This is a genomic window from Polaromonas sp. CT11-55, assembly GCF_047303325.1.
In the GTDB taxonomy this organism is placed as follows: Bacteria; Pseudomonadota; Gammaproteobacteria; order Burkholderiales; family Burkholderiaceae_C; genus Polaromonas.
The window spans coordinates 1-55,117 of sequence record NZ_JBKBEX010000016.1 but is presented as its reverse complement, the minus strand read 5'-3'; the positions used below and the strand labels follow the sequence as shown (position 1 = coordinate 55,117).

Sequence of the window (55,117 nt, the reverse complement as noted above, 5' to 3'; positions counted from 1 at the left end):
CGAGGGGCCGTTGGTCATCATCACGATGCGGTCGGAGAGCAGCACCGCTTCATCGACGTCATGGGTCACCATCACCACCGTGCTTTGCGTGGTGGCCACGATCTGCAGCAGCTCGTCCTGCAGCTTGGCGCGGGTCAGCGCGTCCAGCGCGCCGAAGGGTTCGTCGAGCAGCAGCACCTTGGGCTCCATGGACAGCGCGCGCGCGATGCCGACGCGCTGCTTCATGCCGCCCGAGATTTCGCCGGGGCGCTTTTGCGCCGCCGCGGTGAGTCCGACCATGGCCAGCGCCGCGTCGGTGCGCGCTTTGAGCTGCGCCTTGTTTTCAGTCTCCGAGAACACGCGCTCGACCGCGAGGTAGACGTTTTCAAAGCAGGTCAGCCAGGGAAGCAGCGAGTGGTTCTGGAACACCACGGCGCGCTCCGGGCCGGGCCCGGCGATTTCGCGGTTGGCGCACAGCAGGCTGCCCTCGGTGGGCGTTGTCAGGCCGGCGATCAGGTTCAGCAGCGTGGACTTGCCGCAGCCCGAGTGGCCTATCAGCGCGACGAACTCGCCCTTGGCGACGGTGAGGTTGATGTTTTGCAGCGCGCGGAACGGCCCCTTGCGGGTCTTGAAGGTCTGCGCTACGCCCTGGATCTCGATGTACTTGGTGGTGAAGGATGTCATGGCGGTTTCCCCGTGTTCAGTTCTTGACTTCTTCGAAGGTGAAGGCCGTGGCCAGCTTGATCAGCGCGAATTCCAGCACCAGGCCGACGATGCCGATCACGAAGATCGCGATGATGATGTTCTTGACGTTGAGGTTGTTCCACTCGTCCCAGACCCAGAAGCCGATGCCGACGCCGCCGGTCAGCATCTCGGCCGCGACGATCACCAGCCAGGCGGTGCCCACGGCCAGGCGCACGCCGGTCAGCATGTAGGGCAGCACGGCGGGAAAGAGTATCTTGGTGACGATCTTCCATTCGCTGAGCTTGAGCACGCGCGCCACGTTCATGTAGTCCTGCGGCACGCGCTGCACGCCGACGGCGGTGTTGATGATCATGGGCCAGATCGAGCAGATGAAGATGGTCCAGATGGCGGCCGGGTTGGCGCCCTTGAAGACCAGCAGGCCTATCGGCAGCCAGGCCAGCGGCGAGACCGGACGCAGCAGGCTGATCAACGGGTTGAACATGCGGCTCAGGAAATTGAAGCGACCGATCATGAAGCCGACCGGGATGCCGATGACCGCCGCCATGCCGAAGCCCATGGCCACGCGCTTGAGCGAGGACAGCACGTTCCAGCCCACGCCCTGGTCGTTGGGGCCCTTGCTGTAGAACGGGTCGCTGAAGATCTGCACCGCCTGCATCAGGGTGTCCTTGGGAGACGGGATGCTGCCGCCCGTGCCCATGAACACCAGCTCCCAGACCAGCACCAGCAGGCCCAGGCCCAGCAGCGGCGGCAGCACGGCCAGCCAGAGAAACGAGGCATCCCAGGGTGCGCGCGCCGGCGCGTCGGGGGCGGCCGCCTGCGCCGCGAGGGGAGTGGTGGTGGGGTTTGTCATGTTGTGGGTAGGCGCCGATGGAGCAGGGCCGGCATCCCTGGCTTTGGGTTTGTCGCCGCCGCGGGCCGCGGGGGCGGCCTCAAGCGGGCTGTGGAATACGGCACTGACCATGGCGTGACCTCTTTGCGTGGGGTGGAAGGTTCGTTGGATGGAGCGAAGCGCGGGCCTAGGCGTGAACCTTGAAGCTGTCGGCGTATTTTTTCGGGTCCTTGCCATCCCAGACCGTGCCGTCCATCAGCTTGCTGCTGCGCATGATTTCCTTGGGAACGCTGGCCTTGGCGGCGGTGGCGGCCTGCTTGTAGACGTCGATGTGATTGATTTGTTTGGCGATGCCCAGATAGTCGGGGTGATCCTTGATCAGGCCCCAGCGCTTGTGCTGGGTGAGGAACCACATGCCGTCGGAGAGGTAAGGGAAGCTCACCGCGCCGTCGTTGTAGAACTTCATGTAGTTGGGGTCGTCCCAGGTCTTGCCCATGCCGTTCTGGTAGCGGCCCAGGATGCGCTGGTTGATCGCGTCGACGCTGGTGTTGACATAGCTTTTGTCAGCCACGGTCTCGGCCATTTTGTTCTTGTTGGAGAGGCTGGCGTCAATCCATTTGCCGGCCTCGATGATGGCGGCGGTCACGGCGCGCGCGGTGTTGGGGTATTTCTTGACGAAGTCGGCTGTGGTACCCAGCACCTTTTCAGGGTGGTCCTTCCAGACGTCCTGGGTGGTCACGGCGGTCACGCCGATGCCGTCGATGATGGCGCGATGGCCCCAAGGCTCGCCCACGCAGAACCCGTCCATATTGCCTACGCGCATGTTGGCCACCATTTGCGGCGGCGGCACGGTGATGACCTTGGCGTCCTTCATCGGGTTGATGCCGTTGGCGGCCAGCCAGTAATAAAGCCACATGGCGTGCGTGCCGGTGGGAAAGGTCTGGGCAAAGGTGTATTCGCGTTTGTCGCTGGCCATCAGCTTGGCCAGTCCGGGGCCGTCCACCGCGCCCTTGTCGGCGAGCTTCTTGGACAGCGTGATCGCCTGGCCGTTGTTGTTGAGCGTCATCAGCACGGCCATGTCCTTCTTGGGGCCGGCCGTGCCCATGTGCACGCCGTAGACCAGTCCGTAGAGCACGTGGGCGAAGTCCAGCTCGCCATTGACCAGCTTGTCGCGCACGCCGGCCCAGCTGGCTTCCTTGGTCGGGATGATCTTGACGCCGTACTTCTGGTCTATGCCCAGCACCGAGGCCATCACCACCGATGCGCAGTCGGTCAGGGGAATGAAGCCGATCTTGACTTCCTTTTTCTCCGGCGCGTCCGATCCCTGGGCGTACACGGCGGCGCGCAGGGCGGGGTTGATGCCCACGGCGCCCACGGCGGCGGCCTGCAGCACGGTACGGCGTGTCAGCGAAGATTTCAGCAGTTCAGTCATGTGGTCGGCTCCAGCTAGGTAAAAACAAAAGACAAAAACAAAAAAGGCGCTCGACCCGGGCAACACGTTGAACGTGATGCAGGGTGCGAACGCCTTTGTTCCTTGGGGCACCACACACTTCGTCGTTGAAGTGCTGTGCCGTATGGCCATCCTTGGCCGGTGCTTAGGGCATTGCAAAAGCTGTGCCAGGGGCCTTGAAAGTTGCCGAAAGAATTGATTTACAGAGTAGGGAGTGCCGGAAAACTCCCCCTGTGCGACCCCCGGGTGAACGCTCTAAATAGGCGCCTAAAGGTGGAGCGCCGAAATGGTGGGGGCTTGTTGTTCGCACCTAATTTGTGCGCTGCACCAATTGGGGGTGGGCGGCCCGGCCGGCGCATCAGCCCAGCAGGTCCAGGGCGTCCAGCATGCGCTGGGCCACCTCGCCCAGGCGCAGGCCTTTGTCCATGGCGGCCTTGCGCAGCTTTTCGTATGCGGCCTGCTCGGACAGTCCCTGGCGTTGCATCAGCATGCCTTTGGCCCGGTCTATGACTTTTCGCTCGTGCAGCTCGGTCTTGGCATGCGCCAGTTCCTTTCGCAGGCCCTGCTCGTGCTCAAAGCGCGCCATGGCCACGTCCAGGATGGGGCGGATGCGGTCTGGCGAGAGCCCGGCCACCACATAAGCCGACACGCCGGCCGCGACCGCGTCCTTGACGTGGCTGGTGTCGTTGTCGTTCGTGAACAGCACGATGGGCCGCCGCGCATCGCGCGTCGCCATCACCACATGTTCCAGAGAGTCACGGGCCTCGCTTTCGGCGTCCACGATGATCATGTCGGGCTGCAGCTGCGCCAGGCGTTCGTCCAGAAAGGTGTCGGCCGGAAGCACCGCGACGATGTTGTAACCGTTTTCGAGCAGGCCTATACGCAGCTGGCGCGAGCGCTCGGCGAGCTCCCGGGCATGGGCGTCATCGGACACGGACTCCAGGAGGTCCGGTGCGATGATGACCAGGCGCAGGGATTGTGACGGCGTCATGGGAAAACTCGTGCAAGAACTGTGCCCTTGACGGCTCCGCAGCCCTGTTGATGTGGGGAGTTCTCTCCAAACCTTACACTCGAAGAATATGCGAGTCTTAGGTATCGAATCGAGTTGTGATGAAACCGGCGTGGCGCTGGTGGATGCCAGCGGCGGCGGCGTGCCGCGCCTGCTGTCGCATGCGCTGTACAGCCAGATCGCCATGCACCAGGCCTATGGCGGCGTGGTGCCTGAACTGGCTAGCCGCGACCACATACGCCGTGTATTGCCCCTGACGCAGCAGGTGATGGCGGAGGCGGGGAGCAGCCTGGCGCAAGTGGACGTGGTGGCTTATACGCGCGGGCCCGGGTTGGCCGGCGCGCTTCTGGTGGGGGCCGGGGTGGCTTGCTCTCTGGCGGCGGCGTTGGGCAAGCCGGCCATGGGTGTGCACCACCTGGAAGGCCATTTGCTCTCGCCCTTCCTGAGCGCCGATCCGCCCGAGTTTCCGTTTGTGGCGCTGCTGGTGTCGGGCGGCCACACCCAGTTGATGCGGGTGGACCGCGTAGGCAGCTATGAGCTGCTCGGTGAAACCATTGACGACGCGGCCGGTGAGGCCTTTGACAAATCGGCCAAACTCATGGGTCTGCCTTATCCGGGCGGTCCGCACTTGTCCAAGCTGGCCGAGGGGGGCGACGGCGCGGCTTTCAAGCTGCCGCGACCCTTGCTGCACAGCGGCGACCTCGATTTTTCCTTTGCCGGGCTCAAGACCGCGGTGCTGACGCAAGCCAAAAAGCTGGGACCAGACCTGGAAAGCCGTAAGGCCGATCTGGCGGCTGCCACGCAGGCGGCGATTGTGGAAGTGCTGGTCAAAAAATCACTGGCGGCGATGGCCCAAACCGGGCTCAAGCGCCTGGTGGTGGCCGGTGGCGTGGGCGCCAATGCGCTGCTGCGCAGCCAGCTCAACGCCGTGTGCAAGCAACGCGGCATACGCGTGCACTACCCCGAATTGCATTTGTGCACCGACAACGGCGCGATGATTGCGTTGGCAGCGGGCATGCGCTTGCAAGCGGGGCTGGAAACGCTACAGCGCGGCTACACCTTTGACGTGAAGCCGCGCTGGAACCTGGCAGAGCTGCAGGCTGAAGCAGCCTGAACCCTGGACGGCCCGGTTATTGAATATCGAGGTGCGTGACGTTGCTGACGGGGACTTTTTTGCCCAGCGTCAGGGTCAGCACGCCATTCTCGAGTTTGGCCGAGCTGTTGGCGGTGTCGATTTCCAGCGGGAAGCGCCAGGCGGCCTTGACCTTGCGGGGCGCGTCCTCCTTGCTGGCCACGCGGACCACATCGCCTTCAATGCCGATGTCCAGCTGCTCGCGGGCGAGACCCGGGACGTCAAGCTGCAGGGTGTAGGTTTTTTCCTGGTCTTCCACGCTGGCGGCCTTGGCGGCGCCGGCATCGGAGAGCGAGGTGAAGGTGTCGTTGAGGAATTTTTCGAGGGCGCCGTTGCTCACGACGGGCGCGTAGTGGCGATGAAAGGCGCGGGCGGGGCGATGGGCGAGAGAGTAAAACATGGCTGTTCCTTGATGGGTTAACAAGGGGCGGTTTCCCCTTACACTGCGCGGCGTTCACCGTGATTGCCGCATGCACACCAGTTAGGTGTGCAGCCGGTTTATTCAAGCCAGATCCAGCGAAAAACAGGGAGTTCTTTTTTTATGCGCCAACACTTGAAACGCCTTTTCACGGCCCTATGTCTTTGCGCCGCCGTGGGGGCCGGCGCGCAGACCGCTGGCCAGCCACCGGTACCTGCACCTGTTCGTATTGCGCTCATCGAAAGCCTGTCGGGCGCCTTCGCCAACACCGGCGAAGCGGTGTTCCGCAACCTGGTCTGGGCTACCGAGCGCGTCAATGCTCGCGGCGGCGTGAAACTGGCCGGCGGGCCGCGCAACCTGGTGGTCGAGCGCTACGACAGCAAGGGCCAGAACGAAGAGGCGCTGGCGGCCCTGCGCTCGGCCATCGACGACGGCGTGACCATCATTGCGCAGGGCAATTCCTCGGCCATCGCGGCGGTGCTCATTGACGCCATCAACAAGCACAACGAGCGCGAGCCGAAAAAGCGCGTGCTGTTCCTGAACTACTCGGCGGTCGATCCCATCCTGACGAACGAAAAATGCAGCTACTGGCACTTTCGCTTCGACGCGCACGCCGACATGCGCATGGCCGCGCTCATGGACGTGCTCAAGGACGACAAGGCGCTCAAAAGCATTTACCTGATAGGCCAGGACTACAGCTTCGGCCAGGCCGTGCTGCGCGAGGCCCGCAAGCAGCTGGGCGCGCAGCGTCCCGACGTGCAGATCGTGGGCGACGAGCTGCACGCGCTGGGCCGCGTCAAGGATTTCATCCCCTACGCCGCGAAGATCAAGGCCAGCGGCGCGCAGGCGGTGCTCACGGGCAACTGGGGCAACGACCTGACCCTGCTGATCAAGGCGGCCAGGGAGGTGGGCTACGAGGGCAAGTTCTACACCTTCTACGGCAATGCGCTGGGTGTGCCGGGCGCGCTGGGCGAGGCCGGCGTGGGCAAGGTGGTCGCCGTGGCCGACTGGTTCCCCAACGAGGCGGGCGCGCAATCCGAGGCGTTTTACCAGTCCTTTCGCCAGCGGTTCCCGAAGCCGCAGGACGACTATGTGCACATGCGCATGCAGCTCATGGTCGAGGCCCTGGCCCAAAGCCTGGACAAGGCCGGCAGCACCGAAGCCGGCGCGGTGGCGGCGCAGCTCGAGCGCGGCACGGTCACTTTCGCGGGCCATCAGGGCGCCATGCGCGCGCTGGACCACCAGTTCCAGCAGCCGCTGCTGGTGGCGCTGATGGGCAAGCAGGGCTCGCCGGGCGTGAAGTTCGACGTGGAAGGCTCGGGCTATGGCTTTCGTGTCATCAAGACGATTTCGCCCGAGCGGGCTGAGCAGCCGAGCAGCTGCAAGATGGTCCGGCCCTGAGTTTCAATTTCTTTGTTTTTTTGACGGACGCCAGCAGGCAGATCGAACATTCCCATGACCATGAGACAAGCTGTTTTAAACCTTGAAGAATCCATGATCCGCCAGGTCGCCAATGCCGGCATGGGGCGCAGCGATGTGCTCAAGTTCTGGTTCGGCGAAAGCGACGAGGTCACGCCGGCTTTTATTCGCGATGCGGCTGCCGCCTCGCTGCAGCAGGGTGAAACCTTTTATGCGCACAACCTGGGCCTGCCCGAGCTGCGGGAAGCCATCGCTGCTTATGCGACCGGCCTGCGCTGCCCAGGCGCCGCGCCCATCACCGCGGAGCGCATCGCGGTCACCTCGGGTGGCGTCAATGCCTTGATGCTGGCCGTGCAGGCGCTGGTGGACGCGGGCGACGAGGTCGTGGCCGTCACGCCGGTATGGCCCAACCTGACGGCCCAGCCGGCCATCATGGGCGCGCGGGTGCGCTGCGTGAGCCTCAAACCGGTGGCGGGTGAATGGCAACTGGACCTGGGCGAGTTGCTGGCCGCCATCACACCCAAGACCAAGCTGCTGATTGTCAATGCGCCCAACAACCCCACCGGCTGGACCCTGGCGCGCGCCGAGCAGGAGGCCATCCTGGCGCATTGCCGCCAAACCGGGACCTGGATATTGGCCGACGAGGTGTATGAGCGGCTGTATTACGAGCCCACGCCCAATGGCTGCGCGCCCAGTTTCCTGGACATCGCGGCACCGGAAGATCGCCTGGTCGTGGTCCATAGCTTTTCCAAGAGCTTTCTGATGACCGGCTGGCGCCTGGGCTGGCTGGTGATGCCGGCCACGATGACGCCGCACATGGGCAAGCTGGTGGAGTTCAACACCTCCTGCGCGCCGGTGTTTGTGCAGCGGGCCGGGCTGGTGGCCATTGAGCGCACCGCCGACATCACCCCACGGGTGGTGGCTCACCTGAAAACCTGCCGCGACACCCTGGTGCCGCTGTTGCAGGCCGTGCCCGGCGTGCAGCTGGCGCCGGCCAAGGGCGGGATGTACGCCTTTTTCCGGCTGCAAGACCCCGCAGACCCTGGGCGCTTTGGCGACTCGCTGGAAACGGCCAAACGCCTGGTCGTGGAGGCCGGCCTGGGCCTGGCGCCGGGCAACGCCTTTATGGTCAACCCCGGGCCCGAGGCCCAGGGCTGGCTGCGCTGGTGTTTCGCCAGCCAGGACCTCGCCAGGCTGGGGCAGGGGGTGGGGCGGCTGAAGGGCTGGCTTGGAGCTTGAACGGGTTCTCAGGCTATAATCCAAGGCTCTGCGCAGTTTGAGGCCTTTTTGGGGCCTTTTCCATGCCGGAACACGACGAAAGCGGTTTATCCATCTCCCATGTCGGGAACGCTGCTTCGCTCGCAAGCGCACCTCGGTGCAAGAAAGAGAAAACATGATTGCAAAATCCGTCAAGGCCGAAATCGTTCAGGCCAACGCACGTGCCGCCGGCGACACCGGCAGCCCTGAAGTTCAAGTGGCGCTGCTGACCGGCCGCATCAACGAACTGACCCCCCATTTCAAGGCCAACGCCAAGGATCACCACGGCCGCCGCGGCCTGTTGCGCATGGTGAGCCGTCGCCGCAAGCTGCTGGACTACCTGAAGTCCAAAGACGCCGACCGTTACACCGCGCTGATCGCCAAGCTTGGCCTGCGCAAGTAATCGGTAACAAGAATTTGAAAGCGCCTGAGTTAGTTCACTAGCTCAGGCGCTTTTTACTTCGGAGCAAGGCAAAACGAGCACGCGCTGTGTCATTCCACAAAAAAAGCCCTGGGCAGGTCGCTGACCCCAGGCATTTTGTGGAATGGCATCGTGTTCAGCCAGCCGCCGCTCCGGGCCTCCCGCGCTGCCTCAAGCGTGTGAATTTAATGGAGATAAGAACATGAGCATTTTCAACAAAGTCACCAAGTCCTTCCAATGGGGCCAGCACAAGGTCACGATGGAAACCGGCGAAATCGCCCGCCAGTCCAGCGGCGCCGTCGTCGTAGACATGGACGGCACTGTGGTGCTGGCCACCGTGGTCGCCAAGTCCGATGCCAAGCCCGGCCAGGACTTCTTCCCCCTGACCGTCGACTACCTCGAGAAAACCTATGCCGCCGGCCGCATTCCCGGCAGCTTCTTCAAGCGTGAAGGCCGCCCCAGCGAATTCGAAACGCTGACCTCCCGCCTGATCGACCGCCCCATCCGCCCGCTCTTCCCCGAAGGCTTCTTCAATGAAGTGCAGGTCGTGATCCATGTGCTTTCGCTGAACCCTGAAGTCGAAGGCGACATCCCCGCGCTGATCGCTTCCAGCGCGGCCCTGTCGATTTCCGGCATCCCCTTCAACGGCCCCATAGGCGCCGCGCGCGTGGCCTACATCGACGGCCAGTACGTGCTGAACCCCGGCAAGACCCAGCTCAAAGATTCGAAGATGGACCTCGTCGTGGCCGGTACCGAAGCCGCAGTGCTGATGGTCGAGTCCGAAGCCCAGCAACTGTCCGAAGAAATCATGCTCGGCGCCGTGGTGTTCGGCCACGAGCAGGGCAATATCGCGATCAACGCGATCCACGAACTCGTGCGCGATGCCGGCAAGCCGGTCTGGGACTGGCAAGCCCCCGCCAAGAACGAACCGCTGATCGCCAAGGTCAACGAACTTGCCGCCGCCAAGCTGCAAGCCGCCTACCAGATCCGCGCCAAGCAAGCCCGTACGCAAGCCTGTCGCGTGGTGACTTCCGACGTGATGGCCGCCCTGAAGGCCGACGGCGTGGAATTCGACAGCGTCGCCGTGGAAGGCATGCTGTTCGACATCGAAGCCAAGATCGTGCGCAGTCAGATCCTGGCCGGCGAGCCCCGCATCGACGGCCGCGACACCCGCACCGTGCGCGCGATTGAAATTCGCAACAGCGTGCTGCCCCGCACCCACGGCTCGGCCCTGTTCACCCGCGGCGAAACCCAGGCGCTGGTCGTGACCACGCTGGGCACCGAGCGCGACGCGCAGCGCATCGACGCGCTGTCCGGCGACTACGAAGACCGCTTCATGCTGCACTACAACATGCCTCCTTTCGCCACCGGCGAAACAGGCCGTGTCGGCAGCCCGAAACGCCGCGAAATCGGCCACGGCCGCCTGGCCAAGCGCGCGCTCGTCGCCGTGCTGCCCACGAAGGAAGAATTCCCCTACACCATGCGCGTGGTGTCTGAAATCACCGAGTCCAACGGTTCTTCGTCGATGGCTTCGGTCTGCGGCGGCTGCCTCTCGCTGATGGACGCCGGCGTTCCGATGAAGGCCCATGTGGCCGGTATCGCCATGGGCCTGATCAAGGAAGACAACCGCTTTGCCGTGCTGACCGACATCCTGGGCGACGAAGATCACCTGGGCGACATGGACTTCAAGGTTGCGGGCACCACCTTCGGTATCACCGCGCTGCAGATGGACATCAAGATCCAGGGCATCACCAAGGAAATCATGCAGGTCGCACTGGCCCAGGCCAAGGAAGCCCGCATGCACATCCTGGGCAAGATGCAGGAAGCCATGGGCGAGGCCAAGGCCGAGGTCTCCGACTTCGCACCCCGCCTCTACGTGATGAAGATCAACCCCGAGAAGATCCGTGACGTGATCGGCAAGGGCGGCGCCGTCATCCGCGCGTTGACCGAAGAAACCGGTACGCAGATCAACATCGAGGAAGACGGCACCATCACCATCGCCTCGAACGACAGCGCCAAGGCCGATGAGGCCAAACGCCGCATCGCCGAGATCACCGCTGAAGTTGAAATCGGCAAGGTCTACGAAGGCCCGGTCACCAAGATCCTGGACTTCGGCGCGCTGATCAACCTGCTGCCCGGCAAGGACGGCCTGCTGCATATCAGCCAGATTGCCCACGAGCGAGTCGAGAAAGTCACCGATTACCTGAGCGAAGGCCAGATCGTCAAAGTCAAGGTTCTCGAGACCGACGAAAAAGGCCGCGTCAAGCTGTCGATGAAAGCTTTGCTGGACCGCCCGGCCCAGGACCAGGACCGGGGCTAATCCGCATCGGCCATGGATGTTGCGCCGCTAGCGCCCGAATGCCGGGTGCCGGCGGTGCAAACGAACTGCATACCCCATGAAAGCTGTTGAAATTACCTCCTACGGCGGGCCCGAGGTGTTGCGTCTGGGCGCGCGCCCGGCACCTGTTGACGGCCCGGGCGAAGTGGTGATTCGCGTGCACGCCAGCGGCGTGAACCGTCCTGACGTGCTGCAGCGCATGGGCAATTACCCGGTGCCGCCGGGTGCCTCCGATATCCCGGGTCTGGAAGTTGCCGGCGTGATTGTTTCCGGTGACACCAAGGCCATGGCCGCGGCCGGTCTGAAGCCTGGCGACCGCGTCTGCGCGCTGGTCGCCGGCGGCGGTTATGCCGAGCTGTGTGTCGCGCCCGTCGGCCAATGCCTGCCGGTGCCCGAGGGCTTCAGCGACATCGAGGCGGCTTCGCTGCCCGAGACCTTCTTCACCGTCTGGAGCAATGTGTTTGAGCGCGCCCGCCTGCAGCCTGGTGAAACCCTGCTGGTCCAGGGCGGCTCCAGCGGCATAGGCGTGACGGCCATCCAGATCGCCAAGGCTCTGGGCGCCACCGTGCTGGTCACGGCCGGTAGCGATGACAAATGCGCGGCCTGCGTCGCCCTGGGGGCGGACCATGCCATCAACTACAAGAGCAGCGACTTCGCCGAAGAGGTGAAGCGGCTCACGAACGGGCAGGGCGTCAACGTCATTCTGGACATGGTGGCCGGCAGCTATGTCGGGCGTGAAGTGGAATGCCTGGCCGAGGACGGCCGCCTCGTCATCATCGCGGTGCAGGGCGGCATCAAGGCCGAGATCAACGCCGGCCTGGTGCTGCGCAAGCGCCTGACCATTACCGGTTCGACCTTGCGCCCGCGTTCCGTCGAGTTCAAGGCGGCGATTGCGAAAGCGCTGAAAGAAAAAGTCTGGCCGCTGATGGCTCGCGGCGCCGTCAAGCCGGTGATCCACAGCACCTTTGCCGCGGCCGACGCGGCCAAGGCTCATGCGCTGATGGAGTCGAATTCGCATATCGGCAAAATTGTGTTGACCTGGTAAGCCAAAGATGAAAAAACTCATTGCAGGAAACTGGAAGATGAACGGCAGCCTGGCGGCTAACGCGGCCTTGCTGGACGCGCTGGCGCAAGGCCTGGACCGTGCGCCGGCCTGCGAGGTTGCCGTTTGCGTTCCCGCACCCTATCTGGCGCAGGTGCAGGCCATGCGCTCCGCGCAAGCCGGCCTGGCGGCCATCGAGCTGGGCGCGCAGGATGTCTCGGCGCAGGCCTCGGGCGCGTACACGGGCGAGGTGAGTGCCGCCATGCTCAAGGATTTCGGCTGCCGTTTTGCCATCGTCGGCCATTCAGAGCGCCGCCAGTATCACGGCGAAAGCGATGCACTGGTGGCCGACAAAGCCAAGGCCGCGCTGGCATCGGGCATCACACCCATTGTCTGTGTGGGCGAGACGCTGGCCGAGCGCGAGGCCGGCCACACCGAAGAAGTCGTCAAGCGCCAGCTGGCCGCGGTGATCCACACCAACGGCCACTGCATCAGCGAAATCGTCGTGGCGTATGAACCCGTGTGGGCCATAGGCACCGGCAAGACGGCGTCACCCGAAGAGGCGCAGGTCGTGCACGCCGTGTTGCGTGCCCAGCTGAAGGCGGCCACGGACCAGTTCGCGCGTGTGAAAATCCTGTATGGCGGCAGCATGAACGCCGCGAATGCGGCCGCGCTGCTGGCCCAGCCCGACATCGACGGCGGCCTGATTGGCGGCGCCTCGCTCAAAGCCCCCGATTTCTTGACCATTATTGCTGCAGCCCGCAAGTAACGAGCGCAGAACGCTATTAATTTAGGAGTAGATATGAACGTTGTATTGACCATTGTCCTCGCTGTGCAAATGCTCTCGGCGCTCGGCATGATTGGCCTGATCCTGGTGCAGCACGGCAAGGGCGCCGATATGGGCGCGGCGTTCGGCAGCGGCGGCTCGGGCAGCCTGTTCGGCGCCAGCGGCAGTGCCAACTTCCTGTCGCGCACCACCGGTGTCCTCGCCGCGCTGTTTTTTGCATGCACCTTGCTGCTCGCTTACTTCGGCGGCAGCTCGCTGCCGCGCAGCGGCTCCAGCGTTCTGGAAGGCGCTCCTGTGACGGCGCCGGCGCCTGCCGGCGCGGCTTCGGGCGCGGCCCAAATTCCCGCGACCACGGCACCCGCGAGCGGCAGCGCCGCGGTTCCCGTGCCGCCTGCGCCCGCCGCATCGGGCGCCGCGCAAATCCCGACGAAATAACGTGATTTTGCTGCCGCCTCTCGTCGGGAGAGGCGGTATTTCAGGGTAAACTCTGAGACTGTCTGGAAAGCCCAAAACCGCAAGGTTTCCTCATGCCATCCAGTCAGTTAAATACCGCGGACGTGGTGAAATTGGTAGACACGCTATCTTGAGGGGGTAGTGCCGAAAGGTGTGCGAGTTCGAGTCTCGCCGTCCGCACCAGATTGATAAGCATCGGCAGCAGCGCTCCGGCGGTGCTGTCGGCTCAAACGGCAAGCTGAAACAAACCGCGCAGGTGGCTTTTCAGAAGTTGAATCCACGATGAACCTCGATCAATACCTCCCTGTTCTCCTGTTCATTCTGGTTGGTGTGGGTGTCGGCGTGGTGCCCCAGGTTCTGGGGCGTTTGTTGGGCCCCGTGCGCCCCGACAGCGAAAAAAATTCCCCTTACGAATGCGGCTTCGAGGCTTTCGAAGATGCCCGCATGAAATTCGATGTGCGCTACTACCTGGTCGCCATCCTCTTCATTCTGTTTGACCTCGAAATCGCCTTCCTCTTTCCCTGGGCCGTGGCGCTCAAGGAAATCGGCCCCGTCGGTTTCTGGTCGGTCATGATCTTCCTGGGCATTCTGGTCGTGGGCTTTGTCTACGAGTGGAAAAAAGGTGCGCTGGACTGGGAATAAGAAGCTAAAAATCCCGAGGGTTCTCTGGGGCTAGGGCGAATCTCGCCACAAAGGTACGGGTATGTCACTTGAAGGTGTTTTCAACGAAGGCTTCATGACCACGAGCTATGACTCGGTGGTGAACTGGGCCAAGACGGGTTCGCTCTGGCCCATGACGTTCGGTCTGGCTTGCTGCGCCGTCGAAATGATGCATGCCGGTGCGGCGCGCTACGACCTGGATCGTTTCGGCATGTTGTTCCGTCCCAGCCCGCGCCAGTCCGACCTGATGATCGTGGCTGGTACGCTGTGCAACAAGATGGGCCCGGCCCTGCGCAAGGTCTATGACCAGATGTCCGAGCCGCGCTGGGTGCTGTCCATGGGCTCGTGTGCCAACGGCGGCGGCTACTACCACTACAGCTATTCCGTGGTTCGCGGCTGCGACCGCATCGTGCCGGTGGACGTCTATGTGCCGGGCTGCCCGCCCACGGCCGAAGCGCTGATGTACGGCATCATCCAGCTGCAGCAGAAAATCCGCCGCACCAACACGATTGCGAGGGCATAAAGCATGTCCTCTTCCCCCGTGTCCATGGAGCAGCTCGCCGAAACGATTCACGCCGTCCTTGGCGACAAGGTCAAAAGCCTGAAGACCGCGCTTGGCGAAATCACCGTCACGGTCTCCGCCGCCGACTACCTGGCGTCCGCCACCCAGTTGCGCGATGCGCCCGGCTGCCGCTTCGAGCAACTGATCGACCTTTGCGGCGTCGACTATTCCGAATACCGGGACGGCCAGTACGACGGCCCGCGCTACTGCGTGGTGTCGCACCTGCTGTCGGTCAGCCTTAACCAGCGCGTGCGCCTCAAGGTGTTTTGCCCCGACGACGATTTCCCCGTGGTGGATTCGGTCAATGGCATCTGGAATTCGGCCAACTGGTTTGAGCGCGAGGCCTTCGATCTCTACGGCATCATCTTTGAAGGCCACAACGATCTGCGCCGCATCCTGACCGACTACGGTTTCATCGGCCATCCTTTCCGCAAGGACTTCCCGACCTCGGGTCATGTGGAGATGCGCTACGACCCCGAACAAAAGCGCGTGATTTACCAGCCGGTCACCATAGAGCCGCGCGAGATCACCCCGCGTGTGATCCGCGAAGACAACTACGGCGGCCTGCAGTAAGCGACACCGGCAAGAGATACCCACATGGCTGAAATCAAAAACTACACGCTTAACTTTGGGCCACAGCATCCCGCGGCGCACGGTGTGCTGCGCCTGGTGCTCGAACTCGACGGCGAAGTGATACAGCGCGCCGACCCGCACATCGGCCTCCTGCACCGCGCGACCGAAAAGCTCGCCGAGAGCAAGACCTACATCCAGTCGCTGCCCTACATGGACCGGCTGGATTACGTCTCCATGATGTCCAACGAGCACGCTTACTGCCTGGCGATCGAGAAGCTGCTCGGCGTCGACGTGCCGGTGCGCGCGCAGTACATCCGCGTGATGTACGCCGAAATCACGCGCCTGCTCAACCACCTGCTGTGGCTGGGCGCGCACGGTTTCGACTGCGGCGCGATGAACATCCTGATCTACTGCTTCCGCGAGCGCGAGGCGCTGTTCGACATGTACGAGGCCGTCTCCGGCGCGCGCATGCATGCGGCCTATTTCCGCCCGGGCGGCGTCTACCGCGACTTGCCCGAAAGCATGCCGCAGTACCGCGTCAGCAAGATCAAGAACGCCAAGGCCATCGCCGCGCTCAACGAGAACCGCCAGGGCTCGCTGCTCGACTTCATCGAGGACTTCGCCAACAAATTCCCGGGCTACGTCGACGAATACGAAACCCTGCTGACCGACAACCGCATCTGGAAGCAGCGCACCGTCGGTGTGGGCGTCGTCTCGCCCGAGCGCGCCCTCAACCTCGGCTTCACGGGCCCCATGCTCAGGGGCTCGGGTTTCGCCTGGGACCTGCGCAAGCAGCAGCCCTACGACGTCTACGACAAGATGGACTTCGACATCCCGGTCGGCAAGACGGGTGACTGCTACGACCGCTACCTGGTCCGTGTCGAAGAAATGCGCCAGTCCAACCGCATCATCAAGCAGTGCGTGGACTGGCTGCGCGTGAACCCCGGCCCCGTCATCACCAGCAACCACAAGGTCGCCGCGCCGGATCGCGAGTCCATGAAGACCAACATGGAAGAGCTGATCCACCACTTCAAGCTCTTCACCGAAGGCTTCCACGTGCCCGAAGGCGAAGCCTATGCGGCGGTCGAGCACCCCAAGGGTGAGTTCGGCATCTATATCGTCAGCGACGGCGCCAACAAGCCCTATCGCCTGAAGATCCGTCCGCCGGGTTTCCCGCACCTCGCGGCCATGGACGAAATGTCGCGCGGCCACATGATCGCCGACGCCGTCGCCGTGATCGGCACCATGGATATTGTGTTCGGTGAAATTGACCGGTAGTCCCCATGATTTCTGAACAAACCAGAGCGCGCTTCGACCGCGAAGTCGCCAAATACCCCGCGGACCAGAAACAGTCGGCCGTCATGGCCTGCCTGACCATCCTGCAGGAAGAGCACGGCTATGTGAGCGCCGAGAGCGAAAAAGCCGTGGCCGAATACCTCGGCATGGCGCCCATCGCCGTGCACGAAGTCACCACCTTCTACAACATGTACAACCAGCGCCCCGTTGGCAAGTACAAGCTCAACGTTTGCACCAACCTGCCGTGCCAGCTGCGCGACGGCGCCAAGGCGCTCAAACACCTGGAGCATAAGCTGGGCATCGCCATGGGCGAGACCAGTGCCGACGGCCTGTTCACGCTGCAGCAGTCCGAATGCCTGGGCGCCTGCGCGGATTCGCCGGTGATGCTGGTCAACGACCTCACCATGTGCAGTTTCATGAGCAACGAGAAGCTGGACCAGCTCATCGAAGGTCTCAAATCCGCCGAGGCAAAGCAACCATGACGCTCGCTCCCCTGTCTCCCAACAGCGCAGCCGCGCAAAGCGTGCTGTCCCAGTTCGCGGCCACCGGCGTGCAGACCTGCTTCCACGGCCGGCACATCAACCCGCAAATCCTGGCCGACCTCAACGGCAGCAACTGGCGCTTGAAGGACTACGAAGCCCGCGGCGGCTACCAGGCCCTGCGCAAGATCCTCAAGCAGGACGGCGGCGAGGGCATGACGCCCGACCAGGTCATCGCCGAAGTCAAGGCCGGCAGCCTGCGCGGCCGCGGCGGCGCGGGTTTCCCGACGGGGCTCAAGTGGAGCTTCATGCCGCGCCAGTTCCCGGGCCAGAAATACCTGGTCTGCAACTCGGACGAGGGCGAGCCGGGCACCTGCAAAGACCGCGACATCATGCAGTACAACCCCCACAGCGTGATCGAAGGCATGGCGATCGCCGCCTATGCCATGGGCATCAGCGTGGGCTACAACTACATCCACGGCGAGATCTTCGCGACCTACCAGCGCTTTGAAGAGGCGCTGGAAGAGGCGCGCGCCGCCGGCCTGCTGGGCGACAACATCTTCGGCAGCGGCTTCAGCTTCCAGCTCCATGCCTCGCACGGCTTTGGCGCTTACATCTGCGGCGAGGAAACCGCGCTGCTCGAATCGCTCGAAGGCAAAAAAGGCCAGCCGCGCTTCAAGCCGCCGTTCCCGGCCAGCTTCGGCCTCTACGGCAAGCCCACCACCATCAACAACACCGAGACCTTCGCGGCCGTGCCTTGGATCATCCGCAATGGCGGCCAGGCCTACCTCGAATGCGGCAAGCCCAACAACGGCGGCACCAAGATCTATTCGGTCTCGGGCGACGTCGAACTGCCGGGCAACTATGAAGTGCCCATGGGCACGCCGTTTTCCAAGCTGCTGGAGCTCGCCGGCGGCGTGCGCAAGGGCCGCACGCTCAAGGCTGTGATCCCGGGCGGGTCGTCGGCCCCCGTGCTGCCGGCTTCCATCATGATGGAATGCACCATGGACTACGACTCCATCGCCAAGGCCGGCTCCATGCTGGGCTCGGGCGCGGTGATCGTCATGGACGACAGCCGTTGCATGGTCGAGTCGCTCAAGCGCCTGTCCTATTTCTACATGCATGAATCCTGCGGTCAGTGCACGCCTTGCCGCGAAGGCACGGGCTGGCTCTGGCGCGTCGTGGACCGCATCCACAACGGCCACGGCAAACAGACCGACATGGACCTGCTCAACTCGGTCGCCGACAACATCCAGGGCCGCACCATCTGCGCGCTCGGCGATGCCGCGGCCATGCCGGTGCGCGCCATGATCAAGCATTTCCGCCATGAGTTTGAAGCCATGATCAAGCCACAAGTCTCCCACGCTCCGGTTTCGGCTGCCGCGCAAGCCTGAACCGCGGAAAGAAAAAAATATGGTTGAAATAGAACTCGACGGCCAGAAGGTGGAAGTGCTTGAAGGCAGCACGGTGATGCATGCGGCCGAAAAAGCCGGCACTTACATTCCGCACTTCTGCTATCACAAGAAGCTCAGCATTGCCGCCAACTGCCGCATGTGCCTGGTCGATGTGGAAAAAGCGCCCAAGCCCATGCCGGCCTGCGCCACACCCGTCACCCAGGGCATGATCGTGCGCACCAAGAACGACAAAGCCATCAAGGCCCAGAAGGGCGTGATGGAGTTCCTGCTGATCAACCACCCGCTGGACTGCCCGATCTGCGATCAGGGCGGCGAGTGCCAGCTGCAGGACCTGGCCGTCGGCTACGGCGGCAGCGAATCGCGCTACGAGGAAGAAAAGCGCGTGGTCTTCCACAAGGACGTCGGCCCGTTGATCTCCATGCAGGAGATGAGCCGCTGCATCCATTGCACGCGCTGCGTGCGTTTCGGCCAGGAAGTTGCCGGCGTGATGGAGCTCGGCATGTCGCACCGCGGCGAGCACGCCGAGATAGAAACCTTCGTCGGCATGTCGGTGGATTCCGAACTGTCCGGCAACATGATCGACATCTGCCCGGTCGGCGCGCTGACCAGCAAGCCTTTCCGCTACAGCGCCCGCACCTGGGAACTGTCGCGCCGCAAGTCGGTCAGCCCGCACGACTCGACCGGTGCCAACCTGATCGTCCAGGTCAAGAGCAACAAGGTCATGCGCGTCGTGCCCCTGGAGAACGAAGACATCAACGAATGCTGGATCGCCGACCGCGACCGCTTTTCGTATGAAGCCCTCAACGGCGACGAGCGCCTGACCAGCCCCATGCTCAAGCAGGGCGGCGAGTGGAAAACCGTCGACTGGCAGACCGCGCTCGAATACGTGGCCAACGGCCTCAAGCAGATCAAGGCCGACCACGGCGCCGGCAGCATCGGCACCCTGGCCAGCCCGCACAGCACGCTCGAAGAGCTCTACCTGGCCGCCTCGCTGATGCGCGGCCTGGGTAGCGAGAACATCGACTACCGCCTGCGCAACGCCGAGTTCACCGCGCCTTCGGGTATTCGCTGGCTGGGCACCTCCATCGCTTCGCTGTCGCAGCTGCAACGTGTGCTCGTGGTGGGTTCCAACCTGCGCAAAGACCATCCGCTGTTCGCACAACGCATACGCCAGGCCGTGCGCAAGGGTGGGGCGCTCAGCACCATCAATTCCGCGACCGAACTGGCAAACGCCGATGCCTGGGCCATGCCCATCGCCAACACGTTGCTCGCGGCGCCTGAAGCCTGGGCCCGGGCCCTGGCCGACGTGGCCGCCGCAGTTGCCGCCGACAAGGGCGTCACGGCACCGGCAGCCGGCCAGGTCACCGATGCGGCCAAGGCCATCGCCAAGTCCCTGCTGGGCGGCGAGCGCAAAGCCATCTTGCTGGGCAATGCCGCGGCTCACCACGCCAAGGCCTCCAGCCTGCTGGCGCTGGCCAACTGGATTGGCGCGCAGACCGGCGCCAGCGTAGGCTACCTCACCGAAGCGGCCAACACCGTGGGCGCCCAGCTGGCCGGCGCTGTGCCTGCCGGCAAGGGCCTGCATGCCGGCCAGATACTGGACGGCCAGCTCAAGGCTGTGATCCTGCTTAACAACGAACCCGAGTTTGATTCGGCCGCGGGCGCCAGGGCCAAGTCCTCGCTCAACACCGCGCAAATGGTCGTGACGCTGAGCCCCTTCAAGGCCAACATGGCTTTCAGCGACGTGCTGCTGCCTATCGCCCCCTTCACTGAAACCTCCGGTACCTTTGTGAACGCCGAAGGCCGCGTGCAGGGCTTTCACGCCGTCGTCAAGCCGCTGGGCGATACGCGCCCGGCCTGGAAGGTGCTGCGCGTGCTTGCCAACCTGCTGGGCTTGCCCGGCTTTGATTTTGAATCCTCGCAGGACGTGCTCAAGCAGGTCGCCGGTGCCGATGCGGCGCAACTGCCTGCGGACAAGCTGGGCAACGGCACCCAGGCAGGCATCGACCTGTCGGCCGCTGCCGCCCAGGCGCCTGCCGTGGCCAGCATTTACCAGCTCGACGGGCTGGTCAGGCGCGCGACCTCGCTGCAGCTCACGGCCGATGCCCGCAAGGCCGCCGGCCTTGAAGCCAAGCTGGAAGGAGCAGGCGCATGATTGATGGAATCTTCGCCTTCGGCCAGGGCTTGATGGGCGGCATCTGGCCGGGCACCGTGTGGCCTGTGCTGTGGACGCTCATCAAGATTGTCTGTGTGCTGGCGCCGCTGATGGGCCTGGTGGCTTACCTGACCTTGTGGGAACGCAAGGCCATCGGCTTTACCCAGATCCGCCTCGGCCCCAACCGCGTCGGGCCTTTCGGCCTGCTGCAGCCGATTGCCGATGCGCTCAAACTGCTGACCAAGGAAATCATCATCCCCACGGCGGCCAGCAAGGGCCTGTTCGTGCTCGGCCCCATCATGACCATCATGCCGGCCCTGGCCGCCTGGGCCGTCATTCCTTTTGGGCCCGAGATCGCGCTGGCCAACATCAACGCGGGCCTGCTGTTCCTCATGGCCATCACCTCGCTGGAAGTGTATGGCGTGATCATCGCGGGCTGGGCTTCCAACTCCAAATACGCCTTCCTGGGCGCCATGCGTGCCTCGGCGCAAATGGTGAGCTATGAAATCGCCATGGGCTTCTGTCTGGTGGTGGTGCTCATGGTGTCGGGCAGCCTCAACATGACCGACATCGTGATGAGCCAGGGCAAGGGCATGCTGGCCAGCAGCGGCTGGACCTTCCTGTCCTGGAACTGGCTGCCGCTGTTGCCGATTTTTGTCGTGTATTTCATCTCCGGCCTGGCCGAGACCAACCGCCACCCCTTTGACGTCGTTGAAGGCGAATCCGAAATCGTGGCAGGCCACATGGTCGAATACTCGGGCATGGCCTTCGCGATGTTCTTCCTGGCTGAATACGCCAACATGTGGCTGGTCGCCATCCTGGCCGTGCTGATGTTCCTGGGCGGCTGGTTGCCACCATTTGACTTCCCGCTGTTCAATGCGGTGCTGGGTTGGGTTCCGGGCTGGATCTGGCTGGGCGCCAAGACTTTTGTCGTGGTCACCATGTTCCTGTGGGTGCGCGCCACCTTCCCGCGTTTCCGTTATGACCAGATCATGCGTTTGGGTTGGAAGATTTTTATCCCTGTCACCCTTGTCTGGCTGGTAGTCGTTGGGGCCTGGATGCAGACCTCCTACAACATCTGGAAATAAACCATGTCTTCCGCTGTAGCCTCCGTCAAAGATTTTGTTTCGAGCTTCATGCTCACCGAGCTGTTCAAGGGCATGGCCCTGACCGGCAAGTACATGTTCAGCCGCAAGATCACGGTCCAGTTCCCCGAGGAAAAGACCCCGCTGAGCCCGCGTTTTCGCGGCCTGCACGCCTTGCGCCGCTACGACAACGGCGAAGAGCGCTGCATCGCCTGCAAGCTTTGCGAAGCGGTGTGCCCGGCCATGGCCATCACCATCGAATCCGATGTGCGTGAAGACGGCAGCCGCCGCACCTCGCGCTACGACATCGACCTGACCAAATGCATCTTCTGCGGCTTCTGCGAAGAAAGCTGCCCGGTCGACTCCATCGTCGAGACCCACATCTTTGAATACCACGGCGAAAAACGCGGTGACCTGTATTTCACCAAAGAGATGCTGCTGGCCGTGGGCGACCGTTATGAGTCCGAAATCGCCGCTAACCGCGCGGCGGATGCCAAGTACCGCTGAACCCCAGGCCGCTGGCTCAAGAAAGAATCCACAACAACATGGACGCTAAAACAGGTCTTTTTTACGTTTTCGCCGCGGTGCTGCTGTTTGCGGCATTCAGGGTGATTACCGCGCGCAACCCGGTGCATGCGGCGCTGTACCTTGTGCTGGCATTCTTCCAGGCGTCCGCCGTCTGGATACTGCTCAAGGCCGAGTTCCTGGCGATCACGCTGGTGCTGGTCTATGTGGGCGCCGTGATGGTGCTCTTCCTGTTCGTCGTGATGATGCTGGACATCAATATCGACAGTGTCCGCAAGGGCTTCTGGAAGCATTTCCCGCTGGCCGGCTCCGTCGGCGCCATCATCGCGCTGGAAATGTCTTACGTGCTGATGGGCGGATTTCGTGAGCCGCCCAAGGTCGCGTCCGGCGCAGGCCAGATAGGCGCGCAGCTTTCCAACACCAAGGAGCTCGGCAAGCTGCTGTACTCCGAATACCTCTACCCGCTGGAAGTCGCCGCGGTGATCCTGCTGGTGGCCATCATTGCCGCCATCGCGCTGACCCTGCGCGCGCGCAAGGACTCCAAATACCAGAACCCATCGGAGCAGATCCGGGTCAAGCGCTCGGACCGAGTGAGCCTGGTCAAGATGAAATCCGTCGTGGCCGCACCGCCGGTTGTCGCAGCTGTACCCGCCGAGGAGAAGAAGGCATGACGCTCACCCTGGGACATTTTCTTTCGCTGGGCGCGATGCTGTTCGCGCTGTCGGTCATCGGCATCTTCCTGAACCGCAAAAACCTGATCGTGCTGCTCATGGCCATCGAGCTCATGCTGCTGGCGGTCAACATGAACTTTGTGGCCTTCTCGTATTACCTGAACGACATGGCCGGCCAGGTTTTTGTGTTCTTCATCCTGACCGTCGCCGCGGCCGAATCGGCCATAGGCCTGGCCATCCTGGTGCTGCTGTTCCGCAACAAGTCCAGCATCAACGTAGACGAACTCAACACGCTCCAGGGCTAACAACAAGATGAGTCAAACCCTCTCCGCATCGGCCCTGCTGGCCGTCCCGCTGGCGCCGCTGGCTGGCGCCTTGGTCGCCGGTATTCTTGGTACTTCCTTCGGCGGCAACTGGATTGGCCGGCGCCTGTCGCACAGCCTCACGATTCTCGGCGTGCTGGTGGCCTTCATCATTTCGGCCATGACGCTCAAGAGCGTGGCCATCGACGGCGCGCGCTTCAATGAAACGCTCTACACCTGGATGAACGTCGGTGGCCTGAAAATGGAAATCGGCTTCCTGGTCGATGGCCTCACGGCCATGATGATGTGCGTGGTGACCTTTGTGTCCCTGATGGTGCACATCTACACCATAGGCTACATGGAAGAAGACGAGGGCTACAACCGTTTCTTTGCCTACATCTCGCTGTTCACTTTCTCCATGCTGATGCTCGTCATGAGCAACAACATGCTGCAGCTGTTCTTCGGCTGGGAAGCCGTGGGCCTGGTGTCCTATTTGCTGATCGGTTTCTGGTTCAACAAGCCGACCGCCATCTTCGCGAACATGAAGGCCTTCCTGGTCAACCGCGTGGGCGACTTCGGCTTCATCCTCGGCATCGGCCTGATTGCCGCCTATGCCGGCACGCTGAACTACGCCGAGGCCTTTGCCAAGGCCGATGAACTCTCCAAACTGACGTTCCCGGGCACCGGCTGGATGCTGGTCACTGTGGTCTGCATCTGCCTCTTCATTGGCGCCATGGGCAAGTCGGCGCAGTTTCCGCTGCACGTCTGGCTTCCGGATTCCATGGAAGGCCCAACCCCGATTTCCGCGCTGATCCACGCGGCAACCATGGTGACCGCCGGCATTTTTATGGTGGCGCGCATGTCGCCGCTGTTCGAACTCAGCGACACCGCGCTGAGCTTCGTCATGGTGATTGGCGCGATCACGGCCCTGTTCATGGGCTTTCTCGGCATCATCCAGAACGACATCAAACGCGTGGTCGCGTATTCCACGCTCTCGCAACTGGGCTACATGACGGTGGCGCTGGGCGCTTCCGCCTACTCCGTCGCGGTGTTCCATCTGATGACCCATGCCTTCTTCAAGGCACTGCTGTTCCTGGCGGCAGGCTCGGTCATCATCGGCATGCACCACAACCAGGACATCCGCTGGATGGGCGGCGTGCGCAAGTACATGCCCGTCACCTGGATTACCTCGCTGCTGGGCACACTGGCCCTGATAGGCACTCCTTTGTTCGCGGGTTTTTATTCCAAGGACAGCATCATTGAGGCCGTGCATGAGAGCCACCTGGTGGGCGCTGGCTTCGCGTATTTCGCGGTGCTGGCAGGCGTCTTCGTGACGGCCTTTTATTCCTTCCGCCTGTATTTCCTGGTGTTCCACGGCAAGGAACGCTTCGACCAGAATCCCGACGCGCACCACCATGGCCACGACGACCACGGCCACCATGGTGAACACCATGCGCCGCACGAGTCCCCTTGGGTGGTGACGGTGCCGCTGATCCTGCTGGCGATTCCGTCGGTGGTCATCGGTTTCATGACGATTGAGCCCATGCTGTACGGCGGGTTCTTCAAGGACGCCATCTTCGTGAACCTCGAAAAACACCCCGCCATGGAAGAGCTCAAGCAGCTGTTCCACGGACCGGCGCAGATGGCCTTGCATGGGCTGATGGCGCCGCCGTTCTGGCTGGCCCTGTCCGGCTCGGTGCTGGCCTGGTATATGTACATGGTCAACCCGGCCCTGCCGGCCGCGATCAAGCGCATGTTCATGCCCGTGTTCACGCTGCTCGACAACAAATACTACTTCGACTGGTTCAACGAGAACGTGCTGGCCCGCGGCACACGCATGCTCGGCACCGCGCTCTGGAAGGGGGGCGACCAGAAGCTGATCGACGGCGCGCTGGTCAACGGCTCCTGGAAGCTGGTCGGCTGGGTCGCCGGCGTGGTGCGCCGTCTGCAGTCCGGTTACATCTACCACTATGCCTTCGGCATGATTGTTGGCGTGTTTGTGTTGATGACGTATTTCGTCTGGCTCAATCGCTGATCAGTTCAACAAAATCAAGGAAGAACAAGAATGGGTTTGTTGAGTCTTGCGATCTGGACACCGATTGTTTTCGGTGTGGTTCTGCTGGCGCTGGGCCGTGACGAGCAGGCACGCAGCGTTCGCTGGGTCGCGCTGATAGGCGCGGTCGTCAGTTTCCTGGTCACGCTGCCTTTGTACGGCGGCTTCGAACTGGGCACCTCGGCCATGCAATTCGTGGAGAAGGGCAGCTGGATCCAGCGCTTCAACGTCAATTACCACCTGGGTGTCGACGGCATCTCGTTGTGGTTTGTGCTGTTGACGGCCTTCATCAACGTGGTGGTCGTCATTGCGAGCTGGGAGGCCATCACCACGCGCGTGAACCAGTACATGGCCTCGTTCCTGATCCTGAGCGGGCTCATGATCGGCGTGTTCTCGGCGCTGGACGGCATCCTGTTCTACGTGTTCTTCGAAGCCACGCTGATCCCGATGTACCTGATCATCGGCATCTGGGGCGGCCCCAACAAGATTTACGCGGCCTTCAAGTTCTTTCTCTACACCTTGCTCGGCTCGTTACTGATGCTGGTGGCGCTGATCTACCTGTACAACAAGTCGGGCGGCAGCTTCGACATCCTGACCTGGCACAAGCTGCCGCTGGGCAGCACGATACAGACGCTGCTGTTCTTCGCCTTCTTCGCGGCCTTTGCCGTCAAGGTGCCGATGTGGCCGGTCCACACCTGGCTACCCGACGTGCACGTCGAGGCGCCTACCGGCGGCTCCGCCGTGCTGGCGGCCATCATGCTGAAGCTGGGTGCTTACGGTTTCCTGCGCTTTTCCATGCCCATCGCCCCGGACGCTTCGCACGAATGGGCCTGGCTGATGATCGCGCTGTCGCTGATCGCCGTCGTCTATGTGGGGCTGGTGGCCCTGGTGCAGCAGGACATGAAAAAACTGGTGGCCTACTCATCGGTGGCCCACATGGGTTTTGTCACGCTGGGTTTCTTTATCTTCAATGACCTGGGCGTCTCGGGCGGCCTGGTCCAGATGATCGCTCACGGTTTCGTTTCGGGCGCCATGTTCCTGTGCATCGGCGTGCTGTACGACCGCGTTCATTCGCGCGAGATCGCCAGCTACGGCGGCGTGGTGAACACCATGCCCAAGTTCGCGGCGTTTGCCTTGTTGTTTGCCATGGCCAACTGCGGCCTGCCGGCCACGGCAGGTTTCGTCGGCGAGTGGATGGTGATCCTGGGCGCCGTGAAGACCAATTTCTGGATAGGCGGCGCGGCGGCGACCGCCCTCATTTTCGGCGCGGCCTATACCCTGTGGATGTACAAGCGCGTTTACCTGGGCCCCGTGGCCAATGAAGACGTCAAGGCGCTCACCGACATCAACAGCCGCGAGTTCCTGATGCTGGCCCTGCTGGCCATTGCCGTGCTGTACATGGGCATCTATCCCAAGCCCTTCACGGACGTGATGAACACGTCGGTCGCCGACCTGCTCAAGCATGTCGCAGTCTCCAAGCTGAACTGAAGCCGATCGAGCAACTACAAAGAATTCAGATGATAGACAAACTCTCCTGGATCGCGGTTTACCCCGAACTCATACTCCTGACTATGGCCTGCGTGATCGCGCTGGTGGACCTGGGCGTCAAGACGCCGCAGCGCACGCTCACCTATGTGCTCACCCTGCTGACACTGGCCGTGGTGGCCGCCCTGGAGGCCGCCTACGCGGTGGGCGGGCAAACCTTTTACGGTTTCGGCAACATGGTGGTCGTCGATCCCATGGGCAGCTGGCTCAAGTGCTTTGCCAGCATTACCCTGATGATCACGCTGGTGTACGGCCGGCCTTACGCCGCGGACCGCGAGATGCTGCGCGGCGGCGAATTCTTCACGCTGAGCCTGTTCGCGCTGGTGGGTATGTTCGTGATGATGTCGGGCCACAACTTCCTGGTCATCTACATGGGCCTGGAGTTGCTGACGCTGTCCAGCTACGCGCTGGTGGCCCTGCGCCGCGACAACGCCATCGCCACCGAAGCGGCCATGAAGTATTTTGTGCTGGGCGCGCTGGCCTCGGGCTTCCTGCTGTACGGCCTGTCCATGCTTTACGGCGCGACCGGCTCCCTGGATCTCAACGACGTGTTCAACGCCATCGCCAGCCGCCAGGTCCGCCACCAGGTGCTGATTTTCGGCCTGGTCTTCATCGTGGCCGGCCTGGCCTTCAAGTTGGGGGCCGTGCCTTTCCACATGTGGCTGCCCGACGTTTACCAGGGCGCTCCCACCGCGGTGACGTTGCTGATAGGCGGCGCACCCCAGCTCGCGGCCTTCGCGATCTGCATACGCCTGCTGGTCGAGGGCCTGCTGCCGCTGGCGATCGACTGGCAGCAGATGCTGGCCCTGATGGCGATAGGTTCGCTGCTGGTCGGCAACCTGGCTGCCATCGCCCAGTCCAACCTCAAGCGCATGCTGGCCTTCTCGACCATCTCCCAGATGGGTTTCCTGCTGCTCGGCCTGCTGGCAGGCGTGGTCAACGGCAACCAGCTCAACACCGAGTCCGCCTACAGCGCGGCAATGTTCTACGCCCTGACCTATGTGCTCACCACCCTGGGCGCTTTCGGCATCATCATGCTGCTGGCGCGTGCTGGCCATGAGTCCGAGGACATCGTCGACCTGGCCGGCCTGAACCAGCGCAGCCCCCTGTACGCGGGTGTGATGGCCATCTGCATGTTCTCGCTGGCCGGCCTGCCGCCGCTGGTGGGCTTTTATGCCAAGCTGTCCGTCCTGCAGGCGCTGGTCTCGTCGCAACAAGCCAGCTACATCGCATTGGCTGTGTTTGCCGTGGTCATGTCGCTGGTCGGCTCCTTCTACTACCTGCGCGTGGTCAAGGTCATGTACTTTGACGCGCCGCTCGCTCACAACGCCCAGCCGGTTTCCGGGCCGACGGACGCCAAGGTGGTGCTGGCAATCAACGGCGCGATGATCCTGATCCTGGGCATGCTGCCCGGCGGCCTGATGACGCTGTGCTCCCAGTCGATCAGCAGCATCGTCAAGTCCCTGGGTTCATGACACAAACGGCTTCGGTCTGGTTGGTGGTGTTGCTGGCCTTGCTGGCGGCCAACCTGCCTTTTGTCAGCAACCGCCTTTTCGCGGTCTACGCCGTCAAGCAGCCCAAAAACCTGGCTATCCGGCTGGGTGAAATGGTCGTCTGGTACTTCCTCACAGGCGGCCTGGGCCTCTACCTCGAGCAGCGCGGCGGCCAGATCGCGCCACAGGGCTGGGAGTTTTACGCCATCACCGGCGCGCTCTTCATCACCTTCGCCTTTCCCGGTTTCATCTGGCGCTACCTGTTCAAGCACCGGCCATGAAAAAAGCCGCGGTACCGGGCGACCCAGAGGCCGGCGAGCCGGCCGATGCGCATCTTGTGGAGACGCGGCTGGCTTCAGCGGAGATCCTCAAGGGCAATTTCCTCCACGCCATGCGCGACACCGTCGGCCTGCCGGACGGTACGCAGGCGACGCGCGAATACATCATCCACCCCGGCGCCGTGATGATCGTGGCCCAATGCGACGATGGCCGCCTGGTACTGGAGCGCCAATACCGCTACCCGGTGCAGGCTGTCATGGTCGAGTTCCCCGCGGGCAAGCTGGACCCGGGTGAGGCCTCGCTGGCCTGCGCGCAGCGCGAGCTGCTTGAAGAAACCGGTTACACCGCGCGTGAGTGGGCGCGCGCCGGTGTGCTGCACCCGGTGATCTCCTATTCGACCGAGTTTATCGACATCTGGTTCGCGCGTGGGCTGGCGCAGGGCTCGCGCAAGCTCGAAGCCGGTGAGTTCCTCGATGTTTTTACCGCCACGCCCGCCGAACTGCTGTCCTGGTGCGCGAACGGGCAAGTGACGGACGCCAAAACACTGACGGGCGCGCTGTGGCTGCAAAACGTGCTGTCGGGCGCATGGGCTTTGGACTGGCAGCCCGCAATTGCCTGACTCCCCGGCGATAATCCGCCCATGAAGGTCCTGAATCTCCAGTGTTCGCACCAGCATTCGTTTGAAGGCTGGTTTGCGTCCGAAGACGATTTCCAGAGCCAGCTGTCCCGCGGCCTGGTCGAGTGCCCGCTGTGCGCAGACAAAAGCGTGCAAAAACTCCCGAGCGCACCGCGCCTGAACCTCGGCGGCCGCCAGGATCCGGACGCGTCCGCTAAACAGTCCCCCTCGTCCTCCACCGCCGTGAATGCGCAGGAAAGCGCTGCGGGGCGCGACATGACCGCGGTCACGGGAATGCCGGCCGGTGCCAGCCAGGCGCAGCAGGCCGCATTCCTGCAGGCCCTGCGCCATGTGCTGGCCAATACCGAGGATGTGGGAACGCGTTTTGCCGACGAAGCACGCCGCATGCACTACGGCGAGCAGGAGGCGCGCAGCATACGCGGCCAGACCAGCGTGCGCGAAGCCGTGGAGTTGCTGGAAGAGGGCATTGATGTCATGCCCTTGCCGCTGCCGGCGGCGGTCAAGGAAACGCTGCAGTAGCCTGGCCGCTCATCGGGGCGCGGGCTTCGCCCGACGCCGCACCATGCGGTTGGCCGCATAAAGCCCCAGCGGGATGGCGACAAAATGCGGCCAGATGAAATAAGCCGGCTCATAACTCACCCAGCTGAACGGGCTTTCGCCGACGGCCATGGAGTCCATGGTGCCGGTCACGACGACATACAGCAGCCATGGCACGGCGCTGAGCACCAGCAGGGCGAGTGAGGGGTTTTTGAGTAGTCTGAATACCAGGTTTCCAGCCGCCACCGCGAGCAGGAACATCGGCAGATGGCGGATGGCGATCAGCGCGAAGGCGGCGCGCAGGTTTTCGTCTTCATAACTTTGCACGCTCCAGCGCGCGATGGCGGGGCCGTCGAGCAGAGGCCCCAGCAGCGCCGCGAGGACCGCCACCAAGGCGCCCAGAAACAGCGCGGCCGCGGGCCGGCGAAAAGCGGCCATCGCAGGCCGCCCGTCGCCAGGGCCGTCGGTCGCGCTGCCTGCCATCAGGGGTAGAGGCCGCGCAGCTCGCGCGTGTGCAGTATGCGTTTGCAGGCCACGATGAAGGTCGCGGTGCGCAGGCTGACCTTCTGGTCTTGCGCCACATGCCAGACGCCGGCGAATGCATCCTTCATGATCTTGACCAGGCGTTTGTTGATTTCTTCCTCGTCCCAGAAGAAGCTGGAGAAATCCTGCACCCATTCAAAGTAGCTGACCGTCACGCCGCCGGCGTTGGCGATCACGTCCGGCAGCACCAGGATGTTGCGGTCGTGCAGGATGTCGTCGGCGGCCGGCGTGGTCGGGCCGTTCGCGCCTTCGATGATCATGCGCGCCTTGATGCGGCCGGCATTGGCTTCGGTGATCTGCTGCTCGAGCGCGGCCGGGATCAGGATGTCGCAGTCCACGTCCCAGAACTTGTCGTTGGCGATGACTTCGGCCTCGGCGAAACCGGCCACGCTGCCGTTGGCTTCCACATGCCTGAGCAGCGCCGGCACGTCCAGGCCGGCTTCGCGGTAAATCGTGCCGCCGTGGTCCTGCACCGCCACCACGCGCGCGCCGGTTTCGGCAAACAGCTTGCCCGCCACGCCGCCCACGTTGCCGAAGCCCTGCACCGCGATGCGCGAGGTCGCGATGTCCAGGCCTATGTGCTTGGCCGCTTCCACGCCCACGGTGTAGACGCCGCGGCCCGTGGCTTCACGCCGGCCCAGCGAACCGCCCAGGTCCACCGGCTTGCCGGTGACCACGCCGGTCGAGGTGGAGCCGGTGTTCATCGAGTAGGTGTCCATCATCCAGGCCATGATCTGGTCGTTGGTGTTGACGTCGGGCGCCGGGATATCCTTGTTGGGGCCGATGATGATGCCGATCTCGCTGGTGTAGCGGCGCGTCATGCGCTCAAGTTCGCCGCGCGAGAGCTTCTTGGGATCGACGCGGATGCCGCCCTTGGCACCGCCGTAAGGCACGTTGACCGCCGCGTTCTTGACGGACATCCAGGCTGACAGGGCCATCACTTCGGACAGCGTGACATCCTGGTGGAAGCGCACGCCGCCCTTGCCGGGACCGCGCGAGACGTTGTGCTGCACGCGGTAGCCTTCGAAGTGGGCGACGGTGCCGTCGTCCATGTGGATGGGCACGTCGACGATCAGCACGCGCTTGGGGCGCTTGAGCGTCTCGGCCCAGCGCGCCAGGCTGCCCAGGTGGGGGATGACGCGGTCGACTTGTTGCAGGTAGTTGCCCCAGGGGCCGAGGTTGTCGGCCTGGAGATAGGAGGGCAGGGGGTGGGCGCCCGCGGAGACGGGGCCGGATGAGGCGTGCGACATGAAAACTCCTTGTGGGATGTCTTGGTGAAACTCAGTGCACGGAGCTTAAAAGCCCGCTCCCGAATAGTCCAAGGCATTGTGCACCACGATCTATGCAAATAATGCATAACGCCGGACTTGAATTCGGCAGCTGTCTCGGGGCGGCCGTTTCGACGGGCTTCATACCGTGAACTGCAGGGCGGCCAGCCGCGCGTAGACGCCGCCACGGGCTACCAGCTCGGTGTGCGTGCCTTGCTCCACCAGCCGGCCATGGTCCAGCACCAGGATGCGGTCGGCCTGCTGCACGGTCGCCAGGCGGTGGGCGATCACCAGCGTGGTACGGCCCTTCATGGCCGACTCCAGTGCCGCCTGCACCATGCGTTCGCTTTCGGCGTCCAGCGCGCTGGTGGCTTCGTCCAGCAGCAGCAAGGGCGAGTTTTTCAGCATGGCGCGCGCGATCGCGATGCGCTGGCGCTGCCCACCCGACAGCCGCACGCCGCGCTCGCCCAGAAAGGTGTCGTAGCCCTCGGGCAGGGCCGTGATGAACTCGTGCGCGAAGGCGGCTTTCGCGGCGGCGCGGGTCTCCTCGTCGCTGGCCCCGGGCTTGCCGTAGCGGATGTTCTCAAGCGCGCTGGTCGAGAAGATCACCGCGTCCTGCGGCACCATGCCTATGCGCTGGCGCAAGTCTTCCAGCGCCATGGCGTCGGTGCGCACGCCGTCGAGTTCTATGCGGCCCGAAGCCGGGTCGTAAAAACGTAGCAGCAGCTGGAACACCGTGCTCTTGCCCGCGCCGCTGGGCCCGACGATGGCCACGGTTTCACCGGGCGCCACGCTGAGGCTGAAATCGCTGAGCGCGGCCTGCGCCGGGCGCGAAGGGTAGTGAAAGTTCACCGCCTCAAAGCGGACCGCGCTGCCCGCCTGTGTCAGCAGGGCCGGCACAGGCTGGGCCGGCGAGCTGACGGGCGAGCGCGAGGCCAGCAGCTCCATCAACCGCTCCGTCGCGCCCGCGGCGCGCAGCAGGTCGCCGTAGACCTCGCCCAGCACCGCCGAAGCGCTCGCCAGGATGATCACGTAGACCACGGTCTGGCCCAGGTGGCCCGCCGTGATGTCGCCGCGCATCACGGCCTGCGTTCCCTGGTACAGGCCCCACAGCAGCGCCGCCGAGGTCGCGATGATGATGAAGGCCACCAGCACCGAACGCGCCCCGGCGCGGCGCACGGCGGTATTGAAGGCCCGGGTGGTCGACTGGTCGAAGCGCTCGGCCTCGCGCGCCTCGGCGGTGTAGCTTTGCACCACCGGAATGGCATTGAGCACCTCGGCGGCGATCGCGCTGGAGTCGGCCACGCGGTCCTGGCTGGCGCGCGACAGCTTGCGCACGCGCCGCCCGAACCACACGGAGGGCGCGACGATCAGCACCAGCACGCCCAGCACCTGCACCATCAAGTAGGGGTTGGTATAGACCAGCATGCCCAGCGCGCCCACGCCCATCACGGCATTGCGCAGGCCCATGCTGAGCGATGAACCCACCACGGTCTGCACCAGCGTCGTGTCGCCGGTCAGGCGCGACAGGACCTCGCCGGTCTGCGTGGTCTCAAAAAATTCCGGGCTTTGCCGTAGTACATGGGCATAGACCGCATTGCGCAAATCGGCTGTCACGCGCTCGCCCAGCCAGCTCACCATGTAAAAACGGCCGGCCGAAAAAAGCCCCAGCGCGGCGGCCACGGCAAACAGCTCGAAGAAATGCGTGCGCAAGGCCATCAGTTGCTCGCCCTTGCCGGCCGCGCTGAAGCCGCCGTCGATGAGGCCGCGCAAGGCCAGCGGGAACACCAGGGTCGCTACCGCTGCCAGCACCAGAAAGACAACGGCCAGCAGGATGCGGCCGCGATAGGGCCACAGAAAAGGCAGCAAACCAGAGAGGGAGCGTGGTGAGCCCTTGGGGCCGGAGGAGGGGGGAAGTGTCGCCATCCAGGGAGTTTAGTCATAAATAGGTCAGAAAATTGCCAAAACAAACACAGCCTTGACATTATTTGTCTAGGCATGTATTATTTGAACCCATGAATGCCAAAATCCCCCGCCCGGAAGCTACCGGTCCCGCACTTTGCGGCCTGCCGGCCGAGTTTTACTGTGCGAGCGACTACGACGCCGGCCAAAGCACCGGCTATTTGATGCGCCAGATCATCAACAGCGTCTCCCAGCAGGTCGCGCGCGAGCTCGAGCCCCAGGGTCTGACCAATGCCCAATGGGTGCCCATGCTCAAGCTTTACCTCGGCAAGGCCTCCACCGTGGCCGAACTGGCGCGCCAATGCCAGCTCGACGCTGGCTCCATGACCCGTCTGCTGGACCGGCTCGAAGCCAAGGGCTTTTGCCGCCGCATCCGCTCCAGCGACGACAGGCGCGTGGTGAACATCGAGCTCACGCCCGAAGGCCGAGAAGCCGCCAAGGAAATCCCCGCCGTGCTCAGCCGCGTGCAGAACGCCCACCTGGCCGGCTTCTCGGTCGAAGAATGGCAAAACCTCAAAGGCTATCTGCGCCGCATCCTGGAAACCGCGCACACCCTCCAAGCAGCGAATGAACAACATGACAAATAACACCTGTGACTTTCCCCGGGCCTCGGCCCCCGGCGTGACGCCGGGCAATGCCGGCCAAAACCTGCCGGTCTGGCGGGCATCCTTTCGCATGGCCCTGGTCGCCGCTGCCAGCGTGGTGGCCGTTGGGCTGATGGCGACGGGCCTGACCGGCTGCGCCGACATGTCCGGTATCACGCCACAAGCGAGCCTGCGCGACGCGCCCTCGCTAGGCCTGAAGGCCAACCCAGACTCCGGCGCGCAGCCCACGGCGCAGGCGCCGCTGACCGCTGAATGGTGGCGCGACTTCGGCGACGAGCAACTCAACACCCTGGTCGCCCAGGCCCTGCAAACCAGCCCCAGCCTCAAGCTCGCGCAGGCACGCCTGGCGCGCGCGCAGGCCGTGATTGAGGTGGCCGACGCCGCCACCTTGCCGCAGCTCACCGGCCAGCTGGACCTGACCCGCCAGCGCTACACCGCCAACGGTGCGGTGCCGCCGCCGCTGGCCGGCTCCATCCGCGAAAGCGGCACGGCCCAGCTCAACGCCAGCTGGGAGCTGGATTTCTTCGGCAAGAACCGCGCTGCACTCGACGCCGCGCTGGGCAGCGCCAATGCCGCCGAGGCCGACGCCCAGGCCGCGCGCGTGTTGCTGGCCAGCAATGTCGCGCGCAGCTACTTCCAGCTGGTGCGCCTCAATGAACAGGTCAATGTGGCACGCCGCACGCTGGCGCAGCGCGAAGAAACCCTGAAGCTGGTGCGCGACCGCGTCGACGCCGGCCTGGACACCCGCCTCGAACTGCGCCAGAGCGAGGGCGGCCTGCCCGAAGCGCGCCTGCAGCTCGAAACCCTGCTCGAGCAGATGGCCCTCACGCGCAATGCGCTGGGCGCACTGGTCGGCCAGCCCGACGGCGCCGCCGCACTGGCACCGTCCGCGCAAGCCGCGATCAAAAACGTCGCGGTGTCCGCCACCATCCCCGCCGACCTGTTGGGCCGCCGCGCCGACATCGCCGCCGCGCGCTGGCGCGTCGAGGCCTCGTCCAAAGACGTGGCCAATGCCAAGACCCAGTTCTATCCCAACATCAACCTTGTCGCCTTCGCCGGTTTCTCCAGCATAGGCCTGGGCAATTTGCTTGACTCCGGCAGCCGGCAGTGGGGCGTAGGCCCGGCGCTGCGCCTGCCGATTTTTGACGCGGGCCGGTTACGCGCCAACCTGCGCGGCAAGACTGCCGACCTCGATGCCGCGGTGGAGAGCTATAACGCCGCCGTCATCGACGCGGTGCGCGACGTCGCCGACCAGGTCGCGTCCTCGCAGGCTATCGTTCGCCAGCAGGCCGAGCAGCGCGCCGCCCAGGACGCCGCCGAAAGCGCTTACGAAATCGCCGTGCAGCGCTACAAGGCCGGCCTGGGCAACTACCTCAATGTGCTCACGGCGGAAACCAGCGTGCTGGCCCAGCGCCGGCTCGCGGTGGACCTGTCGGCCCGCGCGCTGGACACGCAGGTGGCGCTGATACGCGCCCTGGGCGGCGGTTACACCCCCGGCCCCGCCGTGACCGCAGGACGCCAGGCAAGCGCCGCAGCCTTCTGAGCCAGTCGCAGACGACCCGCAGATACAGACATCAACAGATAACCAGCAGACCCAAACATCATGAGCACTCCTGAATCCTCCAATTCCGCAGCCTCCACAGCCTCCCCCGCATCCACGCCCGCCGCCGCACCGGCGCAGGCACCGGCGGGCAACCCCAAGCGCAAAAAAGCGCTGACCGCGCTGGCCGCCGTCGTGGTGGTCGCCGGCCTGGGCTGGTCCGTTTATGAATACCTGGTGGCCAGCCACTACGAGTCCACCGACAACGCTTATGTGCAGGGCAATGTGATCCAGATCACCCCGCAAATCGGCGGCACCGTCATGGCCATCATGGCCGACGACACCGACTTCGTGAAAGCCGGCCAGGCCCTGGTGCAACTGGACCCGGCCGACGCCAAGGTCGCGCTCGAGCAGGCCGAAGCCGCGCTGGCCCAGGCCGTGCGCCAGGTGCGCACGCTCTACGCCAACAACGGCACGCTGGCCGCGCAGATCGCCCTGCGCGGTGCCGACGTGGTCAAGGCGCAAAGCGACATCGCGCGTGCCAGCGACGACTTGAAGCGCCGCCAGTCGCTGACCGGCAACGGCGCGGTGTCCGGCGAAGAACTTAACCATGCCCGCACGCAACTGGACGCCGCCAAAAGCGCCCTGGCCGCTGCGCAGGCCGGCGTGACCGCCGCACGCGAGCAGCTCGCGAGCAACCAGGCCCTGACCGAAGGCACCAGCATCGAGCAGCACCCCAGCGTGCAGGTGGCCGCCGCCAAGGTGCGTGAAGCCTACCTGGCCACGCAGCGCGCGGGCCTGCTCGCGCCGGTCGATGGTTACGTCGCCAAGCGCACGGTGCAGTTGGGCCAGCGCGTGGCCGCCGGCACGCCCATGATGTCCATCATCCCGCTCAAGCAGGTCTGGGTCGATGCCAACTTCAAGGAAGTGCAGCTGCGCAATATCCGCATCGGCCAGCCCGTGACGCTGGTTGCCGACCTGTACGGCAAGAAGGTCGAATACAAGGGCTCCGTCGCCGGCTTGGGCGTTGGCACCGGCGCGGCTTTCGCGTTGCTGCCCGCGCAGAACGCCACCGGCAACTGGATCAAGGTGGTGCAGCGCGTGCCCGTGCGCATCGCGCTGGACGCCAAACAGCTGGCCGAGAATCCGTTGCGCGTGGGCCTGTCCATGGAAGCCGAAGTCGACGTGAGCAACAAGGACGGCAAGACCCTGGCCGACGCGCCGCGCGATGCCGCCCTGGCGCACAGCCAGACCTACGGCGCGCAGGACGACGCGGCCGACAAGGATGTGCAGCGCGTGATCGCCGCCAACACCGGCAAGGCTGCCGTGAAGTCGGCCAAGGCCGCCAACGCGGCCAAGCCGGCGCCGCAGCCGGGCGGGGCAGCTTTGCCGGCCCAGGCCGGCGGCGATGCCCAGACCCTTGCGTTCAGCCACACGCTGTCGCTGGCCGGCACCCGCACGGCGCCCTAAGCCGCTAACTCCAAGCACGCGCAACCGCGGTCAACCTCCATCGCGGTTTCCACCAGCACTTTCTTCGCAAGGCTTTCATGGCTTCCGCACCCGCTTCCGTCTATGTCCCACCCCCGCCGCTGACGGGGTCGGCACGCCTTTGGGGCACGCTCGCCCTGTCGGCCGCGACCTTCATGAACGTGCTGGACACCTCCATCGCCAACGTGTCGCTGCCCGCCATTGCCGGCGACCTCGGCGTGAGCCCCAACCAGGGCACCTGGGTCATCACCAGCTTTGGCGTGGCCAACGCGATCGCCGTGCCGCTGACCGGCTGGCTGTCGCAGCGCTTCGGCCAGGTGCGCCTGTTCACGGCCAGCGTCATGCTGTTTGTGCTGACTTCCTGGCTCTGCGGCCTGGCGCCCAACATGACCACGCTGATCTTTCTGCGCGTGCTGCAGGGCCTGGTCGCCGGGCCCATGATCCCGCTGTCGCAGGCGCTGCTGCTGTCGAGCTACCCGAAAGCGCTGGCCGGGCTGGCCATGGCGCTATGGTCCATGACCACGCTGATCGCGCCGGTGATGGGGCCGCTGCTGGGCGGCTGGATCACCGACAACATTTCCTGGCCCTGGATTTTTTACATCAACATTCCTGTCGGCTTCGGCGCGGCCTTCATCACCTGGAGCATCTTCCGCAAACGCGAAAGCCCTACCAAAAAACTGCCCATCGATTCCGTGGGCCTGGCGCTGCTGGTGGTCTGGGTCGGTTCGCTGCAGATCATGCTCGACAAGGGTCAGGAACTCGACTGGTTCCATTCTGGTGAAGTCATCGCGCTGGGCATCATCGCGGTCGTCGGCCTGGCGGCCTTTGTGATCTGGGAACTCACCGAAGAGCACCCGGTAGTGGACCTGACGCTATTCAAGAAACGCAACTTCTGGGCCGGTGCGCTTGCGCTGTCGGTGGGTTACGGCCTGTTTTTTGGCAACGTGGTGCTGCTGCCCCTGTGGCTGCAGCAATACATGGGCTACACCGCCACGCAGGCCGGCATGGTGCTGGCACCCGTGGGGGCTTTTGCCTTGCTGCTGTCGCCCGTGGTCGGCAAGAACATCGCCAAGGTCGACCCGCGCCGCTTCGCCGCCTTTGCCTTCATGGTGTTCGCGCTGGTGCTGTGGATGCGTTCGCACTTCAACACCCAGGCAGACTTCCAGACCATCATGATCCCGACCATCATCCAGGGCGTGGCCATGGCCTTCTTCTTTATCCCGCTGGTCACCATCACGCTGTCGGGCATCGCGCCCGAGAAGATTCCGGCGGCGTCGGGCCTGTCGAACTTTGTGCGCATCACGGCCGGTTCCTTCGGTACTTCCATCGCCACCACCATCTGGCAGGACCGCGCCGCCATGCACCATGCGCAGATCAGCGAGTACGTCAACCAGGGCAGCAGCGCCACCAATAGCGCGCTCAATGGTTTGGCCGGCGCCGGCCTCACGCCAGAACAAGCCCTGGGCACCATCAATCGCCTGGCCGACCAGCAGGCTTATATGCTCGCGGCCAACGACGTGTTTTATGTGTCGGCGCTGATCTTCCTGCTGCTGATTCCGCTGGTCTTCCTGACGCGGCCCACGCATGCAGGGGCGGGTGGCGCGGATGCGGCGGCTGGGGCGCACTGACGCCTCTGCCTGGGGTAGGACGAAGACGGCGCCTTGTGCGCCGTTTTTTTCCATCAAATTAATGCGCGCATCATGTCGCGCGGATGCATCATGGGATTGCTTTGCTTATGTCCGCGGACAAAAAACCGGGCCGGTACAGGTAAGTTTTCCCGGTGCCCAGGCTATAGTGCAAATCCACGATCCCGATTCTTCGGCGCGTCTTGGCGCAAGCCGGTCAGCCCTACGTTAAACCGCAGATGAGCCAAGCACCTCGCTTATCCACTATCACGCTTCTTGACGCAGTGGTCGTTTCTGTCATCTGTTTTGGCTTGGCAATTGCCGTTTCTATTCAGGCGGTACTCGCCGGTTTTCCGGAAGCCCGTTTCACAGAATCTGGCAACACCTCGATGATCGGAGTTGAAGTTGGCCTCTCACTGACTGCCCTGGCCTACCTGTATATCCGTGGCTTCGACGTCTCCTCCCTATATCCTGGCCCGACCATTAGGGGCTCTCTTTCTGGCATTGGCTTGTTTGTTCTCGCTTGGTTGGTTGGCATCCTTGCCGTCACGCCGTTTGCCAGTTCGCACAAGCCTCAGATGGTTGAGTTCTCGTTTACAGGTATTTCGCTTGCGTCAACGATCATGTTCGCCATGGTGAACGGTGCCTTTGAGGAAATATTCTTATTGGGTGTTCTTGTAAGAGGCCTCAGAGGTCTTGGGCTATCTCTTGCCATTGGCATTCCGCTGCTTGTCCGCATCCTGTATCACCTGTACCAAGGGCCGCTGGGTGCGGTTTGGGTATTGGCCTTCGGATTGACCTTTTCTCTTTTTTATCTTCGGAGCCAAAAACTATGGCCGCCGGTGTTGGCACATATCCTTTGGGATATCGTTCCGGTCATCGCGTCTGCGGGCTAACTTTTCCATCGAGGGGGTGTTATGGCCATGCCGTCGGACAAAAATCGAATTCAGTACATAGGCGACTCGCAACTAGTCGAAAACCTCCGCTCCCGCTTCAATGGGGGTGAGAGGCTCAAGTTCGTTTTCTTCTGGGGTCATCAGCCCAGCAAGCATGGCGTTACGGCCTCTTGTTTCAGCCAGTGGTATGGCGCACCTTTCGTCGTGGATGGGCAGCTGTATCCAACGGCAGAGCACTTCATGATGGCCGAGAAGGCTTTGCTTTTCGGCGATCAAGAGACCAGAGCCAAAGTTCTGCAAGCCACAAACCCGGGTGCAGCTAAGGCTTTGGGACGCCAGGTTCGCGACTTTAATGAAGCCCTTTGGCTTGAACACCGGTTCTCAATCGTTCTACGTGCCAATGAGGCCAAGTTTGCCCAAAACTCCGAGCTTCGGCAGTTTCTCCAGAAAACGGGGGATCGCATCCTTGTCGAGGCTAGTCCGGTCGATAGAGTCTGGGGCATCGGCCTCACCCAGGATGATGAGAAAGTTAATAATCCAAATCAATGGGAAGGCCTCAATCTCTTAGGTTTCGCGCTCATGCAGGTGCGCCGTGACGCCCCTTACGTCGAACATTAAGCTAGGACCTGTTCGTGTGCTGTTGTCGCCTATTCCAGGCCCATGCTGCGCTAAGTTCTGTTATGCCTTTATCGACTCTCTAATATTTGTTTTAGAGCATCACCATGTCAGACGCCGTTTTTATTCTGTTGCGACTCTCCGGAGATACTGGATCCCTGGCTTCTTGCCGCGATGCCCATTTCAGCGCGGAAGCCTTCGATTTCAATTCGGTAATTCCGATGCCGCCGGAACTTGAGATTGAGGAAAGCAGCGCGGTGACGACGGGTTATGACGCGCTGTATGGCGACTGGACAGAGCCCGCCAAGTACTGGACATGGAAGGAGTCGGCCGCGAAGCTTGGCCATCCGTTTCCGCTCGAGTCCCGCGAACAACTGTTGGCATGCATTCGCAGCCTTGATTGCGCGGAGATGTACCTGGCGCCCGCGCGCCAGTACAAGGAGAACATCGAAAAGCACGGCTTTGGGTCCTGGTACGACTGGTGCAAAAAGCATTGGGGCTCGAAGTGGAACGCCGAAGATTCAAAGATTGAAGCAGGGCCTGGTCAGATTACTGTCCGCTTCACCACCGGATCAGCCTTTCCCAAGCCGCTGGTCAAGGCGCTGTCGAAGAAGTGGCCGGCGCTCGAAGTCCGAGTCCTGTATGCGGACGAGCATCTGCGTTGGGGCGGTGACTATGTCCTCAAGGGCGGCCGGGAAATTGAGAAGCTCAATCGGCCCGCGGCGGATATATTCCGGGAGATACGGAACGGTGGTGTTGGGGCCTGACAGGTCTTCAGGTATGGGCGCACAGAGCGTCCATGCGAATACCTTTCTTATGCGCTTTTGGCCGAGGGGCTGGACGATGCTTCCACTGGCACCAGAATTGCATTGCCCGTAGCCACGAGCACTAACTCGCCGCGATCCTGCTCGGCATACAGCTCCGCATTCGCAAACACCTGCTTGCGCCCGGCCTTCACCACGCGCCCGCGCGCCACAAAGCTTAATCCCACGGCGGGTGCCAGACAGTTCACTGAAAAGTGCGAAGCCAGCACGCGGCCCGAAACGGTGGCGGCCGCATAGCCGCAGGCCGTGTCCAGCATGGCGCCTATCAGGCCCGCATGCAGATAGCCGGCGTACTGGCCCATGTCTTCTTCGCGCCAGGCCATGCGTATCTCGGCCTCGCCGGCCGTGGCGCGCACGACTTCAAAACCGGCCCAGCGGTTGAAAGAAGCGGTCTGGTTCACCGCTTGCAGCGTGTTCAGCAGGGTGGAGTCCGTCATGGCTGGAAATATAGGACGGACAGGGACAGCGCGCTGTAGCGCGGGTGACAAGCCAGTGGTCGGAAAAATCAGCCGGCTTGGCCGGTGGCGTCGTCAGCCCGTCAAGGCGAGATAGGCCTCACGCGTCTGCGGCGACACCGAGGTCACGAGCTGCTCATGCGATGTCTTGTGCCGCACCATCATGCGCGCCGAGGCCACGGCTTTGGACTTGCAGAACCAGTGGCAGCTGTGCTGCATCAGGAACAGCTCGGCCGACATCGTGAAGGCCTTTTCCTTGGGCGTGCGCTGGGCGCTGTTTTCCGCCGCGCGCAGAATGCCCTGGGCGTGGACCGCCAGCATTTTCCGCATGTCGAAGCTCAGGCCCGGCAACAGCTTGGTCGCGAAGGGAAATGTGATCGGCAGCTTGCTGGTGCGCGCCTCCACTTCATCGACCTTGGAAAAGCCCGCGGCAAAAAGGGTGAACTGCTCGCACAGCTTGAGCTCGGTGCTGGCGAGCTGGTTCCAGACCTGTTCGCGGCGCTCCGGTTCTTTCTCGCCCAGGGCCCGCAGGTAGCCGTCGGTCAGGGTCTCCATCAGTTTTTCGATCTGGTACTGGCCCAGGTGGCTGCCCAGCAGGGCAATGCGCCGGCGCTCTTCCGACAATTTGAGGATGTAGACGGCTATGGCGACGCAAGTCACCAGGGTGAGGAATTCCATTTTGGGGATTTGGGGTTTGAGGCTGGGACAGGGAGACATACCAGTGTAGTCACACTGGCGCATGGTGTTTTCCGGGCTTTGGCTTTATCGCTCAGCGCACCGACACCGCGCCTTTGCCCGGAGAGAATACATAAACCCGGTTGTCCATTTCGCGCGCGTCGTTTTTGCGCCTCAGTATCCAACGAACTTGCAGTGAGTGCGGCGAGCCGCGGTAGTCAAAATCGATCTGCTCAATGGTGAGCGTTGTGACCATCTCGGCAGGGGTGCGGCTGGCCCCTGACGTATACCAGCAGCGGTATTCAAATTGCCGGACTTCCGACTGCGTCCAGTAGCCCAGCGGGTATTTGGCTTCCTGGTCACAGCTGTCGATATCAAAACGACTGTCGGCTACCCGGCCGATCGCGCTCCCGTCGGCGCGTACCGCGAATTTTTGCCAGACGCCGCGGCGGGAGCGGTCATACACCGTCAGCTTCTCGCCGGTCTGCGGGTGCTGCCACTCGACCGGGCCGCGCCAGGTGCTGGGGTCGCGCGCCACGCCTTCGGTGAAGTGGCCTTTCGGGAGGGTGATCTCCTTCTTTCCGTCCCAGGGCGCACCAAGAATCAGCTCAAGCGGGATGTAGCGTGTCCGTGATGCGGCATCGTACGACTGGCTCCAGGCATCATCGCCGGATTGCGCAAGGGCTGGCCAGCCCTGCAGGCACAGGCCCAGCACACAAGCGGCGGCGAGGGTCCTGAAACCTGCCGGGTTCACAGCACGGCTTCTTTGTCGGCCAGGGCTTTGCCCCAGGTCAGCAGCCGGTAGCTGCGGCAGGCTGGGACGAAGTAGGGATCGTTTTCGATAAGTGCAACGGCGCGTTCCCTGGACGCAACCTCCAGCACCCAGAGGCCGCCGACAAAGCCGCCGCCTGGCGCCTCGCGCAAGCCGCCCGCGATGAGGATTTCGGTTTCATGGGCAAGCAGATAGGCAAGGTGCAGGGGTTCTCGCTCCTGGCGTACGGCCAGCATGCCGGGTTTGTCGTCAAAGATGGCTACCCAACGCATGGACTTTCTCCTGTTGAAGTTTGAAAAGAGACGGTGAATTCACATCCGCAGCGGCTGCGCATACCCCGTCATCTCGAGGTAGCCCATCCCAACCAGTTTGCCATTGCTGTCGATCAACTCACTCAAACCTTCCCAATAAATGGAGCCCGTGGATTGGCGGCTGTCGAGTTCCTGGTTGTCGATGACGGCGCGCACGGTATAAAAATCGGCGGGCGTGCGCACTATCCATTCCACCGGGTAGGTGGTTTGCGTCAGCGGGCTTTTCCAGTGGCGCACGGGTTTGAAGACCACTTCGCCGCGGCTGAAGGTGTAGAGCCCGCCCTTGGGCGAGCGGAAGGAGCCGCCGTCCCACAGCGTGCCGCCGTCCCTGGCGCGCAGCCGGAAGGCGGTGAGGGCGCTGCCGTCGGTCAGGTTCATGCCTATCCAGTCCCAGCCCGCGGCGTCGGGGTGCAGGATCTCTTCGCTCCATTCGTGGTCCAGCCAGGCCTTGCCGCTCACGGAAAAATCCTGGCCCTTGAGTTGCAAGGTGCCGCGTGCGGCCAACTGCGGCTGGCTGTAGTAGTAGCTGGCCTGTTTTTCTTCGGGGCCTTTGCGCGACAGGCCTTGTTTGCCCTGCAGCAGCACCTCCTGCGTTTCCTCAAACGCGAGCTTGAGCGTGAAGTCGCTGGACGGTAACTCCGCGATGTACTTGCCGCCTTGGGCTTTGAGCGACCAGTCGCGCAGCTTGAGGTCCGTGTCGCGCTCGCTGGCCGTGGCAATGCCAAAGCCGCCGCGCGCGATGCGCTGGTCGTGCCAGAGTTTTTTGCCCTGCACGTCGGTCAGGGCGGCGTGGGCAAAGAGCAGCTGTTTGGCGGCGAATTTCGAGGCCATGCCCTGGGTGGCGTCCACGCGCGAGCGGAAAAAAGTCAGCTGGAAGCCAAATGCCCGCTTGCCTGCCTGGTCGCTGGCCTGGCCCGTGATGTACCACCACTCGGTGCGAAATTCGGGATGGGCGCCGCGGTCGCGCGGAAACACCAGTGTTTTGGCGGGCAGGGCTTGCGCGGGGCGGGTGGTGGCGCCCCATCCGGCCAGCGCGGCGCCGGCCAGCAACAGGCCGCGCCTGGGCAGCAGGGATGGCAAGGTGAGCGTGGGCGGCGGCAAGGGCATGGGTTTCTTCAGGCGGCAGCCGCAGGCCTTAGCTGCCCGGCGATCTGCGCCTGGGCGGCCGTGCAGTCGCCGATTTTTTCGGCCACCCATTCGGCGTCGTAGTAAGTCGGCAGGTAGCGCTCGCCCGAATCGCACAGCAAGGACAGGATGGAGCCTTGCTCGCCGCGCGCCAGCATCTCGTGCGCCAGCGCCAGCATGCCGACCAGATTGGTGCCGGTCGACGGCCCGACGCGGCGGCCCAGCAGCTGCGAAAGCGCCTGCATGGCGGCGATCGAGTCCACATCGGCGACTTCCACCATGCGGTCTATCACGGTGCGGATAAAACTGGCCTCGACGCGCGGCCGGCCTATGCCCTCGATGCGCGAGCCCGCGCCGGTGAGGCCCGCATCGCCACTGCGGTGGTAGGCGGCAAAGACCGAACCCACCGGGTCGGCCACGCAGAGCCGGCTGTCGTGGCGCTGGTAGCGCACATAGCGGCCTATGGTGGCGCTGGTGCCGCCCGTGCCCGCGCCCACCACAAGCCAGCGCGGCACGGGGTGTCTTTCGCGCGCCATCTGGCTGAACATGCTTTCGGCGATATTGTTGTTGCCGCGCCAGTCGGTGGCGCGCTCGGCATAGGTGAACTGGTCCATGTAGTGGCCGCCGGTTTCCCGGGCCAGCCTGCGCGCTTCGTCATACACCTGCGCGGCGCTGTCCACCCAGTGGCAGCGCCCGCCGTAAAACTCGATCTGCGCGACTTTTTCGGGTGAGGTGCTGCGCGGCATCACCGCGATAAAGGGCAGGCTCAGCAGGCGCGCAAAGTAGGCCTCGCTGACCGCGGTGGAGCCGCTTGAGGCTTCGACGATGGTCGAACCTTCATGGATCAGGCCGTTGCACAGCGCGTACAAAAACAGCGAGCGCGCCAGCCGGTGCTTGAGGCTGCCGGTCGGGTGTGTGGATTCGTCCTTGAGGTAGAAATCGATGCCGCGCGCGGCGAACTCCGGCAGCGGCAGGGGGATCAGGTGGGTGTCGGCGCTGCGCTGGTAGTCGGCTTCAATGCGGACGACGGCGGCGCTGAGCCAGGAACTGCTGGGAGTTTGAGGGGCGGCCATGGCCCCGATTCTCGCAGCAAGCAAGGCCCTGGTGGCCGGCTTTTAGCGCCGGCTGGCGCTCCAGGAGGAGGGCTCGCCGAACAGGGCCGGGATCTCGCTGCGACCTATGCCCAGGTCGTTCAGTTCATGGCTGCTCATGGCCATCAGCTCGTCCCGCTGCAGGCGGGTGGGCCTGGCCTCGCCCGATGCGCCGCCGCGCGATGGCTTGAACCAGGCGCCACCGAGCCTGCACAGCGCCGCCGCCAGGCCCGCAAAGCGCTGCAGTCCCGCTGTGAGGCTGAATCCCGGTGAGACGGTGGGAATGGTGGCGGCAGGCATGGGGTGCTCCTTGGGGTGTGAGGATGTGGATGAAGCCAGGCGCCATGGTGCAATTTATTCTGGTATTGTGGAAGTTGAGTTTTCTGATTAAAACTATCAGTATTCCTGATGGGTAACGTTATGAGGCACCTTCCATGCGCGAATTGAACCTGGACCAGCTGCGCACCCTGGTGGCCATCACCGACCTGGGTACTTTCTCAGCCGCAGCGCAGGGCCTGCACCTGGCGCAGCCCACCGTGAGCCTGCACGTGAGCGAGCTCGAAAGCCGCCTGGGCACACCGCTGGTGGTGCGGGGCGGACGCAAGGTCGAGCCCACGCCGGCGGGCGCCGTGCTGGTGGAGCGGGCCCGCCGCCTGCTGCGCGATGCCGACGATGCGGTCGATGCTGTCAAGCGCCACGTCGAAGGCCGCGCCGGCCGCGTGCGCCTGGGCAGTACCACCGGTGTGCTGGTTTACTTTTTGCCGCAGGTGCTCAAGGCCATGGAGCTGGCCCATCCCGACATCGACGTCGAGGTCAGCATCCTGGGTTCGGCCGATACCCTGGAGCGGCTGGCGCAGGGCACGCTGGACGTGGGCCTGGTGGCCACGCCGCCACCCGCGCAGCGCGGCATGGTGATCACGCACTGGCGCAGCGACCCCATGATGGCTTTTGTGCCCAAGCGCTGGAAGGCGCCAAAACACGCCACGCCGGCCTGGCTGGCGGGCAAGCCGTTGATCTTCAACGAGACGCCCACCCATATGTACCGCATGACCATGGCCTGGTTTGCCGACGCGGGCTTCACGCCGCGTGCGCGCATAGAGCTCAATTATTCCGAGGCCATCAAGAGCCTGGTGGCGGCCGGTTACGGCGCCGCCGTGTTGCCCAGGGAGGAATCGGAGCAAGAGTCCCATGTGCGGCACGACGTGCAGTTGCTGCCGCTCAAGCCCGCGCTGGTGCGCCACACGGCCATGGTGCACCGGCCGCCGGAGGCGCTGGACGGCGCCACGCGCAACCTGCTCAAGATACTGGCGAATTTCCGCCAGGCCTAGGCGGGGGCGATTTCCTCCATGCGCCGCGAGAGTTCGGCGCCACGCCGGCGCAGGAACTGCGTAAGCTCAGCCGCATAGTTGCCACGCACGGCTTGGCGCACGGAAGGTCGCTGCGCCAGCGCAGTCCGCCACGCGCGCACTCTGGGCGCCGCGTCAAAAAAGCCGCTTTCACCCAGCGCCTCAAAGACGTCGAAATAGCGGAACACCGGGCCGAAGACCGCATCGACCATGCTGAAGGCTTCGCCTGAAAAATAAGGCCCTTGCGCAGGCAGCACAGCCTCCAATTGCATGAACCTGCCTGCCAGTTCTTCGCGCCGGCTTTGCAGGGCGGCAGTATCGGGTGCGTTGTAAAAGGCGGCGATGGTGTTCAGCACGCTGGAGCCGAACTCCATCCACGCCCGGTGCCGTGCACGCTGGAGGGCGTCGCCCGGATGCAGGCGCGGCAGCAGCGTGTCGTCCAGGTATTCGCAGATCACGGCTGATTCAAAAACCGCGTCCTCGTCCACCAGCAGCACCGGCGTCTTGCCCAGCGGCGAGACGGCCTTGAACCAGTCCGGCTTGTTCGCGAGGTCTACATCGCGGCGCTCAAAGGCCACGCCTTTTTCAGCGAGCACAATCGCCGCGCGTTGGACATAAGGGCACAGCGCGTGGCTGATGAGGGTGAGCTTCATGGCATGTTCCCTGTGCATTCAGCGGGGCGCCAGCAGGCTGCTGCGGCGCGCGGCCCAGGCGCCGTCGCCGAGCAGCCATTGCGCCAGCGAGGCCACCAGCAGGAACAGCGGGTATTCCCAGCCGCCCTTGGGGCTGGTGAATACCCAACCGTTGGGCCAGTGCACCCAGACCACGACCGCCAGCACAGGCGCCAGCAGCAGCGAGGCCTGGCGGCCGTAAAAACCCAGCAGCAAGGCCGCGCCGCCGGCCAGCTCGGCCGCGACCACGGCATAGGCCATAAAGCCCGGCAGGCCGACTGATTCGAAAAACTGCGCCGTGCCGGGCAGGGTGAAGACGAAAATTTTCAGCAGCGCGTGGGTGATCCACATGGTGCCCAGCGCGATGCGCAGCAGCGTGGCGCCGTGGCTGGCGGCGAGCTTGTCGGCAGAAGAGATGGTGTTCATGGTGCGGTGCCCGGTCAAGGGCGGGAGTTGAAGGAGCCGCTACTTTATATTTGCAAAAAAGCAATGTAAATTAGCAGATATGAAAACATTCATTGCAAAAACGCAATACGCTTTGACAGCCTACGACCTGCAAACTCTGCTGGCGCTGGTGCGCGGCGCCACGCTGGCCGAAGCCGCGAGGCGGCTGGGCGCTGATGCTTCCACGGTGTTCCGCTCGGTGCAGCGGATCGAGAAAAGCCTGGGCCAGCGCCTTTTTGAGCGCTCCCGCCTCGGCTACCTGCCGACCGAGCCCATGCTGGGCCTGGTGCCGCATGCCGAGCGCATAGAGGCCGAGCTTGAAGCCGCGCGAGCCAGCGCCCAGCACCCGCATGAAGGCGTGGCCGGCCGGGTGCGACTCACGACCACCGACGCCGTGCTGCGCGGGCTGGTGCTGCCCTCGCTCAAACCGCTGCTCGCGCAGCACCCCTTGCTGCAGCTGGACCTGCGGACCGGCAACGAGCTGGCCAGCCTGAGCCGGCGCGATGCCGACCTGGCCCTGCGCGCCACGCGCAAGCCGCCAGACCACCTGGTGGGGCGCAAGCTGGGCACGGTGCGTTTTGTGCTGTGCGGCCTCAAGGCGCAGGCCAAGGCCTTGTCGGCGGCGAAGAAACGTTCAGCGCTGGACGCGCTCGCCGGCTTTGACTGGATAGCGCCCGATGAAGCCCTGCCCGAACACCCCTCGGTGTTGTGGCGCCGCAAGCAGCTGCCCAAGGTGACACCGCGCCACTACGCCGACGGCATCGTCGCGGTGATGGATGCGATCAAGGCGGGGCTGGGGGTGGGCATTGTGCCGCTGTTCATGCTGGCCGGTGAGCCGGCGCTGGTGCCGCTGGGCGATGTGCTGGAAGGCTGCGAGTCAGACCTGTGGCTGCTGGCGCATGCCGAGTCGCGCCATCTGCGAAGGATTGCGGTGGTCTACGACCATTTCGCGGCCAGCGTGCGGCTGGCCTGAGCATGCGCTGCTCAAAATGACTGGCTTGCGCCGGAAGAGCCGGAAGTACGGAACACGACTTCGCCGCTGGGGATGTGGACCACGCGCACTTCCTGCCGGGTGGGGTCGGCGACGCTTTTGACAGCGACGGCGACCGCCAGGGAATAGTCCGCAAAAACATGGTTGGAGCTGCTGGGCGGCAACAGGCTGCCCTTGACCGGGTCCACGTTTTCAATGCGGTAGTCATGTGGCGGTGCTTTGACGTATGCCATGGTGAAGACCTCTTTGAAGTGATTTCGGTTTTGGGGGATATGGCCTCCATGGTAGGAGCGCACGGGGGCGCTGTGATGACAATTGCGGGACAAAAACGTGACCATGCGTAAGCAAAAGAAAGCGCCTTCACTTGAAGGCGCTTGCATTGGCAAAAACTAAGCCGATGGGATTGCGGTGGCTTCCCGTATTAGTTCTTTAGTTCAGTGCAGGCCCTGGCCCGGGCTGCGCTCCGACAGTTCCAGCTTCTTCATTTCGACGGCCACCGATTTGAGCATTTCCAGCGAGGCTTCCGGCGTCTGCACGATGCCTAGCCAGCCGAAAAGGTGATGCCGCAGGAACAGCAAAATCTTGCCGGTCAGCGGGTCGCAAGCGACCCAGTGGCGCGGCGTGTAGCAGGGCTCCAGCGCGCACAGCGGCGGGCAGTCCAGCGGGTAGGGCGGGTCCAGCTCGGCGCGCAAGCCGGCCAGGTCCGTCACCAGGTCTTCAAGCTCCTCGGCCCGCAGCGTGAGCGGCTGCGCCATCTCCAGCGTGACGCTGCCGTCCTCGTTGCGCACGGCCAGCAGGCCGTGGGCGAGCCGTGTTGCCATGTGCGGCGGCCGCTGGCCGGCCGCGCCCGTATGAGGGTTGGCGTGAGAGGCGGGATTGGCGTTCAGGGTGGTGCTCATGGCGTGCTCCCGTGCGTGAGGGGATAACAGAAGGGGGCGAATGTGACCCGGGCGTTGGCCGGGCGCATGGGAACCAGTGTGCGGCGCGGCAGCGCCGGGCGGCGTGGGAAACCGGCCTTGCGCGCTGTAGGACGGCGCGGCTGCGTGCCCCCAGCCGCACTCCCGACGAAGCGCGGCCGCGGCCTACCAGTCTTCCTTGACCGCGAGCACCGCGTCCTTGCCGGCCGCGGCGCGCCCGGCGAGCCACGCGGTCAGCGTTCCCGCCAGCACCACGGCCGCGCACAGCAGGCCCAGGCGCAGCCAGGGCGCCATCAGGTCCATGGTCCAGTGAAAGCTTTGCGGGTTCACCACGTAGACCAGCACGGTGGAGACTGCCAGCCCCAGCGTGAGGCCGGCCAGCGCGCCTATCAATGTCCAGGCTGCGCCTTCGCCGGCCACCACGGCCAGGATCTGCCGCCGCGTGAGGCCCAGGTGCGCCAGCAGGCCGAACTCCTTGCGGCGCGCCAGCACCTGGGCACTGAAACTGGCCGCCACGCCGAACAGACCTATGGCAATCGCCACCGCCTGCAGCCAGTAGGTGACCGCGAAGCTGCGGTCGAAAATCCGCAGCGAGGTCGCGCGCAGCTCGCTGACCGAGGCCAGCTCCAGCAGCGCGCCCGCGCCCGACTGCCGCTCGGCGAGCGCGCGCACCGATTGCTGCACCTGGGCGTCGCCCGCGCTGCCGTCCAGCCACAGCGCCAGGTCGTTGGCGCGCCGGTCGCCGCTCAGGCTTTCGAAGTCGGCCCTGGCCATCGCAATGGCGCCGAACTGGCGCGCATAGTCGCGCCAGACGCCGGCCACATAAAACGGCGGCGCTGCTGTGCCGGCGACAGTAACACCCAATGACTGCGAGAGCGGGCGAAAGACAGTGCCCGGGCGCGCGCCATACAGGTCGACCATGGGCTCGCTCACATAGATGCCAATGTGCCCGGGCGGCACCGGCAGCAGCCGGCCCACCAGCGGCAGCGCGCTGGCCGGATCGTCCAGCGGACGCGCGATCAGGGTGACGGCCGGCCTGGCCGGGTCCAGCAGCAACTGCACTGTGCGCGCCGCGCCCACGCGCGCCACCCCGGGCAGGCGGCCGAGCGCCTCGACAAATTCTGGCGAGAAATAGGCGGTGTCGCTGGCCGAGCTGCCCAGCGCCGTGCGCACATAAAGATCGGCCGGCAGCACCACGTCCAGCCAGCGCGTGACTGATTCGCGAAAGCTCGCGACCATTACCGTCAGCGCCACCGCCAGGCTTAGCGAGGCCACCACGCCGCTGACGGCCACGGCCGCGCTTTCGCGTACGCGGCGCGCGCGCTCCACCGCCAGCAGCGGCAAGAGGTGGTGAGCGACGTGGGGGCTGAGCCTGTCGTACAGCAGCGCGATCAGCCAGGGCAGGGCCGTGATGCCGCCCACCAGCAGCAGGCCCACGGACACATAAGCCGCCAGCGGAATGCCGAACAGCGGCGGCACCAGCGCCAGCAGGCCGCCGGCGGCGGCCAGGGCGACGCTGAGCCAGTGGCCCTTGCCGGCGCCCCCGCGGGCGCCCCCGCCCGGGGGGGTTTTGGGGGGCGGCGGCGTTTGGGCGGCCGGCGCCCCGCCCCCCCGGGCCCCGGGGCGCCGCCCGGGGGGCCCCCCCCGCCCTTGGGGGGGGGGGGGGGGGGGCTGTTGGGGCCCCCCCCCCCCCGGCCACCAGCCGCCCACGGCGGCGGCCAGCACGCCCAGCGCGCCATAGGTGAGCGCTGCCGCGCCATTCCACTGCAGGCTGGGCGCGACACCGGAAAAATAGCCGCCGCCGAGATCTCCGCCCAGCAGCCGCAGCGCCAGTGCGGCCAGCGCCGTGCCCAGCGCGATGCCCAGCAGGCTGCCGGCCAGGCCCAGCAGCACGGACTCGGCCAGCACCAGGCGCAGGCGCTCGCGGCCGGTAAGCCCCAGCACGCCCAGCAGCGCGAACTGCTGCGCGCGCTTGGCCACGCTGAGCGAGAGCACCGAGAACACCAGGAAGGCGCCTGTGAACAGCGCCACCAGCGCCAGCACCGTGAGATTGACGCGGTAGGCGCGCGAAAGCCTGCTCACGCGTTCGGCCGCATCGCCAGGCGCGGTGGCCGTGATGCCGGGCGGCAATTGCAGCGAGGCGATAAAGCCTTGCGTTTCGGTGCCGGGCTTGAGCCGCACGTCGATGCGCGAGAGCTGGCCGCCCTTGCCGAACAGGTCTTGCGCGGCCGCGATGTCCATCACGGCCAGCGGCCCGCCGCCCGCGCCCACGGTGCCCGCAACGCTCACGCCGCGCAGTTCAAGACCGCTTTGCAGGCGCAGCGAAGACCCGCCGAACAGCTGCTGCGCGGCCGGATTTAAAAACACCGTGCCTGGTGCGAACAGCGCGAAGCGGTCCGCGTTCGACGCGGGCACAGGCATGAGGGCCGGCGCCATGCTGCCCACCGCCAGCACATCCACGCCCATGATGCGCAGCGGCAGGCGTTCGGTCTTGCCGGCAGCGGTTTGTGTGACCGCATAAGTGCTGACCTCCAGCACCGGACTGGCCAGGGCGACCCGCGGGTCGGCGGCCATGCGCTGGTACAGGCTTTCGTCAAAGCCGCCCTGCACGGCGCGCAGCTCCAGGTCGGGCTGGCCGTTGACCGCACGCACCGCCTGGGAAAACTCGCTGAGCGCCGAGGCATTGATCAGCTGCACCGAAAACGCCAGCGCCACACCCAGCATCACCGCCGCCACCGCGGCGGCATTGCGCCAGGGGTGGTGTTTCAATTCCCGCCAGGAGAAGCTAAAGAGCAGGGCGCGCATGGGCTTCATTGTGCTTCAGCGCCGTAAATGCAGTGCCTGCCGGCATCTGTACCGGTACAGAAAGGGCTCGCCTGTTGCTGCCGGGAAAACACAGCCTTCGTTTAAGCTAGGCCCTGAATTTTCCGTCCTGCCATGAAAGCCTGCTCCACCATGCAACTCCCTACCTACGACGATGTCACTGCTGCCGCCGCGCGCATTGAAGGCCATGCGCACCGTACGCCGGTGCTGCAATCGGCCACCGCCCAGGCTCGCTGGGGTGCCGAATTCTTCTTCAAATGCGAGAACTTTCAGCGCATGGGCGCCTTCAAGTTTCGCGGCGCCTTCAATGCGTTGTCGAAGTTCGACGCGGCGCAGCGCAAGGCCGGGGCCATTGCGTTCTCCTCGGGCAACCACGCTCAGGCCGTGGCGCTGTCGGCGCGCATGCTGGGCATGCCGGCGGTGATCGTGATGCCGCAGGACGCGCCCGCCGCCAAGCTGGCCGCCACGCGTGGCTACGGCGCTGAAGTGGTGCTCTACGACCGTTTTACCGAAGACCGCGAGGCGCTCACTCAAGGTCTGGCCGCCGAGCGTGGCATGACGCTGATCCCGCCTTATGACCACCCCGACGTGATCGCCGGCCAGGGCACGGCCGCCAAGGAGCTGTTCGAGGAAGCCGGCGCGCTGGACCGTCTCTACATCTGCCTGGGTGGCGGCGGGCTCACAAGCGGCTCGGCCCTGGCGGCGCGCGCGCTCGCGCCGAAATGCAAGGTCTACGGTGTGGAGCCCGAAGCCGGTGATGACGGCCTGCAATCGCTGCGCGCCGGCCGCATCGTGCGCATCGCCACGCCCAAGACCATCGCCGACGGCGCGCAAACCCAGTACCTGGGCGAATACACCTTCGGCATCATCCGCCGCGACGTGGACGACATCCTCACCGTGAGCGACGCTCAGTTGGTGGAGGCCATGCGCTTTTTCGCCGAACGCATGAAGATGGTGGTCGAGCCCACCGGCTGCCTGTCCTTTGCCGGCGCCTGCAAGGCGCTGGAAGAAAAGCCGCCCGCCAAGGGCGAGCGCATAGGCATCATCGTGAGCGGCGGCAACGTCGACTTGGCGCGCTACGCGGAGTTGCTGGCCGCGCGCTGAAGCGCCGCTGTTTTTCTGTCCGCGCCCAGCGTTGGAAACGGGTCGAACTGAAAAATCCAACAAACAATACCCACGCCAGGACAATCTCCGCGGGTATCCCTGTTGAATTCGCATACGGTGCAGGGTTTCAGAAATGGGCTTTAGGCCCTCCCCACAGCTGACCCTGGGACGCTGATCCAGCGTCCACACCCAACGATGTTCAGAACCGACTATCAAAATCCTTTGCGCCGCATCAGCCGTGTCGAGTCCGACCGTGAGAGATGCTGGCGCGTCTCTGTTCGCCGATATGGGCAGAGCGTTGTCAGGGCCTTCACCGACCTGTGCTACGGCAGCAAGCGCAAGTCACTTGCCGCCGCAAAGATATACAGGGATGCCCTGGAAGCGCACATTGCCCTGTTTGACGCGGATCATCGTCTGTGGCGCCGTACGCGGAAAAACAAAGGCAATTCATCGGGCACGGTAGGCGTTGCGCGTTACCTGGCGCCTTCCAAAGTGCCGGGAGGCCCGCCTGCTCCCTATTGGCAGGCCTTCTGGCTGGATGCAGGAGGCCGGCGCTTGAGCAAGGTCTTTCGGGTGGGCGTTCATGGCGAGAGGAAGGCCAGGCGGCTCGCGTTGGAAGCACATGCCCAGGGCCTGGCCGAGGTGTATGCCGCTCTGCAGCGCAATGCCTGGACGGTGCATCCCGACAGCGAGCTTGGCAAGGAGCATGAATCCCTTCTTTTTGCCGCAGCGTTCGCTGCTGAGTTGTTGCGGCCCTGATGCCCGGCCGGCGGCGATTTCAAGCGGCCCGTATGCCACCTGCGTTCAGGTGCAGTATGCGGTCGGCGCGCGCGGCGGCGGCTTCCGAGTGCGTGACCAGCACCAGCGAGGCGCCTTGCTCGCGCGTCTGGGCGATCAGGGCGTCCATCACCCGGACGGCGGTGGAGGGGTCCAGGTTGCCGGTGGGCTCATCGGCCAGCAGCAGGCTGGGTTTGTGCACCAGGGCGCGCGCAATGGCCACGCGCTGCAACTGGCCGCCGCTGAGCTGCTGTGGCAAGCGCCCGCCCAGGCCGGCCAGCCCCACGGCTGACAGCATGGCTTCCACCCTGGCCGCGTCGTGCTGCTCGAGCAGCAACAAGGGTAGCGCCACGTTTTGCGCCACGTCCAGGTGCGGCAGCACATGAAAAGCCTGGAACACAAAACCCACATGGCGGCGGCGCAGCAGCGCGCGCCCGTCGTCGCCAAGCGCGCCAAGGTCCTGGCCCTTGAGTTGCACCGAGCCCTCATCCCAGCTGTCCAGCCCGGCCATGCAGTTGAGCAGCGTGGACTTGCCCACACCCGATTCACCGACGATGGCGACGAACTCGCCGGGCGCGACGTCTAGTGAGACGTCGCTGAAGACGGGGGTTTCCAGGTAGCGTTTGGCGAGGTGGCGGACTTGGAGCATGGGGTTATCGTACCCCCCGTCCGGGCTCACTTCGTGTAGCCCGTTCCCCCCTCAGGGGGCGGGGCCGGGGGGCCCGGGGGGGGCGGCCCCCCCC

Annotated in this window: 57 protein-coding genes and 1 tRNA gene (1 of these 58 cut by a window edge); 37 read left to right on the top strand and 21 right to left on the bottom strand. The window is 64.2% G+C overall.

The genetic code is table 11. From position 1 onward, the window contains the following. From ACEN8I_RS15480 to ACEN8I_RS15465, 4 genes are all read right to left on the bottom strand, one after another. A protein-coding gene (locus ACEN8I_RS15480) for an ABC transporter ATP-binding protein (protein ID WP_007864510.1) crosses the window boundary here: on the bottom strand, positions 1–663 show its 5' portion. The gene continues 147 nt to the left of window position 1, outside the view; the window shows 663 of its 810 coding nt (coding positions 1–663); it begins with the start codon at positions 661–663; its stop codon lies off the left edge, out of view. Positions 664–679: 16 nt separating this feature from the next. After that, positions 680–1,645: a nitrate ABC transporter permease gene (gene ntrB / locus ACEN8I_RS15475; protein ID WP_413329392.1), complete on the bottom strand. Its 966-nt coding sequence runs from the start codon at positions 1,643–1,645 to the stop codon at positions 680–682. Between the two features lie 55 nt (positions 1,646–1,700). Next, positions 1,701–2,945 (bottom strand): ABC transporter substrate-binding protein, encoded by a 1,245-nt coding sequence (locus tag ACEN8I_RS15470; RefSeq protein WP_413329391.1) that lies wholly within the window; start codon positions 2,943–2,945, stop codon positions 1,701–1,703. Positions 2,946–3,321: 376 nt separating this feature from the next. Then, positions 3,322–3,954 carry an ANTAR domain-containing response regulator gene (locus ACEN8I_RS15465; protein ID WP_007864505.1) on the bottom strand — a complete coding sequence of 211 codons (633 nt, stop codon included), beginning with the start codon at positions 3,952–3,954 and terminating at the stop codon, positions 3,322–3,324. A gap of 88 nt (positions 3,955–4,042) precedes the next feature. Between ACEN8I_RS15465 and tsaD the strand changes: the two genes are divergently transcribed. Further along, positions 4,043–5,086 carry a tRNA (adenosine(37)-N6)-threonylcarbamoyltransferase complex transferase subunit TsaD gene (tsaD, locus tag ACEN8I_RS15460; protein ID WP_413329390.1) on the top strand — a complete coding sequence of 348 codons (1,044 nt, stop codon included), beginning with the start codon at positions 4,043–4,045 and terminating at the stop codon, positions 5,084–5,086. Positions 5,087–5,102: 16 nt separating this feature from the next. Here tsaD and ACEN8I_RS15455 read toward each other — a convergent pair whose 3' ends face one another. Next, positions 5,103–5,504, bottom strand: a complete 402-nt coding sequence (locus tag ACEN8I_RS15455) for an Hsp20/alpha crystallin family protein (protein WP_413329389.1) — start codon at positions 5,502–5,504, stop codon at positions 5,103–5,105. 141 nt (positions 5,505–5,645) lie between these two features. Here ACEN8I_RS15455 and ACEN8I_RS15450 point away from each other — a divergent pair, with 141 nt between their 5' ends. The 25 genes from ACEN8I_RS15450 (at position 5,646) to ACEN8I_RS15330 (ending at position 29,488) form a co-directional block, all read left to right on the top strand. Then, on the top strand, positions 5,646–6,923 hold the full coding sequence (locus ACEN8I_RS15450; RefSeq protein WP_413329388.1) for a branched-chain amino acid ABC transporter substrate-binding protein: 1,278 nt from the start codon (positions 5,646–5,648) through the stop codon (positions 6,921–6,923). 54 nt (positions 6,924–6,977) lie between these two features. Continuing rightward, positions 6,978–8,180: a pyridoxal phosphate-dependent aminotransferase gene (locus ACEN8I_RS15445; RefSeq protein ID WP_413329387.1), complete on the top strand. Its 1,203-nt coding sequence runs from the start codon at positions 6,978–6,980 to the stop codon at positions 8,178–8,180. Between the two features lie 154 nt (positions 8,181–8,334). Further along, a complete protein-coding gene (rpsO, locus tag ACEN8I_RS15440; RefSeq protein ID WP_007864491.1) occupies positions 8,335–8,601 on the top strand; it encodes a 30S ribosomal protein S15 in 267 nt (88 codons plus the stop codon). Positions 8,602–8,821: 220 nt separating this feature from the next. Further along, positions 8,822–10,939, top strand: coding sequence for a polyribonucleotide nucleotidyltransferase (gene pnp, locus ACEN8I_RS15435; RefSeq protein ID WP_413329386.1), 2,118 nt, complete (start codon positions 8,822–8,824; stop codon positions 10,937–10,939). A gap of 76 nt (positions 10,940–11,015) precedes the next feature. Further along, the gene (locus ACEN8I_RS15430) at positions 11,016–12,002 is read left to right on the top strand and encodes an NAD(P)H-quinone oxidoreductase (protein WP_413329385.1); all 987 of its coding nucleotides are present in this window, start codon (positions 11,016–11,018) and stop codon (positions 12,000–12,002) included. 7 nt (positions 12,003–12,009) lie between these two features. Continuing rightward, entirely contained in the window at positions 12,010–12,768 is a 759-nt protein-coding gene (tpiA, locus tag ACEN8I_RS15425) for a triose-phosphate isomerase (protein WP_413329383.1), read from the top strand. A 33-nt stretch (positions 12,769–12,801) separates the two neighbouring features. Continuing rightward, complete coding sequence (gene secG / locus ACEN8I_RS15420) at positions 12,802–13,221, top strand: preprotein translocase subunit SecG (RefSeq protein WP_413329382.1); 420 nt, start codon at positions 12,802–12,804, stop codon at positions 13,219–13,221. A gap of 116 nt (positions 13,222–13,337) precedes the next feature. Beyond that, positions 13,338–13,422 (top strand) — tRNA-Leu (locus ACEN8I_RS15415). A 99-nt stretch (positions 13,423–13,521) separates the two neighbouring features. Next, positions 13,522–13,881: an NADH-quinone oxidoreductase subunit A gene (locus ACEN8I_RS15410; RefSeq protein WP_007864471.1), complete on the top strand. Its 360-nt coding sequence runs from the start codon at positions 13,522–13,524 to the stop codon at positions 13,879–13,881. A 61-nt stretch (positions 13,882–13,942) separates the two neighbouring features. Further along, positions 13,943–14,422, top strand: coding sequence for a NuoB/complex I 20 kDa subunit family protein (locus ACEN8I_RS15405; RefSeq protein ID WP_007864469.1), 480 nt, complete (start codon positions 13,943–13,945; stop codon positions 14,420–14,422). 3 nt (positions 14,423–14,425) lie between these two features. Beyond that, complete coding sequence (locus ACEN8I_RS15400; protein WP_413329381.1) at positions 14,426–15,034, top strand: NADH-quinone oxidoreductase subunit C; 609 nt, start codon at positions 14,426–14,428, stop codon at positions 15,032–15,034. 24 nt (positions 15,035–15,058) lie between these two features. Continuing rightward, positions 15,059–16,312, top strand: a complete 1,254-nt coding sequence (locus tag ACEN8I_RS15395) for an NADH-quinone oxidoreductase subunit D (protein ID WP_413329379.1) — start codon at positions 15,059–15,061, stop codon at positions 16,310–16,312. A 5-nt stretch (positions 16,313–16,317) separates the two neighbouring features. Next, entirely contained in the window at positions 16,318–16,812 is a 495-nt protein-coding gene (gene nuoE, locus ACEN8I_RS15390; RefSeq protein ID WP_074577080.1) for an NADH-quinone oxidoreductase subunit NuoE, read from the top strand. Next, entirely contained in the window at positions 16,809–18,203 is a 1,395-nt protein-coding gene (nuoF, locus tag ACEN8I_RS15385) for an NADH-quinone oxidoreductase subunit NuoF (protein WP_413329378.1), read from the top strand. The genes nuoE and nuoF overlap by 4 nt, the downstream gene beginning before the upstream one ends. Before the next feature lie 19 nt (positions 18,204–18,222). After that, a complete protein-coding gene (gene nuoG / locus ACEN8I_RS15380; RefSeq protein ID WP_413329377.1) occupies positions 18,223–20,379 on the top strand; it encodes an NADH-quinone oxidoreductase subunit NuoG in 2,157 nt (718 codons plus the stop codon). Beyond that, positions 20,376–21,467, top strand: coding sequence for an NADH-quinone oxidoreductase subunit NuoH (gene nuoH / locus ACEN8I_RS15375; protein ID WP_413329376.1), 1,092 nt, complete (start codon positions 20,376–20,378; stop codon positions 21,465–21,467). Before nuoG ends, nuoH begins: the two co-directional genes overlap by 4 nt. A gap of 3 nt (positions 21,468–21,470) precedes the next feature. Next, positions 21,471–21,971 (top strand): NADH-quinone oxidoreductase subunit NuoI, encoded by a 501-nt coding sequence (gene nuoI, locus ACEN8I_RS15370; protein ID WP_007864440.1) that lies wholly within the window; start codon positions 21,471–21,473, stop codon positions 21,969–21,971. A gap of 38 nt (positions 21,972–22,009) precedes the next feature. Beyond that, complete coding sequence (locus ACEN8I_RS15365) at positions 22,010–22,660, top strand: NADH-quinone oxidoreductase subunit J (protein WP_413329375.1); 651 nt, start codon at positions 22,010–22,012, stop codon at positions 22,658–22,660. After that, positions 22,657–22,965 (top strand): NADH-quinone oxidoreductase subunit NuoK, encoded by a 309-nt coding sequence (gene nuoK, locus ACEN8I_RS15360; protein WP_007864437.1) that lies wholly within the window; start codon positions 22,657–22,659, stop codon positions 22,963–22,965. Before ACEN8I_RS15365 ends, nuoK begins: the two co-directional genes overlap by 4 nt. Positions 22,966–22,972: 7 nt before the next feature. Continuing rightward, on the top strand, positions 22,973–24,997 hold the full coding sequence (nuoL, locus tag ACEN8I_RS15355) for an NADH-quinone oxidoreductase subunit L (protein ID WP_413329374.1): 2,025 nt from the start codon (positions 22,973–22,975) through the stop codon (positions 24,995–24,997). Between the two features lie 30 nt (positions 24,998–25,027). Then, on the top strand, positions 25,028–26,503 hold the full coding sequence (locus tag ACEN8I_RS15350; protein WP_413329373.1) for an NADH-quinone oxidoreductase subunit M: 1,476 nt from the start codon (positions 25,028–25,030) through the stop codon (positions 26,501–26,503). A 29-nt stretch (positions 26,504–26,532) separates the two neighbouring features. After that, complete coding sequence (nuoN, locus tag ACEN8I_RS15345; RefSeq protein ID WP_413329372.1) at positions 26,533–28,035, top strand: NADH-quinone oxidoreductase subunit NuoN; 1,503 nt, start codon at positions 26,533–26,535, stop codon at positions 28,033–28,035. Next, entirely contained in the window at positions 28,032–28,334 is a 303-nt protein-coding gene (locus ACEN8I_RS15340; RefSeq protein ID WP_413329371.1) for a DUF2818 family protein, read from the top strand. Before nuoN ends, ACEN8I_RS15340 begins: the two co-directional genes overlap by 4 nt. After that, the gene (locus tag ACEN8I_RS15335) at positions 28,331–28,951 is read left to right on the top strand and encodes an NUDIX domain-containing protein (protein WP_413329370.1); all 621 of its coding nucleotides are present in this window, start codon (positions 28,331–28,333) and stop codon (positions 28,949–28,951) included. Before ACEN8I_RS15340 ends, ACEN8I_RS15335 begins: the two co-directional genes overlap by 4 nt. 21 nt (positions 28,952–28,972) lie before the next feature. Further along, entirely contained in the window at positions 28,973–29,488 is a 516-nt protein-coding gene (locus ACEN8I_RS15330) for a DUF1178 family protein (protein ID WP_413329369.1), read from the top strand. 9 nt (positions 29,489–29,497) lie between these two features. Here ACEN8I_RS15330 and ACEN8I_RS15325 read toward each other — a convergent pair whose 3' ends face one another. From ACEN8I_RS15325 to ACEN8I_RS15315, 3 genes are all read right to left on the bottom strand, one after another. Continuing rightward, positions 29,498–29,989 (bottom strand): hypothetical protein, encoded by a 492-nt coding sequence (locus tag ACEN8I_RS15325; RefSeq protein WP_413329368.1) that lies wholly within the window; start codon positions 29,987–29,989, stop codon positions 29,498–29,500. Beyond that, on the bottom strand, positions 29,989–31,299 hold the full coding sequence (locus ACEN8I_RS15320; protein ID WP_413329367.1) for a Glu/Leu/Phe/Val family dehydrogenase: 1,311 nt from the start codon (positions 31,297–31,299) through the stop codon (positions 29,989–29,991). Before ACEN8I_RS15320 ends, ACEN8I_RS15325 begins: the two co-directional genes overlap by 1 nt. 159 nt (positions 31,300–31,458) lie before the next feature. After that, positions 31,459–33,243 (bottom strand): ABC transporter transmembrane domain-containing protein, encoded by a 1,785-nt coding sequence (locus ACEN8I_RS15315; RefSeq protein ID WP_413329366.1) that lies wholly within the window; start codon positions 33,241–33,243, stop codon positions 31,459–31,461. 89 nt (positions 33,244–33,332) lie between these two features. On the opposite strand from ACEN8I_RS15315, the gene ACEN8I_RS15310 reads away from it, so the two are divergent. The 7 genes from ACEN8I_RS15310 (at position 33,333) to ACEN8I_RS15280 (ending at position 40,815) form a co-directional block, all read left to right on the top strand. Continuing rightward, positions 33,333–33,866: a MarR family winged helix-turn-helix transcriptional regulator gene (locus ACEN8I_RS15310; RefSeq protein WP_413329365.1), complete on the top strand. Its 534-nt coding sequence runs from the start codon at positions 33,333–33,335 to the stop codon at positions 33,864–33,866. An 88-nt stretch (positions 33,867–33,954) separates the two neighbouring features. After that, positions 33,955–35,427 carry an efflux transporter outer membrane subunit gene (locus ACEN8I_RS15305; protein WP_413329450.1) on the top strand — a complete coding sequence of 491 codons (1,473 nt, stop codon included), beginning with the start codon at positions 33,955–33,957 and terminating at the stop codon, positions 35,425–35,427. A gap of 60 nt (positions 35,428–35,487) precedes the next feature. Beyond that, positions 35,488–36,894: an HlyD family efflux transporter periplasmic adaptor subunit gene (locus ACEN8I_RS15300; RefSeq protein WP_413329364.1), complete on the top strand. Its 1,407-nt coding sequence runs from the start codon at positions 35,488–35,490 to the stop codon at positions 36,892–36,894. 77 nt (positions 36,895–36,971) lie between these two features. After that, positions 36,972–38,540: a DHA2 family efflux MFS transporter permease subunit gene (locus tag ACEN8I_RS15295; RefSeq protein WP_413329363.1), complete on the top strand. Its 1,569-nt coding sequence runs from the start codon at positions 36,972–36,974 to the stop codon at positions 38,538–38,540. Between the two features lie 236 nt (positions 38,541–38,776). After that, a complete protein-coding gene (locus tag ACEN8I_RS15290) occupies positions 38,777–39,433 on the top strand; it encodes a CPBP family intramembrane glutamic endopeptidase (protein WP_413329362.1) in 657 nt (218 codons plus the stop codon). Between the two features lie 21 nt (positions 39,434–39,454). Then, positions 39,455–40,051, top strand: coding sequence for an NADAR family protein (locus ACEN8I_RS15285; RefSeq protein ID WP_413329361.1), 597 nt, complete (start codon positions 39,455–39,457; stop codon positions 40,049–40,051). A 104-nt stretch (positions 40,052–40,155) separates the two neighbouring features. Next, complete coding sequence (locus ACEN8I_RS15280) at positions 40,156–40,815, top strand: hypothetical protein (protein WP_413329360.1); 660 nt, start codon at positions 40,156–40,158, stop codon at positions 40,813–40,815. Positions 40,816–40,862: 47 nt separating this feature from the next. Here the strand turns inward: ACEN8I_RS15280 and ACEN8I_RS15275 are convergent, their stop codons facing one another. From ACEN8I_RS15275 to ACEN8I_RS15245, 7 genes are all read right to left on the bottom strand, one after another. After that, positions 40,863–41,309, bottom strand: a complete 447-nt coding sequence (locus tag ACEN8I_RS15275; RefSeq protein WP_413329359.1) for a PaaI family thioesterase — start codon at positions 41,307–41,309, stop codon at positions 40,863–40,865. 93 nt (positions 41,310–41,402) lie between these two features. After that, positions 41,403–42,005: a hypothetical protein gene (locus ACEN8I_RS15270; RefSeq protein WP_413329358.1), complete on the bottom strand. Its 603-nt coding sequence runs from the start codon at positions 42,003–42,005 to the stop codon at positions 41,403–41,405. Positions 42,006–42,096: 91 nt separating this feature from the next. Beyond that, on the bottom strand, positions 42,097–42,756 hold the full coding sequence (locus ACEN8I_RS15265) for a hypothetical protein (RefSeq protein ID WP_413329357.1): 660 nt from the start codon (positions 42,754–42,756) through the stop codon (positions 42,097–42,099). Beyond that, a complete protein-coding gene (locus ACEN8I_RS15260) occupies positions 42,753–43,046 on the bottom strand; it encodes a YciI family protein (protein ID WP_413329356.1) in 294 nt (97 codons plus the stop codon). The genes ACEN8I_RS15265 and ACEN8I_RS15260 overlap by 4 nt, the downstream gene beginning before the upstream one ends. Before the next feature lie 39 nt (positions 43,047–43,085). Next, positions 43,086–44,192 carry a lipocalin-like domain-containing protein gene (locus tag ACEN8I_RS15255; RefSeq protein WP_413329355.1) on the bottom strand — a complete coding sequence of 369 codons (1,107 nt, stop codon included), beginning with the start codon at positions 44,190–44,192 and terminating at the stop codon, positions 43,086–43,088. Between the two features lie 8 nt (positions 44,193–44,200). After that, positions 44,201–45,283, bottom strand: coding sequence for a PLP-dependent cysteine synthase family protein (locus ACEN8I_RS15250; protein ID WP_413329354.1), 1,083 nt, complete (start codon positions 45,281–45,283; stop codon positions 44,201–44,203). 42 nt (positions 45,284–45,325) lie between these two features. Then, complete coding sequence (locus ACEN8I_RS15245) at positions 45,326–45,601, bottom strand: DUF1127 domain-containing protein (RefSeq protein ID WP_413329353.1); 276 nt, start codon at positions 45,599–45,601, stop codon at positions 45,326–45,328. Positions 45,602–45,735: 134 nt separating this feature from the next. On the opposite strand from ACEN8I_RS15245, the gene ACEN8I_RS15240 reads away from it, so the two are divergent. After that, a complete protein-coding gene (locus tag ACEN8I_RS15240; protein ID WP_413329352.1) occupies positions 45,736–46,629 on the top strand; it encodes a LysR family transcriptional regulator in 894 nt (297 codons plus the stop codon). On the opposite strand, the gene ACEN8I_RS15235 is transcribed toward ACEN8I_RS15240, so the two are convergent. Continuing rightward, positions 46,626–47,300 carry a glutathione S-transferase family protein gene (locus ACEN8I_RS15235; RefSeq protein WP_413329350.1) on the bottom strand — a complete coding sequence of 225 codons (675 nt, stop codon included), beginning with the start codon at positions 47,298–47,300 and terminating at the stop codon, positions 46,626–46,628. The two genes, ACEN8I_RS15240 and ACEN8I_RS15235, sit on opposite strands and share 4 nt — an antisense overlap. 18 nt (positions 47,301–47,318) lie before the next feature. Beyond that, positions 47,319–47,744 (bottom strand): DoxX family protein, encoded by a 426-nt coding sequence (locus ACEN8I_RS15230; protein ID WP_413329349.1) that lies wholly within the window; start codon positions 47,742–47,744, stop codon positions 47,319–47,321. A 79-nt stretch (positions 47,745–47,823) separates the two neighbouring features. Between ACEN8I_RS15230 and ACEN8I_RS15225 the strand changes: the two genes are divergently transcribed. After that, positions 47,824–48,735, top strand: a complete 912-nt coding sequence (locus ACEN8I_RS15225) for a LysR family transcriptional regulator (RefSeq protein ID WP_413329347.1) — start codon at positions 47,824–47,826, stop codon at positions 48,733–48,735. An 11-nt stretch (positions 48,736–48,746) separates the two neighbouring features. Here the strand turns inward: ACEN8I_RS15225 and ACEN8I_RS15220 are convergent, their stop codons facing one another. From ACEN8I_RS15220 to ACEN8I_RS15210, 3 genes are all read right to left on the bottom strand, one after another. Continuing rightward, a complete protein-coding gene (locus ACEN8I_RS15220; protein WP_413329346.1) occupies positions 48,747–48,986 on the bottom strand; it encodes a hypothetical protein in 240 nt (79 codons plus the stop codon). A gap of 201 nt (positions 48,987–49,187) precedes the next feature. Next, a complete protein-coding gene (locus ACEN8I_RS15215) occupies positions 49,188–49,652 on the bottom strand; it encodes a hypothetical protein (RefSeq protein WP_413329345.1) in 465 nt (154 codons plus the stop codon). A 183-nt stretch (positions 49,653–49,835) separates the two neighbouring features. Continuing rightward, positions 49,836–52,475 (bottom strand): ABC transporter permease, encoded by a 2,640-nt coding sequence (locus ACEN8I_RS15210; protein WP_413329344.1) that lies wholly within the window; start codon positions 52,473–52,475, stop codon positions 49,836–49,838. 150 nt (positions 52,476–52,625) lie between these two features. On the opposite strand from ACEN8I_RS15210, the gene ACEN8I_RS15205 reads away from it, so the two are divergent. Together ACEN8I_RS15205 and ACEN8I_RS15200 are read left to right on the top strand one after the other, a co-directional pair. Continuing rightward, the gene (locus tag ACEN8I_RS15205) at positions 52,626–53,597 is read left to right on the top strand and encodes a threo-3-hydroxy-L-aspartate ammonia-lyase (RefSeq protein ID WP_413329343.1); all 972 of its coding nucleotides are present in this window, start codon (positions 52,626–52,628) and stop codon (positions 53,595–53,597) included. Between the two features lie 195 nt (positions 53,598–53,792). Then, the gene (locus ACEN8I_RS15200) at positions 53,793–54,356 is read left to right on the top strand and encodes a hypothetical protein (protein WP_413329342.1); all 564 of its coding nucleotides are present in this window, start codon (positions 53,793–53,795) and stop codon (positions 54,354–54,356) included. Positions 54,357–54,375: 19 nt separating this feature from the next. Here ACEN8I_RS15200 and ACEN8I_RS15195 read toward each other — a convergent pair whose 3' ends face one another. Further along, a complete protein-coding gene (locus ACEN8I_RS15195) occupies positions 54,376–55,023 on the bottom strand; it encodes an ABC transporter ATP-binding protein (protein ID WP_413329341.1) in 648 nt (215 codons plus the stop codon). Positions 55,024–55,117 lie beyond the last annotated feature (94 nt).

Coding starts and splice junctions, on each gene's coding strand:
- ntrB (WP_413329392.1), bottom strand. CDS start 1,645: ATGGTCAGTGCCGTATTCCACAGCCCGCTTGAGGCCGCCCCCGCGGCC.
- ACEN8I_RS15470 (WP_413329391.1), bottom strand. CDS start 2,945: ATGACTGAACTGCTGAAATCTTCGCTGACACGCCGTACCGTGCTGCAG.
- ACEN8I_RS15465 (WP_007864505.1), bottom strand. CDS start 3,954: ATGACGCCGTCACAATCCCTGCGCCTGGTCATCATCGCACCGGACCTC.
- tsaD (WP_413329390.1), top strand. CDS start 4,043: ATGCGAGTCTTAGGTATCGAATCGAGTTGTGATGAAACCGGCGTGGCG.
- ACEN8I_RS15455 (WP_413329389.1), bottom strand. CDS start 5,504: ATGTTTTACTCTCTCGCCCATCGCCCCGCCCGCGCCTTTCATCGCCAC.
- ACEN8I_RS15450 (WP_413329388.1), top strand. CDS start 5,646: ATGCGCCAACACTTGAAACGCCTTTTCACGGCCCTATGTCTTTGCGCC.
- ACEN8I_RS15445 (WP_413329387.1), top strand. CDS start 6,978: ATGACCATGAGACAAGCTGTTTTAAACCTTGAAGAATCCATGATCCGC.
- rpsO (WP_007864491.1), top strand. CDS start 8,335: ATGATTGCAAAATCCGTCAAGGCCGAAATCGTTCAGGCCAACGCACGT.
- pnp (WP_413329386.1), top strand. CDS start 8,822: ATGAGCATTTTCAACAAAGTCACCAAGTCCTTCCAATGGGGCCAGCAC.
- ACEN8I_RS15430 (WP_413329385.1), top strand. CDS start 11,016: ATGAAAGCTGTTGAAATTACCTCCTACGGCGGGCCCGAGGTGTTGCGT.
- tpiA (WP_413329383.1), top strand. CDS start 12,010: ATGAAAAAACTCATTGCAGGAAACTGGAAGATGAACGGCAGCCTGGCG.
- secG (WP_413329382.1), top strand. CDS start 12,802: ATGAACGTTGTATTGACCATTGTCCTCGCTGTGCAAATGCTCTCGGCG.
- ACEN8I_RS15410 (WP_007864471.1), top strand. CDS start 13,522: ATGAACCTCGATCAATACCTCCCTGTTCTCCTGTTCATTCTGGTTGGT.
- ACEN8I_RS15405 (WP_007864469.1), top strand. CDS start 13,943: ATGTCACTTGAAGGTGTTTTCAACGAAGGCTTCATGACCACGAGCTAT.
- ACEN8I_RS15400 (WP_413329381.1), top strand. CDS start 14,426: ATGTCCTCTTCCCCCGTGTCCATGGAGCAGCTCGCCGAAACGATTCAC.
- ACEN8I_RS15395 (WP_413329379.1), top strand. CDS start 15,059: ATGGCTGAAATCAAAAACTACACGCTTAACTTTGGGCCACAGCATCCC.
- nuoE (WP_074577080.1), top strand. CDS start 16,318: ATGATTTCTGAACAAACCAGAGCGCGCTTCGACCGCGAAGTCGCCAAA.
- nuoF (WP_413329378.1), top strand. CDS start 16,809: ATGACGCTCGCTCCCCTGTCTCCCAACAGCGCAGCCGCGCAAAGCGTG.
- nuoG (WP_413329377.1), top strand. CDS start 18,223: ATGGTTGAAATAGAACTCGACGGCCAGAAGGTGGAAGTGCTTGAAGGC.
- nuoH (WP_413329376.1), top strand. CDS start 20,376: ATGATTGATGGAATCTTCGCCTTCGGCCAGGGCTTGATGGGCGGCATC.
- nuoI (WP_007864440.1), top strand. CDS start 21,471: ATGTCTTCCGCTGTAGCCTCCGTCAAAGATTTTGTTTCGAGCTTCATG.
- ACEN8I_RS15365 (WP_413329375.1), top strand. CDS start 22,010: ATGGACGCTAAAACAGGTCTTTTTTACGTTTTCGCCGCGGTGCTGCTG.
- nuoK (WP_007864437.1), top strand. CDS start 22,657: ATGACGCTCACCCTGGGACATTTTCTTTCGCTGGGCGCGATGCTGTTC.
- nuoL (WP_413329374.1), top strand. CDS start 22,973: ATGAGTCAAACCCTCTCCGCATCGGCCCTGCTGGCCGTCCCGCTGGCG.
- ACEN8I_RS15350 (WP_413329373.1), top strand. CDS start 25,028: ATGGGTTTGTTGAGTCTTGCGATCTGGACACCGATTGTTTTCGGTGTG.
- nuoN (WP_413329372.1), top strand. CDS start 26,533: ATGATAGACAAACTCTCCTGGATCGCGGTTTACCCCGAACTCATACTC.
- ACEN8I_RS15340 (WP_413329371.1), top strand. CDS start 28,032: ATGACACAAACGGCTTCGGTCTGGTTGGTGGTGTTGCTGGCCTTGCTG.
- ACEN8I_RS15335 (WP_413329370.1), top strand. CDS start 28,331: ATGAAAAAAGCCGCGGTACCGGGCGACCCAGAGGCCGGCGAGCCGGCC.
- ACEN8I_RS15330 (WP_413329369.1), top strand. CDS start 28,973: ATGAAGGTCCTGAATCTCCAGTGTTCGCACCAGCATTCGTTTGAAGGC.
- ACEN8I_RS15325 (WP_413329368.1), bottom strand. CDS start 29,989: ATGGCAGGCAGCGCGACCGACGGCCCTGGCGACGGGCGGCCTGCGATG.
- ACEN8I_RS15320 (WP_413329367.1), bottom strand. CDS start 31,299: ATGTCGCACGCCTCATCCGGCCCCGTCTCCGCGGGCGCCCACCCCCTG.
- ACEN8I_RS15315 (WP_413329366.1), bottom strand. CDS start 33,243: ATGGCGACACTTCCCCCCTCCTCCGGCCCCAAGGGCTCACCACGCTCC.
- ACEN8I_RS15310 (WP_413329365.1), top strand. CDS start 33,333: ATGAATGCCAAAATCCCCCGCCCGGAAGCTACCGGTCCCGCACTTTGC.
- ACEN8I_RS15305 (WP_413329450.1), top strand. CDS start 33,955: ATGGCCCTGGTCGCCGCTGCCAGCGTGGTGGCCGTTGGGCTGATGGCG.
- ACEN8I_RS15300 (WP_413329364.1), top strand. CDS start 35,488: ATGAGCACTCCTGAATCCTCCAATTCCGCAGCCTCCACAGCCTCCCCC.
- ACEN8I_RS15295 (WP_413329363.1), top strand. CDS start 36,972: ATGGCTTCCGCACCCGCTTCCGTCTATGTCCCACCCCCGCCGCTGACG.
- ACEN8I_RS15290 (WP_413329362.1), top strand. CDS start 38,777: ATGAGCCAAGCACCTCGCTTATCCACTATCACGCTTCTTGACGCAGTG.
- ACEN8I_RS15285 (WP_413329361.1), top strand. CDS start 39,455: ATGGCCATGCCGTCGGACAAAAATCGAATTCAGTACATAGGCGACTCG.
- ACEN8I_RS15280 (WP_413329360.1), top strand. CDS start 40,156: ATGTCAGACGCCGTTTTTATTCTGTTGCGACTCTCCGGAGATACTGGA.
- ACEN8I_RS15275 (WP_413329359.1), bottom strand. CDS start 41,309: ATGACGGACTCCACCCTGCTGAACACGCTGCAAGCGGTGAACCAGACC.
- ACEN8I_RS15270 (WP_413329358.1), bottom strand. CDS start 42,005: ATGGAATTCCTCACCCTGGTGACTTGCGTCGCCATAGCCGTCTACATC.
- ACEN8I_RS15260 (WP_413329356.1), bottom strand. CDS start 43,046: ATGCGTTGGGTAGCCATCTTTGACGACAAACCCGGCATGCTGGCCGTA.
- ACEN8I_RS15255 (WP_413329355.1), bottom strand. CDS start 44,192: ATGCCCTTGCCGCCGCCCACGCTCACCTTGCCATCCCTGCTGCCCAGG.
- ACEN8I_RS15250 (WP_413329354.1), bottom strand. CDS start 45,283: ATGGCCGCCCCTCAAACTCCCAGCAGTTCCTGGCTCAGCGCCGCCGTC.
- ACEN8I_RS15245 (WP_413329353.1), bottom strand. CDS start 45,601: ATGCCTGCCGCCACCATTCCCACCGTCTCACCGGGATTCAGCCTCACA.
- ACEN8I_RS15240 (WP_413329352.1), top strand. CDS start 45,736: ATGCGCGAATTGAACCTGGACCAGCTGCGCACCCTGGTGGCCATCACC.
- ACEN8I_RS15235 (WP_413329350.1), bottom strand. CDS start 47,300: ATGAAGCTCACCCTCATCAGCCACGCGCTGTGCCCTTATGTCCAACGC.
- ACEN8I_RS15230 (WP_413329349.1), bottom strand. CDS start 47,744: ATGAACACCATCTCTTCTGCCGACAAGCTCGCCGCCAGCCACGGCGCC.
- ACEN8I_RS15225 (WP_413329347.1), top strand. CDS start 47,824: ATGAAAACATTCATTGCAAAAACGCAATACGCTTTGACAGCCTACGAC.
- ACEN8I_RS15220 (WP_413329346.1), bottom strand. CDS start 48,986: ATGGCATACGTCAAAGCACCGCCACATGACTACCGCATTGAAAACGTG.
- ACEN8I_RS15215 (WP_413329345.1), bottom strand. CDS start 49,652: ATGAGCACCACCCTGAACGCCAATCCCGCCTCTCACGCCAACCCTCAT.
- ACEN8I_RS15210 (WP_413329344.1), bottom strand. CDS start 52,475: ATGCGCGCCCTGCTCTTTAGCTTCTCCTGGCGGGAATTGAAACACCAC.
- ACEN8I_RS15205 (WP_413329343.1), top strand. CDS start 52,626: ATGCAACTCCCTACCTACGACGATGTCACTGCTGCCGCCGCGCGCATT.
- ACEN8I_RS15200 (WP_413329342.1), top strand. CDS start 53,793: ATGTTCAGAACCGACTATCAAAATCCTTTGCGCCGCATCAGCCGTGTC.
- ACEN8I_RS15195 (WP_413329341.1), bottom strand. CDS start 55,023: ATGCTCCAAGTCCGCCACCTCGCCAAACGCTACCTGGAAACCCCCGTC.